The organism is Kitasatospora sp. NPDC001095, assembly GCF_053598615.1.
The window spans coordinates 54,426-110,842 of record NZ_JBSFKQ010000015.1; the positions used below are offsets into that span (position 1 = coordinate 54,426).

Below are 56,417 nucleotides of genomic sequence, written 5' to 3' on the forward strand. Positions count from 1 at the left end.
CGCCCTGCGAGAGCGCCTGCGTCCTGGCGATCGACGGCGCCGCGGTGACGATCAAGAACGTGGAGCTGGCGATCGCCGACCGGGCCTGGGAGGCGGGTTGGGACGCGCCCCGGCTGCCCGAGCGGGCCGGTGGGCGGCGGGTCGCGGTGATCGGCTCCGGCCCGGCCGGGCTGGCCGCCGCCCAGCAGCTCACCAGGGCCGGGCACGCCACCACGGTGTACGAACGGGCCGACCGCGCGGGCGGACTGCTGCGGTACGGCATTCCGTCGTTCCGGCTGGAGAAGCACCGGTTGGAGCGCCGGCTGGACCAGCTGCGGGCCGAGGGCACGGCCTTCCGCACCGGGGTGTGGGTCGGCCGGGACGTCCCGGGCGAGGAGCTGCGGGCCGAGTACGACGCGGTGGTGGTCGCGGTGGGCGCGACGGCCTGCCGGGACCTGCCGGTGCCCGGGCGGGACCTGCCCGGGGTGCACCAGGCCATCGAGTACCTGACCTGGGCGAACCGGGTGGACGAGGGCGACTGCCCGGTCTCGCCGCTGTCCGCCGAGGGGCGGCACGTGGTGATCGTCGGCGGTGGGGACACGGCGGCCGACTGCCTGGGGACGGCGCTGCGCCAGCGGGCCGCCTCGGTCACCCAACTGGACATCAACCCGCGGCCGCCGCAGGGCCGGGCCTCCGGGCAGCCCTGGCCGGTGCACCCCAAGGTGTACCGGGAGACCACCTCGCACGAGGAGTCCGGCGCCGCGGCGGCCGGGCCCCGGGTGTTCGCGGCGGTCACCGTGGCCTTCGAGCCCGGCCCGGACGGTCGGCTGGCCGCCGTCCGCATCGCCGAGGCCGAACCCGCCGACCGCAGCCCGCGGGCGGGCACCGAGCGCAGGCTCCCGGCCCAGTTGGTGCTGCTCGCGCTGGGCTTCACCGGGCCGGAGCCGGACGGGCGGCTGTTCGCCCAACTCGGCCTCGCCACCGGTCCGGAGTCCACCCTGGTCAGGGACGACGGCTTCGCGACGGAGGCGGAGGGCGTGTTCGTCGCGGGGGACGCCGGGCGCGGCCAGTCGCTGATCGTCTGGGCGATCGCCGAGGGGCGGGCGGTGGCGGCGGCGGTGGACCGGTACCTGCGGGGGTGGACGGAGTTGCCGGCGCCGATCCGGGCCTCGGCGCGGGCGCTCACGGCGTGAGGCGGGCGGCGGCCCCGGCGGGGTGGTCGTGCGCTGAGGTGCCGGTGATGGGTCCGTGGGCGCGGGCAGGGAGCGGCAGGCGGTGGAGGCCGAACTCCCCGGCGACCGGCTCGAGGTGAGCCGGCCGCAGGGCGCGGCGGTCGGTCAGCGGGCGGGTGTGCGACCGTCGGAAGAGCGCGGACGGGTGAGTCGGGTACGTACGGCCTTTGCTACGATCCGGCGACGTCGGTGTCAGGAGTCGGGCGTACGGGGGTCGGAAGACGTGGGCGTGAGTGAGCGCGAGTGGGCGGTGACGTCGGTCGAGGTCCGTTACACCCCGACGGCCGCCGACTTCCGGGAGGCCTTCGCCGTGCTGTCCCGGCACACGGCGCCCGGGCGCCGGTCGCGGAACGCCAGGCGCACGGTGTCCGCCGGCGCGGCGGCGGGTGCCGGGCTGCTCGCCCTGGTCGGCGGGGCGGCACTCTTGCCGGCCGCGCTGCTGCTGGTGTGCGCACTGTGGGTGCTGTTCGCACCGAGCCGGAGGCACGCGCGCCGGGTGGTGCGGAGGGTGGCGGACAAGGGCGAGTTCCGGGTCCTGCTGGACGAGTGCGGGGTGGTCGTGAGCCACGAGGCTTCGGACACCCTGCTCGGCTGGCCGGAGCAGCGGTACTTCCTGGAGACGCGCGAGCTGTTCCTGCTGCTGGCCGGTGCGGAGGAGCCCGGGGTGGTGACCGTGCTGCCCAAGCGCGGGGTCGAGGACGTCCGGGTGTTGGGGCAGCTGATCGGCCGGCATGCCGAGGCGCTCGTCCCGGACTGAGTTCGTCCTGGACCGAGCTCGTCGTGGACGAGCGGCTGTTCGTCGGGTGGCGTGTACGGGCTTGTCACGGGGTCGGCTCCGGCAGGGCGGGTTCGGTGCGGTGCGCTCGCCGGTCGTAGCGCCAGAGGGCCGGGAGCGCGGCGGACAGCGCGGCCGAGCTGCCGAGGCAGAGCAGCCCGCCGGTGCGCAGGGCCGCCCGGATGCCCTGCCGGGCGGCGAGCCCGCCGGCCCGCAGGTCGCCCAGGGCCGGCCCGGCGGAGCCGATCAGCATCTCCAACCCGGCTGCACGGCCCCGGAGTTCGTCCGGAATGGACTGGTTCCAGATGGCGCTGCGGAAGGTGTCGCCGATCCAGTGCGCGCCGCCCGCGACGGTCAGGCAGAGCAGGACGGCCCACAGGCCAGGGGTGAACGCCGCCGCGGCCGTTGCCGCTCCGACCAGGGCGGCGGAGAGCAGCACCAGCCGGCCGTGCCGGTGCACCCGCTCCGCCCACCCGCCGGTCGCGGCCGCGATCAGGGCGCCGACCGCGCCGGCCGAGTAGAGCAGCCCGAGCGCCCAGGTGGCGTCCAGCTCCGCGGCCAGGAACGGGAAGAGCGCGGTGGGCAGGGCGAACACGGTGGCGACGAGATCGGCCAGGTAGGTGCCGATCAGATCGGGCCGTCGGGCCGCGTACCGGGCGCCGTCGAGGAACTCGGCGAGCCGCGGCGCCTCGGCGTCCCGCGCCGAGGGAACCGGCCGGACCTGGGCCAGCAGGGCGATCGAGAGCAGGAAGGTGCCGAGGTCGACCAGGTAGGCCGCGGGGACGCCGGCGGTGGCGATCAGCAGGCCGGCCGCCGCCGGGGCGGCCACGCCGCCGATGCTCCAGCGCAGCGAGAGCAGGGCCCCGGCCGCCACCAGCTGGTCCTGGGGCACCAGCCGGGGGACCATCGCCTCGACCGAGGGCTGCTGGACGCCCTGGAGTGCCGCCGCCAGTCCGGCGGCGACGTAGAGCGGCCAGACGGCGGGAGCGCCGAGCAGCGCGTTGACCAGTAGCAGGGCGCTGAGCGCGGCCAGTGCGACCTCGGTGACCAGTGCGACGGTGCGGCGGTCGGCACGGTCGGCGAGGACGCCGCCGTAGAGGCCGAACAGGACGGTGGGCACGAGCTCGACCGCGCCGACCGCGCCCACGGCCAGGGGTGAGCCGGTGAGGTCGGCGATCTGGAGCGGGATCGCCGTCATGGTGAAGATCGAGCCGAGCAGGGTGACCGTGCCGGAGGTCCAGGTCAGCCGGAAGTCCTTGGAGGATCGCCAGGGTGCGGTGTTCGGCAGCAGTCGGGACCAGAAGCGGTCCGTTCCTGGGGTCGGGTTCGGTCCGGGGGTCGGGTCCGTTCCTGGGGTCGGGGTCGGTGCGGAGGTCATGAGGGGTGGGATCCCTTCAACGGCTGTCGGCGTCGCGACGGTCATCCTTATCGCTGATAAATTCCAGCTCGGGAACTTATCGGCGATAAGGTGGCCTGGCAAGCGGATAACCCGGGAGGTCGATCGGATGGCGCTGCAACGCGACGAGGTGGTGCGCACGGCGCTGCGCCTGCTGAACGAGGAGGGCATCGACGGGCTGACCACCCGCCGGCTCGCCCGCGAACTCGGCGTCCAGTCACCGGCGTTGTACTGGCACTTCAAGAGCAAGCGGGAACTGCTCGACCTGATGGCGGAGGCGATGCTCGCCGAGGCCCTCCCGCCCGACCGCGAACCCGACCCGGCGCACTGGCCCGAGTGGATCGCCGCCGACGCCCGCGCCAAGCGGAACGCCCTGCTCGCCTACCGCGACGGCGCCCGGGTGCACGCCGGCACCCTGCCAACCGAGGATGAACTTCCGGCGGTTGAGGCCCAGTTGGGTGCCCTGTGCGGAGCCGGGCTGCGCCCGCGCACGGCGCTGCGGCTGCTGCTGACCGTCGACCGGTACATCATGGGCTGGGTCACGGAGGAGCAGGCCTGGCGGCAGGACGCCGCGGACCGTGAGCGGCCGCCGTTCCCCGACGAGGCGTTGCGCGAACTCCCGTTGCTGCGTGAGGCGGTCGACGTGCTGCGGATGACCGACCACGACGCCGACTTCGAGTACGGGCTGCGGGTGCTGATCGAGGGGTTCCGGGCGGAGATCGCACGGGAGGCGGGAGCCTGACGTCCGATGGGCTGGCGTGACGCCCATGACCACCGTAGATCCTCGCAGCACGGCCCTGGTCCTGATCGACCTGATGGACCGGATCGTCGCCAACCCGCTCGCGCCGCGCACCGGTTCGGAGGTGGTGGAGGCCTCACTGGAGCTGGCCCGGCGGTTCCGGGCGGTCGGGCGCGCTCGTGGTCGCGGTGCGGGTCGAGCGGCCGAACGTCACCGAGCAGCCGCCCGGGAGCGGGCTGGTCGCGGAGGTCGCGGCGGCGGCCGGCGAGGTCGTGGTGAAGCGGACCATCGGGGCCTTCCAGGGCACCGGCCTGGACGAGCTGCTCCGGGCGAGGGGTGTGGAGACCCTGGTGTTCACCGGGATCGCCACCAACCTCGGTGTGGAGTCGAGCGCCCGCGCGGCCGGCGACCACGGGTACCGGCTGGTGTTCGTCGAGGACGCGATGGCCGCGCTCACGGCGGAGGAGCACCGGGCGTCGGTGGAGCTGGACTTTCCCCGCCTCGGCGAGGTCGTCGCGGCGGCGGACGTGCGGGTGGGGTGAGTCGGCGGACGTGAGGTCAGCGTGAGGTCGCGGCCGGGCGTTTGCGGAGGGGGCCGCCGCGGCCGGGCGTGGCGGGAGGGGCGCTGCTACGGCCGGGCGTGGCGGAGGGCTTCGCGCAGCCGTCCGTCCGAGGCCTTGAGCAGGCGGGCGGCGGTGGGGGCGTCCACGTCCGCGAGCAGGGACAGGATCGCGTCCTTGGCCCGGCCGTCGGTCGCGGTCAGGGCGCGGTCGATCGCAACCTCGTCGGCACCGGTCGCCTCGGCGACGATCCGTCGGGCGCGGTCGCGCAGCTTGTCGTTGGTGGCGCGGAGGTCGACCATCAGATTTCCGTACGTCCGGCCGAGTCGGACCATCACGGCCGTGGACAGCAGGTTGAGCACCAGCTTCTGCGCCGTGCCCGCCTTGAGCCGGGTCGATCCGGCCAACACCTCGGGGCCGACCTCCACTTCGACGCCCAACTCGGCCGCCGCCGCGAGCGCCGACCCCCGGTTGCACGCCAGCCCGACGGTCAGCGCCCCGGCCGCCCGCGCCGCCCGGACGGCGGCCAGCGGGTAGGGCGTACGGCCCGAGGCGGAGATGCCGACCAGGGTGTCGGCGGGGGAGAGGGCGAGCGCGGCCACGTCGGCCTCGGCGAGGTCCGTGCGGTCCTCGGCGCCCTCGGCGGCCGCCGTGACCGCCGAACTCCCGCCCGCGATCAGACCGACGACCAGTGCCGGATCGGTGCCGAAGGTCGGCGGACACTCGACGGCGTCCAACACGCCGAGCCGCCCGGCCGTCCCCGCGCCGGCATAGACCAGCCGACCGCCACGTGCCATCCCGGCGGCCACGGCGTCGACCACGGCGGCGATCCGCTCCAGCTGCCCGGCGACGGTGACGGGCACCGTGCGGTCCTCGGCGTTCATCAGGCGGAGCAGCTCGACCGTGGGCAGCTGGTCGATCGCGGCCCAGTCGGGGCGGACGGTCTCGGTCGCGGGTACGGCGTCACGGCTCATGCCGATGTTCTTCCCCAGCCTCCGGCCGGGTGCACCCCCGTGCTTCGCCCGCTCATGCGGCGAGCCTCTCCGGGTGCGAGGCGGCCGACGCCAGGCGCGGGACGCTCATCGCGGCCCTGGGCCGGGCCCAGCACGTGCGCTACGACGAGAGCACCGCCACCGCGCCCGGCCAGGGGGTCGAGCTGTTGCTCGACCGCCGGGACGGTGACCTGCGGCGGCTGCGGGAGGAGGCCGGAGGCGAGTCGGAGCGGATCGGCGAGCTGCTCCGGGAGTTCCCCCGGATCGGGCCGGGGGAGCCGGCCCGGCTGGCGGCGGCGCTGACCAGGGCGAGCCCGGTGTACGTCGGGGCCGGGGAGGGGCGGCTGATGGGTGGGTCGGTCGTCTCGGGGCGGGTCGTCCCGGGGTGTCGGCAGCCCGCCCGGAGGCGGCGTGCGGGGTCAGGCCATCCAGAAGAAGACCGCCGTCATCCGCCGCTCGGCCAGCTCGGTGCCGTAGTAGCCGGTGGCACTGTGGATCAGGTTGGCGTGGTAGAGGAGCAGTTGGTTGTAGCGATTGGGGACGCGGACGTCCTCGGTGAAGTGGTCGGCCGGCACCCGGCGGGTGCCGAGCGCCTCGACCAGGTTGTTGTGGGGGGCGTCGACCAGGTTGCCGCCGAGGCGCCCGCCGGGGAACTGCTGGCGGTAGAAGCTGGTGCCGGCGTCCTTGGGGGCGCCGGGGCTGAGGTAGAGGACGGCGGCGTAGCGGCAGAGCGCGCGGGAGTCGGTGTGCGGGCGGGACTCGGACTCGCCGGCGCCGACGACCTGGACGCAGTTGTGGTTGAGCGTGCCGCCGCCCGGGGTGCTCTGCACCCAGAGTCGGGAGGCGCCGGTGGCCTTGCGGACCAGCGACTCGACCCGGGCCAGCTCCTCGGGCTCCAGGCCCGGCATGGTGCGCAGTCCGGGCCAGGTCTCGGGGCGGTGGGGGTAGCCCTCCGTCCAGTCCCCGCGGGCCAGGCAGCGCTCGCGGACGGCGTCCGGGTCGGACAGCACGTTGTCCAGGACCCAGTAGTCCCGGCCCCGGGTGGGCTTGCGGTAGGGCAGGACCGGCAGGGCGGTGGGCCTGATGGGCTGTGAGGGCATGGGCCGACGATAGAGGCGGCGATCGTCAACCTTCTGCCGTGAGCAGGTCAACCTTTCGTCAAGGGTGCGCCGACCTGGGGCGGTTGGCGTGGGGGTGCGTCCGGGACCGTGGCGCCGCCATTTATTTGAACGTGTTCAATGTGAGGTTGCCGTGGAGGCTTCGAGCGTGCGTCGGCCGGTGCCGCGGGCGGCCCGGATTCTGTCGGTGCCGGCTGACGGCTTCGGCCACGGTGCCGCGTCCGTCAGTCTGGGAGAGGTCGGCGCAGTACCCGGCGGCACCCTCACCGTCGTCTTCGACATCCGCACTCCCGCCGCCGAACTCGACCTCCTCCGGCAGAGGACCGCCGACCTGCCGGGCGTCGGGGATGTCGGGCTCTGCAGCCCTTCGAACGACAACTGCCGCTGACCGGACCGGACCGGACCGGCGGCGGCGGTCGCGGCCCGCCGGGGCGGGCTTCAGGCCTCCCGCACGGCGAAGGCCCCGAGGGCGCCCTCCAGCCGGTCGTAGGCCCGGACAGCGGAGGGGCGCACCGCGGCGGCGATCGCCGACTGCTCCTCGCCTGCCAGGGTGCGGCGGAACACCTCGGCGAACACCGCCCGGTCGACGGCGGCGAGCAGCGCGGCGGCGACCCGGCACTCGAAGCCGACGGGTCTCTCGTGCACCGCCTCGCCCAGTGCCTCGGCGAGTGCCGTCTCGCCCTGCTCGTGCAGCTCGCGCAGTCGGGCGGCCAGTGCCGGGCTGTCGAAGACGGTGCGGGCGAAGTCGGGGCCGGAGAAGCCGAGCCGGGCGTCGTGCCGGTCGAGGCCGGCGAGGCAGTCGCGGCGCAGCGCGGCGAGCGCGGACTCGCCCGGCGCGCGCCCGGCGACGGTTCCGGCGAGCCGGGCGACGAGTTCCTCGTGCAGGTCGAAGAAGAGGTCCTCCTTGCGCGGGAAGTGGTTGGTGACGGTCATCTTGGCGACGCCCGCGGCGGCCGCGACCTCGGCGATGGTCGTGCGGTCGAACCCCCGCTCGATGAAGAGTCTGGTCGCGGCGTGCGAGATCGCCTCGCGGGTGCGGCGCTTGTTGAGCTCGCGCAGGGTCGGCGTGGTCCCGGATTCGGTCATGGGGGGAGCGTAGCGCAGTTCACTGGGTCGGGCACAGAAATTTGATTTGACCCAGTCGATGGGTCCGTCCTAAGTTCTCCTCGGGCAGCCGGAAGGGCTGCCCGAGTGGGCGTCCGCGTTCGGGGGCGGCTCGCTCGAGGGCGACCAGGGGAGGGCGCATGAGCACATCCGTCACCGCGAAGGGCCGGCCGGGAGGAGTCCGGGGGGAGGCGCCGGAGCCGATTCCGCCGGGCCTGTGGAAGATGGGCGGGGTGCTCGCGCTGGGGCCGGTGCTCGCGCTGTTGGACAGCACGATCGTCAACGTCGGCATCGACTCCGTCGGCCGCGATCTGCACAGCTCGATCGCGGCGGTGCAGTGGGTGGCGACGGGGTACCTGCTGGCGATCTCGCTGACCATGCCGCTCTCGGGTTGGGCCGCCGGTCGCTTCGGTGGCCGACGGGCGTGGCTCGCCTCGGTCGTCCTGTTCGTGCTCGGATCGGCGCTGTGCGGCCTGGCCTGGTCGACGGGCAGTCTGATCGCCTTTCGGGTGCTGCAGGGGATCGGCGGCGGGATGATTCAACCGCTCGGCCAGGCGATCATCATACAAGCGGCAGGGCCCTCCAGGGTCGGGCGGGTGATGGGCACGCTGATGCTGCCGATCAGCCTGGCTCCGGTCCTGGGGCCGATCCTCGGCGGGCTGGTGCTGGAGCACTTCGACTGGCGGTGGATGTTCCTGCTGAACGTGCCGGTCGGGCTGGTGATACTGCTGCTCGCCGCCCGCTGGCTGCCGGCTGACGAGGCGTCGGACGCTCCGAAGCCACAGCTGGACGTGACCGGTCTGGTGCTGCTCTCGCCCGGTCTGACCGGGCTGGTCTACGGGCTCGCGACGATCGGTGACGGTGCGACGGCCGGCAGGGTCGCCCTGATGGCGGGCGTGGCGCTGGTGGCGCTCTACGGCCGGCACGCGCTGCGGGTGGGGCGCGGCGGTGTCCGGACGCCGCTGATCGACCTGCGGCTGTTCGCCCGGCGCGGCTTCGCCGTGGCGACGGCCAACAGCTTCCTCCAGGGCGCCGCGCTCTACAGCTCGATGTTCCTGGTACCGCTCTACTACCAGCAGGTGAAGCACGCCACCGCGGTGGAGGCCGGCCTGCTGCTGGCGCCGCAGGCCCTCGGCACGGCGGTCACGGCGATGCTCGCCGCCCGGATCACCGACCGCTTCGCGCCGCGTCCACTGATCATGATCGGCATCGCCTGCTCCCTGGTCGGCACGGTCGCGTTCACCCAGCTGGGCAGCGGCTCCGAACCGGCCGACTGGCTGATAGCCGGCTCGCTGGCACTGCGCGGCGCGGGCATGGGGATCATCGCGATCCCGGGCCTGGCGGTGGTGTACGGGAGCGTCGAGAAGGACCAGGTGCCCGCGGCGGCGGGTGCGGTCAACGTGCTGAACCGGGTGGGCGGGGCGCTCGGCACCGCCGTGCTGACGCTGGCGCTCCAGCAGGCGCAGGGCGGGCACCCGGGCCAACCGGGTGCGGCCTTCGGCGAGACCTTCTGGTGGGTGCTGGCCCTCTCCGCGCTCGCCATCGCCCCGGCGCTGCTCTACCCGAACACCCGCCGGGCCGACTGACCGTCGGCCGCGTCCCGATCACCGGCCGCTTCCCGGCCACCGAGACCCTGGAGGCACCCGTGTTCACCCGTCACCCCGACGGTCTGCGCCTGCTGAGCGTGCACGCGCACCCCGACGACGAGTCCAGCAAGGGCGCGGCCACCCTGGCCCGGTACGCGGCCGAGGGGGTGGACGTCCTGGTCGCCACCTGCACCGGCGGCGAGCGCGGCTCGGTGCTCAACCCGGCCATGGACCGGCCGGAGGTCCGGGCCGACCTCGCCCGCGTCCGGCGCGAGGAGATGGCGGCCGCCCGGGAGATCCTCGGCGTGCGCCAGCGGTTCCTCGGGTTCGTCGACTCCGGGATGCCCGGGCCGGACGAACCGCTCCCGGAGGGCTGCTTCGCGGCCGAGCCGGTGGAGCTCGCGGCGGCACCGCTGGTCGCACTGATCCGGGAGTTCCGCCCACAGGTGGTGATCACCTACGACGAGACCGGCGGCTACCCGCACCCGGACCACGTGATGACCCACCGGGTCACCGTGGCGGCCGTCGAGGCCGCCGCCGGCCCGGAGCTCCACCCCGAGCTGGGCGAGCCCTGGCAGGTGTCCAAGCTCTACTACCACCTGGCGCTCTCCCGGGCCTGGTTCCAGGCCCTGCACGAGGGCATGACGGAACGGGGCGTGCCCTCGGAGATGGGGGAGCTGCTCGCCGGCTGGCCCGACACCCCGCCGGCCCTGGCCACCACCACCCGGATCGCGTGCGCCGAGCAGTTCGCCGTACGGGACGCGGCGCTGCTGGCGCACGCCACCCAGGTCCAGCCGGGCGTGGCCTTCATGGCCCACCCGCGGGACATCGAGCGCGAGGTCTGGCCGACCGAGGACTACCACCTGGCCCGGAGCCTGGTGCCGGAGGTCGGCGCGGCGGCCGGGGCGGCCCGGGCGGGCGGGATCGAGAGCGACCTGTTCGCCGGGCTCCGGGTGGGGGCGGAAGCGGGGGCGGGATGAGCCTCATGGCGGGCGCGGCGAGGCGGGCCGTCGCGGCGTTGCTCGGTGGCGCGACGGCTGCCGCCCGTTCAGCACTGACCGTCGGCGAGCACGTAGTAGCCCGGGCCGGTCTGCTTCAGGGTGTGGGTGACGAAGGTGTTCCAGAGCCCCATGCTCTGGCCCGAGCCGAGCGCGTAGGTCAGCCCACCGCTCTGGGTGGCGCGGCCGGCCAGGACCTGGTCGTAGTTGCTGGCGGTGAAGCACTGGGGCGTGTCGCCGCCCGGGGTGGTCGCCGTCACCGCCGCCGACCGGGGACCCGCTGCGCCGGACGCGTCGACCGCCGCCACGGTGTAGCTGTACGTGGTGCCGGCCGTGAGCCCGGTGTCGGTGAAGGCCGTGCCGCTCGCGCTGCCGACCTGGGTGCCGTTGCGGAAGACCTGGTACGAGGCCGCGCCGCTGACGGCCTGCCAGCCGAGGGCGACCGACCCGGTGCCTGCGGTCGCCGTCAGGCCGCTCGGGGCCGGCAGTCCCGGGTCGGTGGGGCCGGAGCCGCCGTCCAGCCCCCAGAACCGCGCGGTGTGGTAGGCGGAGCAGATCGTGTCGAGGAAGTAGGCGCCGGTCGCCCCGCACTGGTCGGCCCCGGCCCCCGGGTGGACGGCCAGGCCGTGGCCCATCCCGCTGATCGTGAACACGGCCACGGCGGGCATTCCGCTCGCGTCGGCGTAGAGCTCCTGGGTGGTGCCGCCGGGGAGGCTCCGGGTGCTGCTCGGCTGACGGCCGATGCCCTGGACGTTCGTCCACTGGTCCCGCAGCTCGGTCGCGTTCACCGGCCTGACCACGGTGTCGGCGGTGCCCTGCCAGATCGCCACCCGGGGCCACGGCCCGGTGTAACCCGGGTACGCGGACCGGGCCTTGTCGCCCCACTGGGCCGGGGTGAGCCCCTGGTCGGAGTTCTGGCAGCCGGAGGCGGCGGCCTGGCTGGTGGCGCAGTGGGCGGGCAGTCCGGAATCGATCGCGCCGCCGGCGAACACGTCGGGGTAGTCGGCCAACAGGTCGGCGGCCATCCCGCCGCCGGCCGAGAGCCCGGTGACGAACACCCGGTGGGCGTCCGAGCCGTACAAGGACTCGGCCTTGGTGACCATCTCGACCACCGACCTGGCCTCGCCGACGCCCCGGGCGGCTTTGCTCGCGTCGAACCAACTGAAGCAGGAGAGGCTGTTGTTGGCACTGCCGGTCTGCGGGAACACCACCGCGAAGCCGTACTGGTCGGCGAACTTGGTCCAGCCGGAGTTGCGGTAGTAGTCGGTGGCGCTCTGGACGCAGCCGTGCAGCGCGACCACCAGGGGCGCGCCGCTGGGCAGTCCGGCGGGCGTGTAGGTGTACATCGCGAGGTTTCCCGGGTTGGTGCCGAACCCGGTGACCTGCTGGAAGCTGCCGCTCGCGGCGGCGGGCGCGGGAGACGCGGCGGAGGCCGTCACGGGGGCCGCGGCGGGGGAGGCCTCGGCCGCGCCGGGGGCGGCGGCGCCGAGGGCGAGGGTGGCGGCGGTGAGCAGTGCCGCGGCGGTGGGGCGCAGTGGCATGGGGGCTCCTGGGCGGGGGAGGAGTGGGGGTCGGTCCCGTGCAGAGTGGCGTGCCCGGTGCCCAGGTGCCATGTGACGGTCATCCGGGGTCCGCCGCGCGGGCATGGGGCAGACCGCCATGGTCGTGCCGTCGTGCCGTCGTGCCGTCGTGCCGTCGCGCCGTCCCGCTGTCCACCGGTCCGGCGCGAGCCCCGGTAGCCGCCCGGGGACCGTACCGGCCCCACGGCGGACGGCACTTGAAGCGAACGGTCGAAGCGGGCAGGTTGATCCCATGACCACCGATCAGACCGCCCCCGAAGGCCCGCAGCCCGCGAACGGCCCGGAGCAGCGCACCCGGACGCACACTTGGACGCCCGGCCTGCCGATCACCGAGTACGCCCACCTGACCGGGGAGGAGATCCTGCTGGAGTGGATCGCCGGACGGATCCCGGAGCCCTCGATCTGCAGCACCATGGACTTCCACCTGACCGAGGTGAAGCCTGGGACGGCGGTGTTCCAGGGCGAGCCCGGAGACCACCTCTACAACCCGATGAACACCGTGCACGGCGGCTACCTCGCCACCCTGCTCGACTCGGCGCTCGGCTGCGCGGTGATGAGCAGGCTGCCGGCCGGGGTGGGCTACACCACCACCCAGCTCAACGTCCACATGCTGCGCCCGCTGTTCGCCGACTCGGGGCCGCTGCGCTGCGAGGGCGTGGTGCTGCACCTGGGCCGGACGATGGCCACGGCCGAGGCCAGGGTGGTGGGCGCGGAGAACGGCAAGCTCTACGCCCACGCCACCACCACCTGCGCGATCCTGACTCCTCGTCCGACCGTTTGACTGGGGGCCTCGTTGTCTCCGGGTCAGGCCTCGTCCCCACCGGAGCGGCCTCGTCCCCGGAGCGGCCTCGTCCCCGGAACGGGTGGGCCCCGGTCGCCGCGGCGACCGGGGCCCACCCAGCGGGACTCCACAGGCGTGCCGAGTCAGGGGTCCCCTGGTGGCTCAGAGGGCCGCGAGCACCCCGCAGAGGGCGATGAAGCCGCAAATCCCGAAGTTGACCAGCTTGTGCGAGAGGAAGATCGCGGCGAACTCGCGGATGGTCGCGCTCGGCCAGTAGTACCGGGCGGTGGGCGAGCCGAAGACATGGCCGTTGACGCCGGTCTGACGGGCGAGCAGGGCGGCCCGGAAGGCGTGGAAGTTGTTGGTGACGACGACACAGTGGTAGCCGGGCTTGGCCTGCTCCATGATGGCCTTGCTGAACAGCAGGTTCTCCTCGGTGGTGCGCGAGCGGTCCTCCCGCTCGATGTGCTCCTCGGGGAAGCCGCGCTCGACCAGGTAGTCGGCCATCGCGTGGGCCTCCGGGAGCTTCTCGTCCGGCCCCTGGCCGCCCGAGGTGATCAGCACCGGCGGGTTGCCGCGGGCTGCCTGCTTCTCGTACACCTCACGGCCCCGGTTCAGCCGGCTGGCCAGCAGCGGGGGGACGCGCTCGCCGCCGATCAGCCCGGAGCCGAGCACGACCACGAAGTCCACGTCACGGCGCGGTCGGTGGCGGCTGTACAGGAAGGCGTAGCCGACGAAGCAGGTGAACAGGAAGGAGACGTAGCCGACCACCAGGACGGCGGTGCCGGCCAGGGCGGCCAGCCGCCGGGAGTGGAAGACGAGGGCCGCGACCAGCAGTCCGATGACCGCGAGGATTCCCAGCCCGGCGAGCAGTGACAGCAGGTTGGCCGGCCGCCTGCCCTCCTTGCGGATCATGGTCAGGCCGTTGGCGAGCAGGAACCAGACCAGGGCCGCCGCGCCGAGGGCGGGGAGGAGGACGATGACCGCCGCCGCGAGCGTGATCACCATGCTGGGCGCCTTGCGGAGTTCGGCGAGCAGGGCGAGGGAGAGCAGGGAGACGGCGATGCCGAGCAGGACGGCGTTGCTGAAGCGGCGGCGGTCGCGTAGTACCCCGATTCCGAACAACAGGAAGAACAGGGCGGCTGGGGCATAGGCGATCATGCGTCGTATGGTAGGGCTTACTCGGTCTGGACCATTCGCACGAGCGGCCCAACCGTCCGGGGCGGCGCACGGCGGCTCGGCAGAAGCTCGCGGCGGCTCAGCCGAGGCGCGTGGCCGCTCAGGCGAAGCGCTCGACCGCCGCCAGGACCGCCTCCGCCATCCGCGGGCTTCCGGTGTGCCCGGCTTCGTCGATGACCGTCAGTCGGGCGTCCGGCCAGGCCTTGGCCAGCTGCCAGGCGGTGTCGAGCGGGCCGCCGAGGTCCAGCCTGCCGTGGATCAGCTCGCCGGGGATTCCGGCCAGCCGCCCGGCGTCGCGCAGCAGTCGGCCGTCCTCGAGGAAGGCCTGGTGCGAGAAGTAGTGCGCGGTGATCCGGGTGAAGGCCATCAGCGCGTCGGAGGGGCGGTCGGTGTACGCGTTCGGTTTGCCCAGCGTCTCGTGCGAGATGACCGCGTCCTCCCAGGTGGCCCAGGCGTTGGCGGCGGCCCGCCGGACCGACTCGTCGGTGCTGTCGAGCAGCCGGCTGTAGGCCGCGAGCAGTTCGGTGGTGTCCCCGTCGCGGTCGGCGGGCGGAAGGAAGTCCCGAAACGCCTCCCAGGGGCCGGGCAGGAAGCGGCCCACGCCCCGGTAGAGCCAGTCGGTCTCCTCGGGGCGGGTCATGGTGACCCCGCAGATCACGATCGCGGAGACCCGTTCCGGGTGGGCCTGGGCGTACGCGAGGATCAGCGTGGAGCCCCACGAACCGCCGTACAGCAGCCACTTGTCGATGCCGAGGTACTCGCGCAGCCGCTCCATGTCGGCGATCAGGTGCGCGGTGGTGTTGTGCTCCAGGCTGGTCGAGGGGTCGGCTGCGGACGGGAGGCTGAGCCCGCAGCCGCGCTGGTCGAACTGGACCAGGCGGTAGCGCTCCGGGTCGAAGTACCGCCGGGAGCCCGGGCTGTGGCCGGAGCCGGGCCCGCCGTGCACCACCACGGCCGGCCTGCCCGCCGGGTTCCCGGAGGTGTTCCAGTGGATCCGCTGCCCGTCGCCGACGTCCAACAGGCCTTGCGCGTACGGCTCGTAGAGGGGGTAGGGCTCGGCCATGGGTGACTCCTCCGTCGTCGTGCGGGTGGGCCCGGCGAGCCTACCCCGGCGTCGGGTCAGCGCCGCTCCGGCGGCAGCAGGGCCGCGAGGCCGTCGAGGATCCGCTGGACGCCGAACTCGAAGCGGGCGTCCATGTTCGGGACGGTGAGGTCGTCGGCGAGGTCGACCAGGTTGGGGAAGGTCTCGGCGGGCAGGCCGCGGAACAGGTCTCCGGCGGCGTCGGCGATGTCCCGGCGGCTGCTGCCGAGGACCTCGGAGGCCGAGATCGGGGACTGCTCCTGGAGCACGAAGCCCTGGACGAAGGCGCCCAGCAGGTAGTTGGCCATGGCGGCGTCGGCGTCGGAGAAGCCGGCCGCGCGGAGCCGCTCCAGCTGGTCCTCCATCAGCCCGAGCAGGTTGGGCCCGGGGGCGAGCCGGCCGGCGACGACCTTGGCCGCGTCCCGGGTGTCGAGCAGCAGTCGGCGGTAGCGCCGGCAGTACTCGTGGAACTGTTCGCGCCAGCCGCCCTCGCGCGGTGGGGGCTCGGCGCAGCCCATCACCGCGTCGGTGAGCAGGTCGAGCAGCTCCTGCTTGTTGCGGACGTGCCAGTACAGCGAGGCGGCCTTGACGCCGACCTCGGCGGCGACCTTGCGCATGGACAGTCCGGTCAGGCCGTCCCGTTCCAGCACCCGCAGTGCGGCCTGGGCGAGGGCCTCCCTGGTCACGGCGGGTGTCGTGCCGTCGGTTCCGGGTGTGTCGGTGTGGTTCTGCGGCATGGCTGTGCGGACGCCTCCGGCTGTGTGGTGGATTCCCGCGGTGGATTCTCGTTTGCAATCTAACACCGTTAGGTGCAGTCTGTGGCTGCCACGTCGACCCCTAACACTGTTAGGTATTCATGACCGGGAGGGAATCCATGGACGAGTCGAGTGCCCGCCGCCGACGGCTCGCGCTGCTCACGCTCTGCGTCACCATGTTCATGTCCATGCTGGACAACGTCATCGTCAACAACGCCCTGCCCCGCATCGGCCGGGACCTGGACGCCGGAATCAGCGGCCTGCAGTGGGTCGCGGAGGGCTACAGCCTGGTCTACGCGGCCTTCGTGCTGACCGGCGGCGCGCTCGGCGACCGGTACGGTCGCACCCGCGTGTTCCGGCTCGGCCTCGCCCTCTTCACCCTCGGTTCGGCCGGGGCCGCGCTCGCCGGGACGATCGGCGTGCTGGTCGGCGCCCGGATGCTCCAGGGCGTCGGCGCCGCGCTGCTCACCCCCGGCAGCCTCGCCCTGCTGCGGCACGTCTTCACCGGCGAGCAGGAGCGGGCCAAGGCCATCGCCACCTGGTCCGGGGTCTCCGCGCTCGGCCTCTCGGTCGGCCCGGTGGTCGGCGGCCCGATGGTCGAACACCTCGGCTGGGCCAGCGTGTTCTGGATCAACGTGCCGATCGGCGTCGCCGGACTGCTGCTGGCCGTCCGGGTGCTCCCGGACATCCCGCCGCGCGCCCGCCGGATCGACCTCGGCGGTCTCGCCCTGTCCGCCGCCGGACTGGGCCTGCTGGTCTACGCGCTGATCGAGGGCCCGAACCGGGGCTGGACCGATCCCCGGGTGCTCGGCTGCGGCGTGGCCGCCGTCGCGCTGCTGCTCGCCTTCCTGCTGCTCGAACTGCGCCTCGTCGAACCGATGCTGGAACTGCGGCTGTTCCGTGACGGGATGCTGGGCGGCGCGCTGCTCAGCGGGTTCATGGTCAGCTTCGGGATGTTCGGCGCGCTGTTCTTCCTGCCGCTGATGATGCAGGGCACCCTCGGCTGGTCCCCGGCCGCCGCGGGCTACGCCGGGCTGCCGATGACCGCGATGCTGGTGGTCGCCGCGCCGCTCTCCGGCCGGCTGACCGCCCGCCACGGGCCGCGGCCGCCGCTGGTGCTCGGCCTCGTCCTCTGCGCGGCCGGCCTCGGCGGACTGTCGCTGTACGGCGACCACGCCCGCTACCCCGAGTACCTGTGGACGCTGTTCGCGATGGGCCTCGGGATGGGGCTCACCTTCACCCCGGTGTCGATCGGGGTGATGCAGCGGGTCGCCCCGGCGCAGACCGGGATGGCCTCGGCGACCATCAACACCCTGCGCGAACTCGGCGGCGTGCTGGGGATCGCGGTGCTGGGCGCCGTCCTGACCAACCGGCTGACCGACTCCCTGACGGGCGCGCTGCACCGGCTCGGCGTCCCACCGGAGGCCGTCGGCCCGGTCGCGAACGCCCCCACCGGTGCGGTGCACGGCGGTGGCGGCGCGGCGGCGGCCCTGCCGGGGCCGCTCCAGGAGGCGGTGGACGGCGCCTTCGTCGAAGGCATCCACCTCGCCGCGCGCTGCGGGGCGCTCGCGCTCCTGGCCACAGCCGTCCTGGTCGCCGTCCTGCTCGGCCGGGCCCGTCCGATCGCGCCGTCGGAAGCCGCCCGTCCGCGACCGGCGGAGCCGGCCGGGGCCCGCTCCGCCTGACCTGCCGCGCACACTGCCGCCGCGACCTGCCGCCACGCCTCGCCGCCGCGACCGGCGACCGGAACCGGCCGACCACGACCGGCGGTCTCACCGGCGTCCCGTCAGCGGATGCCTTCGATCGCCGCCTGTGCCCTGCGGGCCAGCTCGCGCCGGGCGCCCGCCCGGTTGGGCTGCGGGCCGGGAGGCGGTATCGGCGGCAGGAAGGTCACGTCGGCGACCAGTCCGCGGGCGGCTACCACCCGGGCGAGCGAGGTGAGCAGCCCGTCGTCCCCGATGAACGCGGGCACACTGGTCGGCCGCCCGTCCGCCAGCCGGTAGCGGATCGTCACCGGCTGGACGTCGGCCCCCGCCTCCACCGCCGCCTGGAACAGTGCGGGCCGGAACCGGCCGCTCTCCCGCCCGCACCACGTCGACCCCTCCGGGAAGACGATCACCGGCTGCCCGGAGCGCAGCACCCCGGCCACCGCCGCCACGGTGTCCGGCAGCGTCCGCAGCCGGTCGCGGTCCAGGAAGACGGTGCCGCAGCGGGCGGTCAGCGGGCCGAGCACTGGCCACTGCCGGACCTCGGTCTTGGCCAGCGACCGGCCCGGCTGCCCGGCGGCGAGCAACGGTATGTCCAGCCAGGACACGTGGTTGGCCACCACGAGCACCCCGCCGCCCGAGCCGGGAGCCGACCCGCCGGAGCCGGGCCCGCCGAGACCAGGCCCGCCGGAGCCGGGCCCACCGGAGCCGGGCCCGCCGGAACCCGGTCCGCCGGGCCCGGCCAGGTGGACGGTCACCCCGAGGCTGCGCAGCACGACCCGCGCCCAGAACCGGACCAGCCGGATCCGGGTGCCGTACGGGACCAGCCGGGCCGGCGGGATGAGCACGATCCCCGCCAGCAGTGCCGCCAGACAGGCCGCCAGCCGCAGCGCCCGCCGGGGGTGGGACACCTCCGGCGAGGCGTCGGCCAGGCAGGTCTCGGGCCGGCAGGTCGCGGTGGGCAGCCAGGCGCTCATGACGAGGCGCCCGAGGCGGGTATGCCGGACAGGAAGTGCCGCAGGTAGCGCGGGTCGGTGCGCTCCAGCGACAGCAGCACGTACAGGTCGGCGCAGTCGAAGTCCGGGTCGTACGCGGGCTCGCCGCAGACCCAGGCGCCCAGCCGCAGGTAGCCGCGGAGCAGGGCCGGCAGTGCGCCCCGCTCGGCGCGCGCCACCCCGGTGGCGTCCCAGCGCCGGTGCGGGGTGACCCGGTACTCCTCGGGCGCCAGGTACTTGGCGCTGACGGTGTCCCAGACGCGGGCCGCGGTGGCGCCGCCGTCCGCCAGCTCGATCGAGCAGCAGCCGCCGACCCAGGTGTTGCCGGTGTCGGCCAGGTAGCGCGCGATGCCGCCCCACATCAGGTTGATGACGGCGCCGTTGCCCCGGTGGTCCGGGTGGATGCAGGAACGCCCGAGCTCGACCAGGCCCGGGCGGACCGGCGCGAGCGCGGAGAGGTCGAACTCGCCGTCGGAGTACAGCCGGCCGGCCCGGCGGGCGGCCTCGGGCCGCAGCAGCCGGTAGGTGCCGATGACGGCGCCCTGCTCGCCCTCGCGGACCAGCAGGTGGTCGCAGTACTCGTCGAACGGGTCGACGTCCAGGCCGGCGACCGGGCTGTGCAGCACGGCGCCGAGCTCGGCGCCGAAGACCTGGTGGCGCAGCCGCTGGGCGGCGCGCACGTCGTCCTCGTCGCGGGCGAGGGAGACGGTGTACGTGGCCGGGGCGGCGGGCTGGGGGCGAGGCGCGGGGACCGCCGGGGCGTCGTGGGTGGTGGCGACTGCGGACGGAGCGTACGTGGGGACGGTGGTCATGGCGGACCCTCCAGGGCAGCACGATCGGCGGTGCCGTGGATCGCCAGGGCACCGTCCCGGTCCGCAGGCGGTTGGGCATGGACGCGAACCGGTCCCCGTATGTCTCTCCGAATCGGTTGGCATTTATGTTGCGGCCCGGCGGAGCGCAGATGTGCACCTGTTGAATGGGAACACCCGTGGCCCGGTGGTCACTTGACCGGCATCGGGCGCTCGCCTGCCGGGGGTGGACAGCACCTGCCGCGGGGGCGTACGACCGCACCGTACGCCCCCGCCGTCACGGTCGCGACGCTCGGCTCAGAACACCCGCCAGCCCTCCGGGTCGACCCCGCCCGGGACGGTGCCGGCCGGGCCGTACGGCTCGCGGGTGTAGACGAAGGAGCCGACGTCGAGGTGGCTGACGGTGCCGTCGGGGTGGCGGACCACCCGCAGGGTCTCGCCCGCGTAGTAGTTCTCGACACCCGTCCAGGTGCCGTCCGCCTCGGGCCGGAAGCGCGAGCCCCGGCCGGCGCCGGTGAGCGGGGTGAGCTCCAGGACCCGGCCGGGCCGCAGTCGCAGGGCGGCCGGCATGGCGCCCCAGTACCAGGGGCCGGTGAGCTCCAGCAGCTCCGTGTCCACCTCGGCCAGGGGGCGCCACGGCTGGGGCAGCCGGGGTTCGAGTTCGGCCGTGAGCGCGATCAGCTGGGCGGCCAGCGCCGCGGCGCTGGCACCGCTGGTCACGTTGGAGAGGGCGTACGCGGCCAGGCCGTCGGACTCGCTGATCCACAGGCCCGCCGTGAAGCCGGGCATCGAGCCGGTGTGCCCGTACAGCAACCGGCCATCGTGGCGGCGCAGTTGCAGACCGAGGCCGTAGCCGCCGGTCCACTCGGCGTCGTCCGGGGCGACGGCCGGGCGGCGCATCTCGGCGACGGTGTCGGCGGACAGCACCTTGTCGTCGCCGGCCGACAGGAAGGCCGCCCAGCGGGCCAGGTCGGCGATGGTGGACCAGAGCTGGCCGGCCGGGCCCATCAGTCCGGTGTCGGTGAGCGGCTCGGGCAGCAGGACGTCGGCCCAGGGGTGGACGGCGAAGCCCCCGGCATGCGGGTGCTCGGGCAGCAGTGTGGTGCGCTCCATCCCGAGCGGGGCGAGCACCTCGCGGCGCAGCACCTCGCCCCAGGGCTCGCCGCGGAGCTTCGCCACCAGCGCGCCGAGCAGCGCGTAGCCGGGGTTGGAGTAGTGGTAGACCCGCCCGGCCGGGTGCTTCAGCGGCCGCTCGGCCTCCAGGATGTCGTCGAGGCCGGGCCGCAGGGCACCGTCGGTCCGCTCCCACCAGGGGCCCGGGGTCTCCGCGGTCAGGCCCGAGGAGTGCGAGAGCAGTTGGGCGATGGTCGCGTCGTCGGCGGGGGAGCCGGGCAGGTGGCGGGAGAGCGGGTCGGCGAGGTCGAGCAGGCCCTCGTCGCGCAGCCGGAGCACCAGCACGGCGACGAAGGTCTTGGTGAGCGAGCCGATCCGGTACTGGACGTCGGGGGTCGGCGCGTGTCCGTCGACCATGCTGCGGGCGCCGCTCCACACCGGCCGTCCGTCGCGCAGCACCCCGGCGACCATCGAGGGTGTGCGTCCCTCGGCCTGGGCGACGGCGAGCCGGTGCAGCAGCGCGCGGCGGGTGGCGGGCAGCAGCTCGGGGGGCAGGTCGGTCATGTGGGCTTCTGGACTCATCGACATGTGTACGGACAGTAGTCCAGCCCGGACGCGGGGCCGAGCGGATTACCCCGGCATGCCCGGCTCCGGCCCGTTCCACCCGCCTTGAGCCACCCGCCCCGAGCCCCCTCCCGAGCCCCCTCCCGAGCCACCCGCCCCGATCGACCGCCCCACCGACCCGATCGGCCGGAACGGTCAGTCCGGCAGCGGCGGCAGTTCCGGCCGCTCCAGCCAGGCCTCGAAGAGCGGGCCGAGCGGGGCGGTGGTGTACCGGGCGGCGTGGGCGCGCAGGTCGTCGGTGGAGACCACGCCGTGCCGGTTGGCGCTCGTCCAGTCCCGCAGCATCGCGAAGAACGCGTCGTCGCCGAGCACCCGCCGCAGCGCGTGCACCACCAGTCCGCCGCGCTGGTACAGCCGGTCGTCGAACATCAGCTTCCGGCTCGGGTCGCCGAGCCGGAGATCCTGCGGCAGCCCGGCCAGCAGCCGGTGCGCGGCGGCGGCGTGCACGGCCGCGCCCGGGCCGCCGGCGTGCTCGGACCAGAGCCACTCCGCGTACTTGGCGAAGCCCTCGTTGAGCCAGATGTGCCGCCAGTCGGCGACGGTGACGCTGTTGCCGAACCACTGGTGGGCCAGCTCGTGGGCGATCAGCCGCTCGCGCTCCCAGCCGCCGCCGAGGTGGTTGGTGCCGAAGGTGGCGACGCCCTGCGCCTCCACCGGGACCTCCAGCTCCTCGTCGGCGACGACCACCGCGTACTCGCCGAACGGGTACGGGCCGAAGACCTCGCCGAAGTAGGCCGCCATCTCCGGCTGCCGGGCGAAGTCCCGGGCGAAGGCGGCGGCCAGCCGCTCCGGCACGTAGCCGGTCTGCGGCACCGCCGGGCGCACCGCCAGCGGCACCGGCCGGTAGTGCCCGATCGACACCGTCACCAGGTACGTCGGGGTGGGCGCGCTCTGCTCGTACACCCAGGTGGTGCTGGACGCCTTGGTGGTGCGGGTCAGCAGCCGGCCGCTCGCCACCACGGTGAACGGGGACGCCGTGGTGATCGCGATCTGGTACGTCGCCTTGTCGGCGGGCCGGTCGTTGCACGGGAACCAGGACGGCGCGCCGACCGGCTGGCTCGCCACCAGCGCGCCCTCGGTCAGCTCCTCCCAGCCCAGGCCGCCCCACGGGCTGCGCACCGGGCGCGGGTTGCCGGTGTAGTGCACCTCGACGGTGAACGCCGCGCCCGGCGCGAGCGCCTTGGCGGGGCGGATCCGCAGCTTGCCGCCGCGGTGGGTGTACCGGGCGGCCCGGCCGTCGACCAGCACCCGGCCGATCCGGAACTCGGCCAGGTCGAGCGCGAACTCCGCCAGTGCCGCGTCCGCGACCGCGCTCAGCCGGGCCGAGCCGGCCAGCCGGTTGGGCCCGGGCCGGTAGTCCAGCGCCAGCTCGTAGCGGTGCACCCGGTAGCGGTGGTCGCCGCTGGTCGGGAAGTACGGGTCCGGGGCACCGGCGGCCGCCGGGACGTGCTTGGGCTTCACGGGGGCGTGCGCTTCCTGCGGGCCGGGACGGGGGGACGGGGAAGTGGTCACGGCGCGGTCTGCCACGCCTCGATCGGGTTGCCCAGCCACCGCGTGTCGGCGGGGACGGACTCGGCGCGCATCACCAGCGAGGCCGGGCCCAGCGTGCTGCGCGCGCCCACCGTGCTGCCGGGCAGCACGATGCCGCCCGGGCCCAGGGTGGCGCCCTCGCGGAGGACCACAGTATCCATCCGCATGATCCGGTCGTGGAAGAGGTGCGTCTGCACCACGCAGCCCCGGTTGACGGTGACCCCGTCACCCAGGGTGACCAGGTCCGCCTCGGGTAGCCAGTAGCTCTCGCACCAGACCCCGTGCCCGACGTGCGCGCCGAGCGAGCGCAGCCACAGGTTCAGCACCGGGGTGCCGGGCACCGCACCGACCAGCCACGGCACCGCCAGCATCTCCACGAAGGTGTCCGCCAGCTCGTTGCGCCACACGAAGCCGCTCCACAGCGGGTGCTCCACCGCCCGGAACCGCCCGACCAGCAGCCACTTGGCCGCCACCGCGACCACGCAGGCCAGCACACCGGCCGCCGACAGCACCACGCCCGACAGCAGCGCGGCGGTCAGCGGCGAGCCGGCCGCCAGCCAGGACAGCGCCGCCACGGTCAGCATGCCCAGCGCCCCCGAGGCCAGCACCGGCACCAGCCGACCCACCTCGACCAGCCCGCGCGCCCACAGCAGCCGGGCCGGCGGCTCGTACGTCAGGCTCTGGTCGGCCTGGTCCGCCGAGCGCGGCAGCCGCATCGGCGGCATGCCCAGGTACGAGCCGCCCTTCTTCGCCTTCGCCGGCGTCGCGGACAGCACGCCCACCAGGCCGCGCTTGGGCACCGAGCGGCCCGGCGCGGTCATCCCCGAGTTCCCGAGGAACGCCCGCTCGCCGACCTTCGCCTCACCGAGCCGCACCCAGCCGCCGCCCAGCTCGTACGGGGCGATCAGGGTGTCGTCGGCCAGGAACGCGCCGTCGCCGACCGTGGTCAGACTGGGCAGCGCCAGCACCGTGGACACCTCCGCGCCACGGCCGACCCGCATCCCGAGGGCGCGCAGCCACAGCGGCGTGACCAGCCCGGCGTAGAGCGGGAACAGCACCTCGCGGGCCCGGTCCATCAGCTGGGTGACGGTCCACGCCTGCCAGCCGACCCGGCCGTGCAGCGGGTGCGTCCCGGGGACCAGGGCGGTGCTCAGCAGCCGGACCAGTGCCACCAGCTGCGCCGCGTACACCGCGCCGAACGCCAGCGTGGCGGGCAGCAGCCCGAGCAGCGCGCCGCCGAGCGCCGGGCCGAGGGCCGCGCCCCGGTCGACGAACCGGGACAGCACGGCCAGCGCGGCGAGCGCGGGCAGCACCGGGAGCAGGCTGAGCACGGCACCGCTGACGCCGTACAGCGAGGCCCAGCCGGCCCGGCGGGCCGGGCGCTCCTTGGGCCAGGCGCGCTCGGCGCGGCCCAGCTTGACGGCGGGCGCGCCGCCCCAGCGCTGGCCGGTCGGCACCTGGCCGGTGACGCTGGAGCCGGCCGCCACCTGGGCGCGCTTGCCGACCCGGGCACCGGGCAGCAGGGTCGAGCGGGTGCCGACCACGGCACCGGAACCGATCTTGACCTGGCCGATCAGCAGCCGGTCGCCGTCCAGCCAGTAGCCGCACAGGTCGACCTCGGCCTCGACCGCGCAACCGCGGCCCAGCTTCAGCATCCCGGTGACCGGCGGCAGCGAGTGCAGGTCCACCTCGGGCGCGACCTTGGCGCCCAGCGCCCTGGCGTAGCGCACCAGCCAGGCGCCGGACAGCGAGTCCGCGCCGCTCAGCTCGGCGAGCCGCTCGGCGGTCCACAGCCGCAGGTGGACGGAGCCGCCGCGCGGGTGGCTGCCCGGGCGCAGGCCGCGCAGCAGCAGCCGGGCGCCGCCGGCCGCGATGGCCAGCCGCCCCGGCGGGGTGTACAGCGCGAGCGCGCCCGCGCCGACCCACCACCAGGAGGCGGTGGGCGCCCACGGGTAGTCGCCGAGGTGGGTGAGCAGGTTCCCGGCGGCCAGCAGGGCGACCGTCCAGCGCAGGCCGACCACGGTGAACAGCGGGATCAGCAGGAGCAGCTGGAGCAGCTTGGCCCTGGTCGGGACCAGGGCGATCGTCCTGGCCTCGGTGCTGTCGCCGGCGGTGCGCTCCAGGTGCCGGGCGAGCTTGCGCAGCGTCGGGTTCTGGTAGATGTCCAGTACGGCCGCGCTCGGGTAGCGGGTGCGCAGCAGGGTGGTCAGCCGGGCGGCGGCCAGGCTGCCGCCACCGATCGCGAAGAAGTCGTCGCGCGGGCCGCCGACCTTGATGCCCAGGATCTCCGCCCACTGCTCGGCCAGCCAGGCCTCGGTGCCGTACAGCTCCTCGCCCGGGCCGGCGGTCTCCAGCTCGGGCAGCGGCCAGGGCAGGGCGTTGCGGTCGACCTTGCCGGAGGTCCTGGTGGGCAGGGTCTCGACGGTCGCCAGCAGCGGCACGAGGGCGGCGGGCAGCTCGGTGCGCAGCCGCTCGACGGCCTGCTCGCGGTCGAAGCCGTCCTGGACCACCAGGTAGCCGACCAGCAGCTGGTTGCCGCCGCGCGCGGTCCGTACGGCGGCCGCCGCGCCCGCCACGCCGGGCAGGGCCTGCAGGGCCGCGTCGACCTCGCCGAGCTCGATCCGGCGGCCGCCCAGCTTGATCTGCTCGTCGGTGCGGCCGAGGAACAGCAGGCCGGCCGGGTCGGCCTGGACCAGGTCGCCACTGCGGTAGGCGCGCTCCCAGCCCAGCGAGGGCAGCGGGGCGTACTTCTCGGCGTCCTTCTCCGGGTCGAGGTAGCGGGCCAGGCCCACTCCGCCGATCACCAGCTGCCCGGTGCCGCCGGGAGCGACCGGCACACCGGCCTCGTCCACCACGGCGAGGTCCCAGCCGTCCAGCGGCAGGCCGATCCGCACCGGGCCGTCGCCGGTCAGCAGGGCGGCGCAGGCGACCACGGTGGCCTCGGTGGGGCCGTAGGTGTTCCACACTTCGCGGCCCTCGGTGACCAGGCGCTGCACCAGCTCGGGCGGGCAGGCCTCGCCGCCGAAGATCAGCAGCCGCACCTCGTTGAGCGCCTCGGCCGGCCACAGCGCGGCCAGGGTCGGGACGGTGGAGACCACGGTGATCTCCTGCTCGGCCAGCCAGGGGCCGAGGTCGGCGCCGCTGCGCACCTGGGAGCGGGGGACCGGCACCAGGCAGGCGCCGTGCCGCCAGGCCAGCCACATCTCCTCGCAGGAGGCGTCGAAGGCCACCGAGAGGCCGGCCATCACCCGGTCGCCGGGGCCGATCGGCTCCTCCTGGAGGAAGAGCGCGGCCTCGGCGTCCACGAAGGCGGCGGCGTTGTGGTGGGTGACGGCCACGCCCTTGGGCTTGCCGGTCGACCCGGAGGTGAAGATGATCCAGGCGTCGTCGGCCGGGGTGGGGCGGCGCTCCAGCGCGGGCGCGCGCTCACCGGTGGTCGCCAGGCCGTGCCCGGCGCCGAGCACGGCGGCGACGGCGGCCTCGCCGAAGACCAGCTCGGCGCGCTCGTCCGGGTCCTCGGCGTCCACCGGGACGTAGGCGGCCCCGGCGGCGAGCACCGCGAGGATCGAGACGTAGAGGGCGTTGGTGCCCGAGGGGACGCGCACGCCGACCCGGTCGCCGGGGCCGATCCCAGCGGCGGCCAGCCGGCGGCGCAGCCGCTCGACCTCGGCGGCCAGCGCGCGGTAGCTGAGCACGGTGCGCCCGTCGTCCAGGGCGGGATCGTCGGGGTGGGCACGCACGGTGGCGTCCAGCACGTCGACCAGGGTGCGCGGGGCGGCGGCGGGGCGGCCGGGGAACAGGGCGAGCGGCTGCTCGGGCTGGGCGGGCGCGGCCTGAGGGGCCTGCGCGGCCTGAGGGGCCGGTTCCTGTGCCGTCGGCTCCTGCGGGGCCGGTTCCTGCGCCGTCGGTTCCTGCGGTGGCGTGGCGTACTGCTCCGGGTGGCTCGGTTCAGCTGTCATGGCAGCCGTTCGCTCCTCGTCCTCGCCCCGTTCCGACCGATGCCCGGCCCCTGGGGCGGTGGGAACACCACCTGACCGGGTGATCCCACTCCGGGGCCGGAGCGGACAACCCGACCGATGGTAGCCCTGGCGCGGTGGCCGGGCAGGATCGGAAACTCGGGCCAACTGGCGTCGGAACGGCCGAATCTGATGAATCATCAGCTGATAACTGAGCCTTCTTGTCATTGATGTGACGCCACGTCAGTCGAATTGACTGATCGTCAGGTCGATTTTTCGACCGTGATCCACACCACAGCGAATGCTGCTCCCTTCGGGTGGCGACAGCGGCGGGTCGGGCTCTTCCGGGCCGGAAATCCCGGGTTCGGTCCCGGCCCGCCACCGTGCCCGACGGTCAGCGGAACCGGTGCAGGTTCTCGCCGAGGAAGGCCTCCAGGGTGCGCGGAGCGTGTCCGGCGAGGCGGAGGAAGGTGTCGTCCGGCGTCTCCTTGCGGACCACCGCGAGCTGCTGGATCTCCACCACGTGGGTGGCCAGCCAGTCCGGCATCCCGGCCCGGCCGACCAGGAGGGTGTGCAGCTCGGACGGGCTCAGGTCGAGGTAGCGGACCGGCCGCCCGAGCAGCTCGCCCAGCAGCGCGGCGAGCTCGGGGTGGCTGTAGGCCCGTCCGCCGGTGAGCGGATAGGTGCCGCCCGCCAGCTCGGGGCGGGTGAGCACCTCGGCGGCGGCCTCCCCGATGTCCCGGACGTCCACGTAGTTGCACCGCGCCTGCCCCATCGCGCCGTGCACCACCCCGGCGGCGGCGATGCCGGGCGCCAGGAGCAGCAGCTTCTGCATGAACGCGTACGGCCGCAGGACGGTGGTGGTGATGCCGGAGGACCGCAGTCGCTCCTCGATCAGGTGGTGGCCGCGGGAGACGGCGACGGGGGAGCCCGGCTCGGCGGCGGGTGCGGAGACCTTGACGACGTGCTCCACGCCGCAGTCGACCGCCGCCTCGATCGCGTTCAGCTCGTACCGGACCTGCTGCGGGCCGTTGGCCATGGTGAGGAAGAGGTGGTGCGCTCCGCGGAAGGCCGTGCGCAGGGAGGCGGGGTCGGCGGCATCGGCCGGGAGGACGGCGGTCCGGGCGAGCGTGCGCTCGTCGAGGGTGGCGGCCAGTCGGGCGGGGTCGCGACTGAGGGCGCGGCTCGGTGCGCCGAGGGCGGCGAGGCTGCGCAGGGTGGCGCCGCCGGTGGCGCCGGCGGCGCCCATGATGACGATCATGACGTCTGCCTTTCGGGTCGGGGCGTGGCGGGGAGTCGGTGCTGCGCGGCGCGGGTCGGGCGGCTGCTGCGCCAGCGCCAGGTGGTGATGGTGGCGGCGATCGCCGAGGAGACCGGCAGGTCGATCGGCAGTCGCTTCGGCCACGGGCTGTCGGCGAGCGCCGGGAGCTGCGGCAGCCAGCGGGCGGCGGCGAGGCCGACCGCCAGGCCGAGCGCGGCGGCGGCCAGGCCGAGGGCGGCGGCCGCGAGCACGCGCGGGGTCCGGGCGGGCCGGGTGCGGGCGGGGCGGCGGCGCAGCGTGGCGCCGAGGGCGGCGGCCACCAGTGCGGAGGTGCCGCCGATGGTGGTGAGTGCGGCGGCCACCAGCTGCGGTTGGCCGGTGACGGCTCCGCCGGCCCCCGCGGTGACGGCGGGCATGGCGTAGGCGACCAGGACCTCGCGCCACAGGACGAAGGGCGGGGGAGCGCCGGGGGCTTTCTTGCTCATGGGTCGGTTCTTCCTTTCGTGTGTGGGCAGCTGTGGCCGGCTGCGGTCAGCCGTGCTCGGCGGGCCATGGTTAGGCAGCTAAGTGTTTGCCAGTGCTTAGGTGCCTAACCATTTGGGCTGAAGAGAGGCGGGCCGCCGGATTGCGGCCCGCCCCGGGGTGGGTCAGTCCTCGGTGAGTGCGTCCATGCCCGCGACCACCCGGGCCAGCAGGTCCAGGAACGTGCCGCGCTCCTCGATGGTCAGGCCTCCCACCAGTGCCTGCATCCGGGCGAAGTGCTCGGGTGCCAGCTCCCGCAGGCGGTCGGCGCCGCGCGCGGTGAGGATCACCACGTTGCCGCGGCCGTCCTCGGTGGACGGCCGCCGGGCCACCAGGCCCTCCCGCTCCAGGCCGTCGGCCAGGCCGGTCACGGTCGCCCGGGAGACGCCCAGGCTCGCCGCGAGCTGGGAGGGGGACTTCTCGCCGCCGTGGTCCTCCAGGTCCGCCAGCAGTCGGTAGCGTCCGGTGGAGAGGCCGAAGCGGCCGAAATGCACCTCGCCGGCCTGGCCGAGTCGGGCGCCCGCCGCCATCAGCCGGGTCGCGACCAGGATCGCCTGCGGATCGGCCGTGAGGCCGTAGCGGGCGATCTGGCGGCGCGCCTGGTCGAGGCTGGGGGCGGTCGGGCCGCTCTCGGGGTGCTGGGTCACGAGAAGTAGTATGGTGCCTAACCTGATTGCCGGTCAAGTGTGGCCTTGGGCTCGTGCCTAGGCGGCACGGGGAGCGATCCGAGGCGGCGTCCAGTCGGCGTGCCGCAGGACGGTCCGGACCATCGCGCCGGGCGGGGTGAGCCGGATCGCGGCGTTGCGCAGGCCGACCGCCAGGGGGTGGGCGAGCTGCTGGCCCATCCGGCCGGCCCGGCGGGCGTCGCGGGCCACGGTCTGGCTGCGCGGGCGGCGGACCGCGTCGTACCGGGCGAGCGCGCCCTCGACCGTCCGGGTCTCGGTGAGCGCCGCCGCCAGGGTCACCGCGTCCTCCAGGGCCTGACAGGCGCCCTGGCCGAGGTGGGGCGTCATGGCGTGCGCGGCGTCGCCGAGCAGGGCGATCCGGCCCGAGACGTAGGACGGCAGCGGGGTGGCCAACTCGTTGACGTCGTGGTGCAGGACCGCCTCCGGCCGGGTCGCGGCCAGCAGTGCGGGGATCGGCTCGTGCCAGCGTGCGAACCGGCGGCGGACCTCGGTCAGCGGGTCCGGGTAGCGGACCCCGGCCGGGGCGTTCAGGACCGCGTGCCACTCGGCGGTACCGTCCGGGAAGGTGATGTGGCCGAACTCCGCGCCGTGGCCCCAGGTCAGCTCGAAGTCCGCCTTCAGGCTGTCGACCGGGCGCTCTGTGATCGCGCGCAGCACCGTCGAGCCGCTGTAGGCCGGCCCGGGGTGGTCGGGGAAGAGGTGGCGGCGGAGGCGGCTGTTGATGCCGTCGGCCGCCACCAGGAGGTCGGCCTCCAGATGGCCCGCCTCCGGGTGGCCCGGCTGTGGGCGGCCCGCCTCCGGGGTGGTGCCGCCGAGGTCGACCCGGACCCGGAACGGCTGGGTGGTGTCCACCCCGGTCACCTCGGCGCCGACGACGAGGGATTCGGCGGGCAGCGCCTCGCGCAGGACGCGGTGCAGGGCCGCGCGGGGGATCCCGACGATCGGGGCGCCCAGCTCGCGTTCCAGCGCCGCGCCGTCCATGGCGGCGAGCCTGCGGCCGTCCGGGGTGCGGGTGCCGCCGGTGTACTGGCGGCGGGCGGCCGCCTCGACCGCTTCGCCGACTCCGAGGGCGGCGAGCGCGCGCATCCCGTTGGCGGCCAGGGAGATGCCGGCCCCCGCGTCGTCCAGGACGGCCGCCCGCTCGACCACGGTCACGTCCCACCCCGCCAGCCGGAGCCCGATCGCGGCCGCCAGCCCGCCGATCCCGCCCCCGACCACCACCGCGCTGTTGTTGCTCATGCCCGGTCCCTCCTGTGTCGCCTCACTGCTTTCTACAGCTGTAGAAAGAGCGTACTACGAGGCCGTCGGCGGGCGAGCGGGGGTGTGCCGGGCTGGGCACGACGGTCGGGGGCCGTGGGCCGGTCCGGCCCGAGGGGGTGCGCGACGGGCGTGACGGGCCCGGTAGAAAGGGGGGATGCGGCGAAACGAGGACCAGAAGCGGGACGATGCGGGGCGGCCGGACCGGCGGACGGTGTTGGCCGACGCCGCGATCGGGGTGCTGGCGGACCTCGGCGTGCGCGGACTCACCCACCGGGCGGTCGACGCGGCGGCCGGGCTGCCGGTCGGAACCACCTCGGCCTACCTGCGGACCAGGCAGGCGCTGCTCACCGCGCTGGTACGGCGGCTGGTGGAGCTGGACCAGGGCGAGCTGCACACCATGGGGGAGCGGGTGCCGGTCCGGTCGGAGGCGGAACTGGCCGAGGGGATCGCCGAGTTGATGCGGCAAAGGTTGTCCGGCGACGGTCGGCGGCGCTCGCTCGCCCGGTACGCCTGCGCGGTGGAGAGCGTGCGCGACCCCGAGCTGCGCGAGATCCTCGTCCCGCGCGAGAACGCCGGGCGCGCCGCCGTCCGCGCCTTCCTCGCCGCTCGGGGCGTGGGTGACCCCGACGGTCGGACCACCACGCTGCTGGCCTGCGTCGACGGCCTGGTCTTCGAGCACCTGGTGGGCGGCGGCGGGCCCGGTGCCGACGCGATCCAGGGGCTGGTGGCGGCCGCCCTGCGGGGAGCGCCCGCGAGCTGAGTGCCGGGCGGTACCGGTGCGGCTCGACCGCGAACTCCCGGACGGCCACACAAAAGTGGTGCTCCCGGGGGGCGGGGCGCGCGGGGAATCGTCCGGGGTGGCCCGGCCTGCCTTCGCCGAACCCGGACGGTCGACGGCCGATCGGCGACTCGGGATGACCGGGCATCAAGTCAATCAACCGTCAAGTTGGTTCATTCACAGAATGTTTCGTGATGTGGTGCCTCTCGGTTAGATGAATTACGCCGCCCGCAGGTCTTCCCACGGAGATCTCCGGCTGACAGGCTGGGGCCGCCCTTTTCAGTACCGAGGAGGTTCCTTGTCCCGCATATCCACGTTGGCCGGAGCGGTCACCTGCGCCCTCGCACTTGTCACCGGCACCGCCGTCGCCGCGTCGGCCGCGCCCTTCGACCAGGCCCCCGGCCTGGCCGAGGCGAAGGTCGACCCCGTCGCCTGGACGCCGTGCAACCCCGACCCGAGCAAGCCGGACCCCGGCATCTACGACTGCGCCGTCTACCCCGTGCCGCTGGACTACGACAACCCCTCGGGTGAGAAGGTCGGCATCGCCATGATGCGGCGGCGGGCGAGCGACCCGTCGAAGCGGATCGGTTCGCTGTTCCTCAACCCCGGTGGCCCGGGCGGCAGTGGCTACCTGTGGGCGACGACCACCCGCTTCGGCGCAGAGGTGCAGTCCAAGTTCGACCTGGTCGGCTTCGACCCGCGCGGCGTGGCTCGGAGCAACCCGCTCAAGTGCTTCAAGACCCAGGAGGACGCCGACGCGGTCACCAACCGCATGATCGGCGTGCCCGTCACCAAGGCCGAGATCGACGAGACGCTGGACGCGGACCAGGACTACAGCGACGCGTGCAGCAAGAACGCCGGCCCGCTGATCGAGCACATGTCGACCATCAACGTCGTGCGCGACCTCGACCGGATGCGCCGCGCCGTCGGTGACTCCCAGCTCACCTTCGCCGGGTTCTCCTACGGCACCCTGATCGGGTCGACGTACGCCAACATGTACCCGAACAAGGTCCGCGCGATCATCGTCGACGGCAACGTCGACCCGAACCTGCGCCTGCACAACGGCATGGAGTACGACCGCCAGCGGGCGAACGGCTTCGAGATCGCCCTGGACGAGTTCCTCAAGCGCTGCCAGGCCGCCGGCGCCCCGCGCTGCGCCTTCGGCGACGGCGACACCAGGGCCAAGTTCGACCAGCTCCGGGACCACCTGCGGACCAGCCCGATCACGCTGCCGGGCGGCGCCAAGGTGACGCTGAGCAGCTTCACCGGCGAGGTGGCCAGCGCCCTGTACTCGCAGGCCAAGCTGGCCCCGCTGGCCAAGTCGCTCCAGGCGACCTACCAGCAGTTCCAGAAGCCGGCCGCGGCCGCGCTGCTGGCCCCGCAGGCGAACGTCTCGGACGAGGACGCCAAGCTGCTCTCGGTGGAGGTCCCGCGGACGGCGCTGCGGGAGGCCCCGGTGGACTCCGAGTACACCGCGGACGACTCCTACCTGGCCGTCAACTGCCAGGACAAGCCGTACCCCTCCAACGACCGGGTGTTCGCGACCGCGGCCAAGGCGTGGGAGAAGGACATGCCGACCTTCGGCCGCTACCAGGCCTTCGACGCGCCGGCGTGCGCGAGCTGGCCGGCCCCGGCCCGGGACGCCGAGCGCTTCTCCGGCCCGTGGAACAAGAAGACCTCCAACACCGTGATGGTGATCGGCAACCTCTACGACCCGGCCACCCAGTACAAGTTCGCCCAGCGGATGCAGCAGGAGCTGGGCAACGCCGTGCTGGTCAGTGTCGACTCGATCGAGCACTGTGCCGTGGGCCGCAGCAAGGCGCTGAACCAGCTCGTCACCCGCTACCTGGTGGACGGCACCGCGCCGGCCGCCGGCCAGCTGCTGAAGCCGGACGCGGAGATCTTCCCGGCGGTCTGACGGAACGGCCCCCGGTGACCGTGGGGGCGGCTTGACGGTCGTGGTGGTCGGCGGTGCTGCCGGCCACCACGACCCTGCTTTTCCGGCGATTTCCCGGAGGGTGCGGAAGGTCCGCGGAATGCGGTGGTGGATCGTCATCGAACCTCCGGCGGAGCGGATTTCCCGTGAGTCGTCGATGACCGTAGCCCATGCCACTGACAATCGGGTTCCGCTGCGGTGTCGAAGGCCAGACCGCCGATTGACCAGTAGGAATGACGCTCGGTCGCACCGAATTGCCATCGATCCGACCGGGCGTGGGGTCGCACCCCGCATCCCCACGCCCGTGCCCGTGGGCCCCGTGACCCGCCGGGGCCGAACTGCCCGCTCCGCTAGGCGGCCTGCTCCGCCCCCTCCTCGACGACCCGTCCGTCCCGGACCTCGATCACCCGGTCGGCGAGCCCCATCAGCGTCGGGTCGTGGGTGGCGACCAGCACGGTGACGCCCTCGCTGCGCACCACCGCGCGCAGCAGCTCCATGATCGCGCGGCCGGTCTCCGAGTCCAGCTGCCCGGTCGGCTCGTCGGCGATGATCAGGCTGGGCTCGTTGGCCAGCGCGCGGGCGATGGCCACGCGCTGCTGCTGGCCGCCGGAGAGTTCGCCGGGGCGCTGGTTGGCGTGGTCGGCCAGGCCGACCAGGGCGAGCAGGGTGTGCGCGCGCTCCTCGCGCTCGGCGGCGGGGGTCTTGCGCAGCCGCATGGGCACGCCGACGTTCTCGGCGGCGGTGAGCATCGGTATCAGCCCGAAGGACTGGAAGACGAAGCCGATCCGCTCCCGCCGCAGGGCGAGCCGGCCGTCCTCGTCCAGCCCGGCGAGGTCGATGCCGTCCAGCGCGATGCTGCCTCCGGTCGGTGTGTCCAGGCCGCCGACCAGGTTGAGCAGGGTGGTCTTGCCGGAGCCCGACCGGCCCTTGAGCGCGGTGAGTTCGCCGCGGCCGACGGTGAACGAGACGCCCCGCAGGGCGTGCACGGCCCGCTCGCCGCTGCCGAAGCTCCGGCGGAGGTCGGTCACGGCCACCATCGGCTGGGTGGCGGTGTCGGCGGTGGCGGCCTGGTGGTGCGTCATGCGGCGTCCCCCTGTGGGAGTGGCGGCCCGGTCGCGTCCGGGTCCCGTCCGGTTCTACGGATATGACTGTTCCGGCGTTCACGTTCCGGGCGGCACATCCGGGAAGCCGGTGTTCCGGGCCGAAGGAGCGCGCCGAGGCCGAATTTGTGAAGTGTGCATGGCATTCAACCGGGGGCATCCCCGGCCGGGATGTTACCAATGAACGGAATTTGCTCACCTCAAACTTGATTCGCGCAAGTCCCTTCCGTTCCTGGATCGAATCTGACAGCATCGTCCGCTATCCGGCGACCCATTGCCGGTGGTCAATGCGCCGGTGTGCTCGCGAAGTGTCCATCTGTGGCCGATTTGTACTCGGACCGGATCGATGGGCGGAGCCCGGAGGTGCAACCGGGGATGTGAATCCGGGGGAGGAACTTGATGCTCGGCTTCGTCGTGCGCCGACTGCGCGGGCGACTGCCGTTGGCTGCCGCCGTCCTGCTGGCGGTGCTGATCACCACGTCCGTGCTGACCGCCTTGGTGGCCTTCAACAGCAGTGTCGGTGAGGCAGGCCTGCGGCAGGCGCTCCAGGGGCCCGGTCACGCCCGGACGACGGTGGCGGTCACCGGTGAGCACGGCCTGGACCAGCGGGCGAAGGACGAGGCGGCGCTCGCCGCCTACCGGCAGAAGCTCTTCGGTGACCTGCCCGTGCACACCGACAGCGTGACGCGCAGCCGCTCCTACAGCCTGCCGGCGAACGGCACCCCGGCGAACGGCACCCCGGCGAACAGCACGGTGGCGAGCGGCGCCGCACCGAGCGGCACCGCCTCCGGCGCCCCCGGCGCCCAGCTCGACCTCACGGTCCTCGCCGACCTCGACCGCGGTCGGGTCCAACTGCTGGCCGGCACCTGGCCGGGCGCCGCGACCGGCCCGGTCCGGTCCACCGCGCCGGAGGTCGCCGTCCCACTGAGCCTGCTGCACCGGTTCGGCCTGGCCGAGCAGGCCCTGCCCGCCGAGGTCCGGCTCGTCGACCGGGCCGACAGCACGCCGCTGACCGTCCGGGTCACCGGCGTCTACCGGGCCACCGACCCGACCGCCCCGTACTGGCGGATCGACCCGGTCGGCGGCCACGAGATCGAGGTCGGCGGCTTCACCACCTACGGCCCGATGATGGTCGACCAGAGCGCCTTCACCACGGCCGGCCTGGTCCAGAGCGGCCGCAGCTGGTCGCTGGACGCCGACTTCTCCGGCATCGACCGGGCCGCCGCGCAGGCCCTCGGGGACCGCGCCCAGAGCCTCGGCGGGGAGCTGCGGACCGCCGCCTCCCTCGGCGCGAAGACCGAACTTCCCGACATCATGCACGAGTTGTCCGACAGCATGGTGGTCGCCCGGTCCACCCTGCTGATCGGCGCCCTCCAACTGGCGGTGCTCGCCGCGGCGGCCCTGCTGCTGGTCGTCCACCTGATCTCCGCGCGGCAGGAGTCCGAGAACGAGGTGCTCGCCGCGCGCGGCGCCTCGGCCCTCCGGCTCGGCTCCTTCACCGCCCTGGAGTCGCTGCTGCTGGCCCTGCCCGCGGCCGCGTTCGCGCCGCTGCTCACCCCGGCCCTGGTCCGCGCGCTGGGCGGCCTCGGCAGCTCCCACCAGGTCGCCCTGGACACCGGCATCAGCTGGTCGCTCTGGCCGGTGGCCGCGGCCTGCGCGTTCGCCTGCATCCTGCTGGCCACCGTGCCCAGCGTGGTGCGTGGCGTCGGTGCCGCCCTGCGCCGCCGGGCCGGCCGCCGGCAGGCCCTGGTCTCCGGCGTCGCCCGCAACGGCGGCGACCTCGCCGTGCTGGCCCTGGCCGTGCTCGCCTACCAGCAGCTCGACCAGTACGGTGGCGGGCTGTCCGCCGACTCCAGCGGCCGGCTCGACGTGGACCTGCTGCTGGTCGCCACCCCGACGCTCGCCCTTTGCGCCGGCACCCTCGTGGTGCTGCGGCTGCTCCCGTTCGTCGCCCGGTTCGGCGCCCGCGCGGCGGCCCGGGGCAAGGGCCTCGGCCCCGCCATGGTCGGCTGGCAGCTGGCCCGCCGGCCCGGCCGCGCCACCGGTCCCGTCCTGCTGCTCGTGATGGCCGTGGCCACCGGCGTGCTGGCGCTCGGTCAGCACGCCACCTGGACGGCCTCCCAGCGTGACCAGGCCGTCTTCGCCACGTCGGGCGGACTGCGCATCTCCGGCTCGCACAACGCCCAGATGGGCCAGGGCGGCCGCTACGGCAGCCTGCCCGGCGGCGACCGGCTGGTCCCGGTGGTGCGCGACGAGCAGCCGATGCAGGGCGGCGCCGGCGAGCTGCTGGCCGTGGACTCCGCGGCCTTCGCCTCACGCGTCCCGCTCCGCTCCGACCTGCTCGACGGCCACAGCGGCGCGGAGGTCTTCGGCACGCTCGCCACTCCCGCCCCCGCCTCCGCCATCCCGCTGCCCGGCCACCCGCTGCGGATCGACGCCGACATCGCGGTGAACCAGCAGGACCTGGGGTCCTCCTGGTCCGGCAGCCCGGTCCACCCAGAGGTCCGGCTGCTGCTGCGCGACCGTTTCGGCCTGGTCCACAAGGTCCCGTTCGGCGAGCTCCCGCTGAACGGCCGGGTCCGTGCCTCGATCCCGCTCGGCGCGCTGGTCGACGCCCCGGTGGGCTCGGTCGCCGCCCCGCTGACCGTGGTCGGCGCGACCGTCGGCTTCGGCGACCGCAGCACGGGCGAGGTCACCGTACGGAACCTGGCCGTCTCGGAGACGGCCGACGGCCCGTCGACCGCCGTCCCGGTGCCGGCCGGTACCGGGTGGACCCTCAAGCCCCCGGCGCCCCGCCCCGGTGTCAACAGCTCCCCGAAGGCCGAGCTCGCCTCCGAAGCGGCCACCGCAGACAGCCTGTTCACGGTGCGCTACCAGTCCGGCCGCGGCATCGGCGACTCCGTGCGCGCCGTGCTGAGCCCGGCCGGCGCCGCCCTGCCCACCGCCCTCAACGGCGTCGCCACCCGCGACTACCTGAAGGCCCTCGGGGCCTCGGTCGGCGACACCCTCCAGGTCCCGTTCAGCGGGGTCGTCGTCCCGGTCAAGGTGACCGGCGCCGTCGAGGCCGTGCCGGTGGCCGGCCGTCGGGCGCTGGTGCTGGACCTCGACTCGGTCGCCCGGATGCTGTCCGCCCAGGACCGCAACCTGCCGACCCGCACCGAGTGGTGGCTGCCCGCCGCCGGGCCGGGCGACCGCGCCCCGGCCGAGGCCGCCGCCGCCCTGCGCGGCGCCCCCGGCAGTCAGGACCTCGCGCTCTACGACGAGGTCTCCGAGGGCCTCCTCGGCGACCCGGTCGGCGCCGCGCCGCAGAGCGCGCTGATGGCCATCGCGATCGCCACCGCCGTGCTCGCCGCGATCGGCTTCGCCGCCGCCGTGGCCGGCTCCGCCCACGAGCGCTCCCGCGACTCCGCGCTGCTGCTCGCCCTGGGTGCCCCGCGCAAGCAGGTCGCCCGCACCGCCGCCATCGAGAACGCGGTGCTGGTCGGCCTCGGCGGCATCGTCGGACTCGCCCTGGGCGCCCTGCTCGTCCGGCTGATCGTGCCCTTCGTGGTGCTGACCCCGGCCGCCCGCCGCCCGGTGCCCGAGGCCGTGGTCGAGCTGCCGTACGGTCAGGCGCTGCTGTTCGCGGCCGCGATCGCCGTCGTCCCGCTGCTGTCGGCCTTCCTGATCGGGCGCCGGCGTCGAGACGTGGCCGCCCGGCTGCGCCACGTGGAGGAGATGTGACCACCAAGGCCGGCACCACCGCGCCCACCCCCGCGCCGGCGCCCGCACCCGCGCGCGCTCCCCGGCCCGCGCCCTGGGTCCGCACCCGGCTGCGCGCGATGCCGCTGGCCGCGCTGCTCACCGCGGCCCTCGCCTTCGTCACCGTCTTCCTGGCGGCCGCGTTCCCGCGCCTCGCGGACCGGGGCGCGGACACCGCGCTCCAGCAGTTCACGCGCAGCCTGGGCGCCAACGTGACCAATCTGGAGGTCACCTCGGGGACGGCCCCCGGCGACACCGCCACCGAGCTGGAGACCCTGCAGCAGAAGCTCGACGCCCAGATCGGACGGCGGTTGCCGCTGAGCCCGGTCGGCCGGGTCTTCGGCACCCGGGTGAAGAACGAGCGCTCGATCTTCAACCCCGGGTACACCCGCTTCTCCCCGAACGCCAACCCGGTGCTCGGCCTGTTCTACCTACACGGCCTCGCCGACCGGGTGACCCTGACCGCGGGCACCTGGCCGGGCCCTGCCCCGGCCGACGGCCCGCTGCCGATCGTGCTGAGCCAGCAGGCCGCCGAGGCCATCGGCATCAAGATCGGCGACGTCATCGAGAGCGGCACCGACGGGCCCGTCCCGCTGCGCAGCACCGTGACCGGCCTCTACCGGGTCAACGACCCCCAGGACCCGTTCTGGGAGGGGCTCGGCTGCCCGGCCAGGGCCTGCCTGGGCCTCAAGGGCGACGAAGCGTGGTACTGGACCAGCGGCTTCGTCGACGGCGGCAGCCTGACCGCGCTGAGCCGCTGGGGTTCGGTCGGCCAGAACTTCTGGCGGCTGCCCGTCGACGCCGGCTCGCTGCGCGCCGACCAGCTCGACCGGACCCGTCAGGCCATCGGCTCGTACACGGCCGGCCCCGGCATGACCAGCCTGATCGACACCACCCTCCGGGCCGACCTGCACGCCACCTCGCTGATGCCGGACGTCCTGTCCCGGGCCACCGACCGCTACCAGGCCGCGGCCCCGCTGGGCGCCATCGGCCCGGCCGGCGTCGCCGGCGTCGCGGTCGTGGTGCTCTGTCTGGCCGCGGCGCTCAGCACCGACCGGCGCACCGCCGAGATCCGGCTGCTCCAGGCCCGCGGCGGCTCGCGCAGCGGAGTGCTGCTGCGGCTGCTCGGCGAGGGCACGGTGACGGTCCTGCCCGCCGCCGTGCTCGGGACGGCCCTCGCGCTGGTGCTGCTGCCGACCCCGCGGTGGGTCGAACCGGTGCTCGTGGCGCTCGCCGTGACCCTGCTCGCGATCCTGGCCTTCCCGGCCCGGGCCGCGCTGCTCTGGCGCCGCCCGCGGGCCGCCGACGGTCGGCGCCGGATGGTCGGCGAGCTCGCCGTGCTCGCCGTCACCGCCGCGGCCGTGGCCGAGGTCCGCCGGCGCGGTGTCGGTCACCCGGGCGGCGGGGTGGACCCGCTGCTGGTGGCCGCCCCGCTGCTGCTCGCCGTCTCCGGCGGCCTGCTGCTGGCCCGGATCGAGCCGGTCGTGGTCGGCTGGCTGGCCGCACTCGCCGCCCGCGGCCGCGGACTGGTCGGATTCCTCGGCCTGGTCCGGGCCGCCCGCGACGACTCGGGCCGGCGCCGGCCCTCCGTACTGCCCCTGCTCGCCCTGCTGATCGCCGTCACCGCCACCGGGTTCGGCGCCACCGTGCTCGACACGGTGGACCACTCCCGGACGCGTGCCGGGCGGATCGCCACCGGCGGCGACGTGTCCGTCGGCGTCCCGGTCTACGCCAACCTGCCGGAGGCCTTCACCAAGGAGGCCGGCGAACTGCCCGGCGTCCGGGCCGCCACCGGCGCCTGGATCGAGGAGCGGGCCACCTTCATCGGCGGCGACCGGGACACCACCGACGCCATCCTGGTGGTGGTCGAGCCCGGCGCCTACGCGGAGATCTCCCGCACCGTCGGGGTCGGCGGGTACGACCCGGCCAAGCTGGCCGCCGCCCCGGGCGGCAAGGACGCCCCGGTACCCGCGCTGTTCAGCCAGGACCTGGCCAAACGCCTGACGGGGGGCGCGCCCCAGGTGCGCACGCCCAGCGGCAGCCAGATGACCACCACCGTCGCCGGGATCGTCACCGCCACCCCCGCCCTGCCGGACCCCGGCAAACCCTTCGTCGTGGTGCCGGCCGGCCCCGCCACCGAGCACCTGCCGGAGCTCAGGCGGGCGACCAGGGTGAACAAGTGGTTCGCCGTCGGCGACGTCGACCCGGACCGGGTGCGCGCCCTGCTGCGGGAGCGCGGCATCGGCAGCAGCACCCAGGTGTCGGGCATCGCCAAGCTGGTCAACGACGAGGCCACGGCGGCGGGAAGGACCAGCTCCGGCCTGCCCCCCGGCTACGTGGTGCACAGCAGCCGGGAGAAGACCGCCGAGCTGGCCGACGACCCGGTGCAGCTCGCCGCCGGACGGCTGTTCTGGTACGCGGGCCTCGCCGCCGCCGGGTTCGCCCTGCTGGCCGTGCTGCTGACGCTGCTGCGGGCCGCGCCGGACCGTACGGCGGTGCTCGCCCGGCTGCGCACCATGGGTCTGCGACCCCGGCAGGGCCTGGCGCTGATCATCGCCGAGGCGCTGCCGCAGACCCTGGCGGCGGCCGTCGGCGGCGGCCTGACCGCCGTCGCGGCGGTCGCCCTGCTCGGGGGCGCGTTCGACCTCTCGGCGCTGGTCGGCGCCCCGGTCGGCGAGACCCTGGCCCCGGCGCTGCTGCCGGTGCTGCTGCCCACCGCCGGCCTGACCCTGGTGGTCTGCCTCGGGGTGGTGCTGGAGACGCTGGTCGCCGGCCGGCGCCAGATCGCCTCCGAACTGCGGGCGGGGGAGCGGCAGTGAGGCCGGGAACGGCGGCGCGATCGGGAGCGGCGGTGAGGCCGCGAGCGGCGGTGAGGTCGGGAGCGGCGGTGAGGTCGGGAGCGGCGGTGAGGTCGGGAGCGGCGGTGGCCGGCGGCGCGGCGGGAAGGCCGCGACCGGTGGCCGGGAGCGGTGCACGGGCCGTGACGGCGGCGCCGACCGTCCGGGCAGTGGAGAACGGTGCGATGAAGCGGACAGTCGAGACAGGAGACGAGCGGTGATGAGCACTCCCCAGGAGCGGACGGTCGCCGAGACCCCCAGCCTCCAGGAGCTCCAGCAGCGGGCCCTGGCCGCCGCCGCGCCCAAGGCGCACGGCGAGGGCGCGGCCATCGTCTGCGACCGGCTGGTGCGGATCTTCAGCGCGGAGGGGGTCGAGGTCCAGGCGCTCCAAGGCCTGGAACTGACCATCCGGCAGGGCGACCTGGTCGCCCTGGTCGGCGCTTCGGGCAGCGGCAAGTCCACCCTGCTGACCATCCTCGCCGGCTTGGACGTGCCGACCGCCGGCACCGCCACGGTGGCCGGCTGCGACCTGCTGGAGATGTCCGTCAAGGAGCGGCTGCGCTACCGGCGCGAGGTGGTCGGCTTCATCTGGCAGCAGACCGCCCGCAACCTGCTGCCCTTCCTCACCGCCGCCGAGAACATCGCCCTGCCGATGCAGCTGCGCGGCCGCCGCTCGGGCGCCGGCGGGGCCAGGCAGCAGGCGGCCCGGGTCGCGGAGCTGCTGGAGGCGCTGGAGATCGGGGACCTCGCCCACCGCAGGCCCAACGAACTCTCCGGCGGCCAGCAGCAGCGGGTCGCGATCGCGGTGGCCATGGCCAACAACCCGCCGGTGCTGCTCGCCGACGAGCCCACCGGCGAGCTGGACTCGGAGACCGCGGGGGTGATCTTCGAGTCCTTCCGCACCGTCAACCGGGAACTCGGCGCCACCGTCGTGATCGTCACCCACGACCCGATGGTCGCGGGCGAGGTCCGCCGCACGGTCGCGATCCGGGACGGACGGACCGCCAGCGAGGTGCTGCGCCGGACGGTCACGGACGAGCACGGCGAGGAGTCGGTGAACGAGCGCGAGTACGTGATGCTGGACCGCGGCGGCCGGGTGCAGCTGCCGGTCAAGTTCCTGGAGTCGCTCGGCATGGAGCACCGGGTGGCCGTGGACCTCGCGGCCGACCACATCGAGGTCCGGCCGGACGATCTCGCCGGGCACTGAGCCGTACGGCCCAGTGCCCGGGGACGGGTGTCCGGGAGGCGGAGGCCGCCGCCTCCCCGGGGGGTCAGCCGTCGCCGCCCATCCGTTGGAAGAGGCCGCTGCCCTCGGCGTCCGCACGGAGGTCGGGCGGTGCCTCCTGCGCGGCGCGCTCGCCGCGGGAGGTGGCGGTGCAGAGCGCGAAGACGATCAGGGCACTGGCCGCCACGGCGAGGATGCCCAGTGCGGTCAGGACGCGGAGCCAGGTCAAGGAGTGCCTCCCGGGGGATGGTGCGGCCCACACCGACGTGCGCGACGCCGCCGGGGAGGTATCGGCAGGTCGGGGCGCACGGTCGAGTGCCCACGGACGGTTCTTCCCGCCGGGTGGCGCACGAGAGGCCGCACACGTGGGCGCTCGACGCACTCGTAGGGCGCGTCACGCCATGTCGCGCGCCCCAGTGGTGGCGGCCGCCCGTCCCGTCCCGCCGTCCACCCGGGCCCGCAGGGCGTCGAGGTCCGGTTTCCCGAGGCCGTTCAGCGGGATCGCGGGCAGCAGCAGGAGCGTGTCCGGGGCGCTCCGGCCGAAGCCGTGCGCCTGCCCCCACCGGCGCAGCTGCTCGGCCGTCAGCCGCGAGCCGGGCGCCAGCGCGACGGCGGCGTGCACCCGCTCCAGGCGGTCCGGGTCGGTGGTCGTGAACATCACCGCCTCCCGGACCTCGGGGTGGGTGCGCAGCGGCTCCTCGATCTCGCGGGGGAAGACGTGGCGCCCCTCGACGATCGCCATCGGGTCGCGCCGCCCGGCCACCGTCAGATAGCCGGCCGCGTCCAGGCTGCCCAGGTCGCCGGTGTGCAGCCAGCCGTCCCTGAGCACCCGCTCGGTCAGCTCCGGGTCGCGCCAGTAGCCGGCCATCGCGGTCGGCGTCCGCACGCAGATCTCCCCGGTGCGGTCCGGCGGCAGCTCGACGCCGTCCTCGTCCAGGATGCGCAGCCCGGTGTCCGGGTACGGGCGGCCGGCGGTGGTCAGCAGACGCGGTGCCAGGTGCTCGTCCGGGCTCAGCCGGGTGACCGGCCCGCACTCCGTCAGGCTGTAGGTCTGGTGCAGCACCCGGCCCAGCCGCCGGGTCCCCTCGGCCAGGCGCCGTGGCGCGGGCGCGCAGCCGGTGTAGCCGACCCGGCGCAGGCTACCCGTGTCCGTCGTGGGCAGCAGCGGATCGTCCAGCAGCCGGTACAGCAGGTGCGGGGGCAGGAACAACCGGGACACCCGGTGCCGCTCCACCGCGGCCAGTACGGCCCCGGCGTCGAACCCGTCCTGCATCACCACGGTGCCGCCCGAGGCCAGGGCCAGGTCCGCGGTGGTGCCGCCGCCGTGGCAGAGCGGGGTGCACAGCAGGAACACCGAGCCGGCCAGCAGCCGCGGGCGCGGCGGGCGCGCGAAGCGGCGCAGCACCCCCTTCGGGCGCCCGGTGGTGCCGCCGGTGAACTTCACCGCCATCACGTCCTCGGGTCGGTAGCGGGGTTCCAGCGGGGCGGGGGAGCAGGCCGCGGCGAGGTCCAGCAGGTCCGTGCCGAGCCCGAGCGGCGAGGGCCCCAGGGCGAGTAGGACGGCCGAGGGCACGGCCCGCGCGATCCCGTCGGCCGCCGCCGCGCACCGGACCGGGTCGAAGACCAGTGCGGAGGTTCCGACGAACTGCGCCTGCGCCACCTGCTCCGCGACCGGCCACTCCGGGAACGGCAGCGCGACCCGGCAGCCCAGCAGGTTCGCGGCCAGTCGCACCAGCAGCGCCTCCGGCCGGTTCCCGGCCAGCACCGTCACGCCGTCCCCGCGCCCGAGCCCGGCCCGCTCCAGGGCCCGGGCGACGCGGTGCACCAGGTCCAGGCAGCGCTGCGCGCTCCACGCCTCGTCCCCGTAGCGGATCGCCACCCGGGCGGGATCGCCCGCGAGCCCGTCCAGCACCAGCGCGGTGTACGTCGGAGCCGCCTCGGCCATGGCCCCTCCTCCTGTATGACGGGGCGTCAGCCTAGTGGATGGCCGGTCCCACGGATGCACTGCGGCGACCGGGGCCCCACCGGCACCGACAGGCGCGCGTGGGCGGGGGTGAGCGGTGTCGGCGGCTGTTGTTAGGGTTCCCGGTCGGACGTGAACGGGGGCTCGGGCTGGTGGGCGGCGAGGTGGAAGCGGATGCGGTCGTGGCGCCGCGCGGCGTGGTCGATCTGCGGGGCGAGGACGGGGCGGGGTTCGTCACCGTCTACCCGGCCGACGCCGTCGTGGTGGTGTCCGGGCTGCCCGGGGCCGGGAAGAGCACGCTGCTGCGGCGCTGGTCCGGGGTGGCCGTCCGGGCCGTGGACCCACGGACGGTGCACGAGGCCTGCGAGGCCGTGATGCCGGCCGCCCTGCCGTACGCGGTGTACCGGCCCTGGGCCCGGCTGGAGCACTTCCGGCTGCTGCGCTCCTCGGTGCGCGGCGGTGGTCCGCTGCTGGTGCACGACTGCGGCAGCCGTGCCTGGATGCGGCGCTGGCTCGCCCGGGAGGCGAGCCGACGGGGCCGCGAACTGCACCTGGTGCTGCTGGACGTCGGTGCCGCCACCGCGCTGGACGGCCAGCGGGCCCGCGGCCGGCACGCCTCCACCCGGGTCTTCGCCCGCCACCGTCGGGGCCTGGAGCGGCTGCTGGCCGACTTCACCCGGCACGTGCGCTCCGGCGGCCCGATCCCGACGCCCGAGGCCTCGTCCGTGCTGCTGCTGGACGCCGTCTCCCGCTCCCGCGCCGAGGCGGTGCGCTTCGGGCCCGCCGGCTGACCACCGGCCACGGGCGGGGCCGCCACGGGCGAGAACCGGCCTACCCGGGGTCCATGATCGCCGGTTGGCCCCGCGGCGGTGCCCGGCACTGCCAGACTGGGGCCGGCAGTGTTCGACACCGAGAGAGGCCACACCCCGCATGTCCAGCGCCGTCGTCGAGAATCCGTGGTTCCGCAGGTTCAACCCGTCCGACTCCGCGCCCGCCCGGATCGTGATCTTCCCGCACGCGGGCGGCTCGGCCAGCTACTACCTGGAGTACGCCAACGCGCTGGCGCCGCACGCCGACGTGCTCGCGGTCCAGTACCCGGGCCGGCAGAACCGCATCTCCGAGCCGACGATCCGCTCGGTGGCCGGTCTCGCCGAGGAACTCGCCCGGGAGCTGCGGGAGTGGGCGGACCGGCCGCTCGCCTTCTTCGGGCACAGCATGGGTGCGGCCGTGGCCTTCGAGACCGCCCGCTGCTTCGAGCGTGACGGTGTGAAGGGCCCCGACCGGCTGTTCGTCTCGGCCTGCCGCGCGCCCCTGCTGGCCCGGACGAGCAGGATCCACCAGCTCCCGGACGACGAACTGCTCGCCGAGATCTCCGCGCTCGGCGGCACGGACGAGCGGGTCCTCGCCGTCCCCGCCCTGCGGGAGTTGATCCTGCCGAGCCTGCGGGCCGACTACACGGCGATCGAGACCTACCACAGCTCCCCGGATGCGACCGTGTCGCTGCCGATCACCGCCCTGGCCGGGGAGTCCGACCCGAACGCCGATGTCCACCAGGTCGGCGAGTGGGAGCGGCACACCACCGGCGCCTTCGACCTGCGGGTCTTCCCCGGCGGGCACTTCTACCTGGCCGACCGGACCGCGGACGTGGTGGAGGTGCTCACCGCGCACCTGCGCGGCTGAGCCGGTCCGCTCGGGCACACCCGGGGCGCTCGGGCGACGGCGACGGCGGCGGGGGCCGGCAGCGGCCGGCGGTGCGGATCGGACACCGTGCCGACTCCCGTACCGGCTCCCGCGCCGGACACCGCGCCGGACACCGCTCCGACTTTCGAACCGGTGTGCCCGTACCGGTGACCGGAGCGTGCCCGCTCGACTACTGTGCCTGCTTGACGGGCCATCAGTGGATCACCGGGAGGAAACCGTGCGCCGGATCGCCGTTGTCGGAGCGGGCCAGGCAGGCCTCCAGCTCGCGCTCGGGCTGGTGGCGGACGGGTACCGGGTGACGCTGGTCGCCGAGCGCACCCCGGAGCAGCTGCGCGGCGGCCGGGTGCTGTCCACCCAGGCGATGTTCGGCCCGGCGCTGCGGATCGAGGCGGCGGCCGGGCTGGACCTCTGGGCCGAGCAGGCGCCGGCCGTCTCCTCGGTGCAGGCGGTGCTGGCGGCGCCCCCCGGCGTGCGGGCGCTGGAGTACACCATGACGCTGGACGAACCCGCCCAGTCGGTGGACCAGCGGCTCAAGCTGGCCGCCTGGCTGGAACTGCTGGCCGAGCGCGGCGGCGAGGTCGAGTACCGCACGCTGGACCGCGCCGGACTGCAGGAACTGGCCCTACGGCACGAGTTGACCGTGGTCGCGGCCGGGCGCGGCGCCCTGTCCGGGATCTTCGAGCGCGACGCCGTCCGCTCGCCCTTCGACCGGCCGCAGCGGGCACTGTCCTGCCTGTACGCCCACGGCGTCGGCTCGCCGGACCCGGCCGCCGGCCCGAGGGCCCGGATGAACGCCCTGCCCGGCCTCGGCGAGCTGTACCTGCAGCCGGCGCTCACCCTCTCCGGCCCCTGCGACATCCTGCTCTGGGAGGCGCTGCCCGGCAGCCCGCTGGACGCGTTCGGCGACGCCCCGCCGCCGGACGTCCAACTGGCCCGGATCCGCGAGCTGTTGGGCGAGTACCTGCCCTGGGAGGCGGAACTCTGGACGGAAGCCGAGCCGACCGACGCGGGGGCCGGACTGTTCGGCGCGGTCACTCCGGTGGTCCGCCGCCCGGTCGCCGAACTCGGCTCGGGCGTGGACGCCGTCCACGTGCTGGGCCTCGGCGACGCGGTGGTGGTGACCGACCCCATCACCGGACAGGGCGCCAACAACGCCGCCCGCGCGGCCGAGGCCTACCGCCAGGCCGTCGTCGAGCACGGCGACGCCCCGTACACGGCCGACTGGATGTGCCGCACCGCCGAACGGTTCTGGCAGCAACAAGCCCGCCACAGCGTGGAGTTCACAGCGGCGATGCTGACCGTTCCGGCCCACCTCCAGGACGTGTTCGCGGCCGCCGCCGAACACCCTGAAGTCGGCCGCCGGCTCGCCAACACCTACGCCGAACCCAGCGACCACGCCGCCTGGCTGGCCACCCCCGACCTGACGGCCGCCTACCTCGCCACGCTCGGCTAGCACTGCGGATTCCCCAGGACTGCGTCTGCGGGCTCCCACCGGCTGCGGCCGAGAGCCCCGTCCTGGCCTGGAGCCGTGATGACCATCCCAGGCGACATCCTGCTGTGGCTCGCTGACAGCGGATACGCCAGCGCCGCCTCCTTCGAGGAGCTCACCCACCTGCCGCTGCTGGTCTCGGTCACCAGCGAGGCTGGCCAGGCAGGACCCCGCGAAACGCCAGACCGCCCCCGGCCGGCCAGCAAGCCATGGCCGACCTCCTGGCAACCCCGACCGGCCGGGCCCAATACCGCCAGCGCAGCGCTCTCGTCGAACCGGGCTTCGCGCAGCTCTTCCAGCGGTTCGGCCGACACCTCGACTACCGCGGCCGCCGAGCCGTCGACACCGAGATCAAGCTCCTCGGCACCGTCCACAACCTCAGCAAACTCATCTCCAGCACCACACGATCCCGCTCTTGACTCCCGGCCGGGGAAAGCCGTGCGACAGCCTCGCCGCGGTCGCGCGGATGTTGCGAAACCTCCGTCGGACCCGGGCGGGGGTGAGCCTGCGGGGTCGGACGGGGCAGCGGCCGTTCTCTCGTGCTTCGTGACTCGACATCTCGAAGCGTGGAGAACGGCCGCCTCCGCTGTCTCGGGAAGAACCGCCGATCAGCAGGTCGGGTGACCTGCGAGGTTAAACGCCAAGCTGAGAGCCGGCCTGGCGCTGACGGACGGCCGGTGCTGACGGCGGGGTGTGCGGGTGGGGCGGCCGAGGACCGGGTGGGTCGGCGACGCTCGGTGGTCGGAAGGTCTCGATCTGCCAACGAGTGGGGATTCGGTGGACGGTGCGTGTGCGGTTCCTGCTTGAATCGCACGACTCATCCAAACGGAACGGAGCGTTCTCCACCCATGCCTTCACGGATACCCGGTCGCCGCCGGGCCGGCCTGGCCGGATTCGCCGGACTCGTCCTCACCGTCGGCCTGGCGCTGACCGGTTGCGACCCGTCGGCGGCCGACAGCGCCGCCACGGCCTCGGCCACGCCGACCGCGGCAACTACCACGGCCGCGGCCGCGGTGACCACTCCGCCGGCGGCTCCTGCGGCGCCGGCCCCGGTCAGCACCCCGCCGGCCGAGCCGGCGCCCGCCGCCCCGGTGGCCACGCCCCCGCCCGCGGCGCCTTCGGCCCAGCCCGGTGCCCACTCGCAGGCGCCCGCCACCAAGGCGCCGCAGCCGAAGGTGACCACCGCCCAGCCGCCGACCGACCCCGAGCCCCCCGCGGCGGCCGGGGCCGGCGCCGGGTGCGAGATCCGCTCGAACGCGGGCAACTGCTATGAGGCCGGGCAGTTCTGCCGCAACGCGGACCTGGGCAAGAGCACCCACGAGGCCGGCGGCCGGGTGATCTACTGCCGGATGGTCAGCGGGAAGCCGCACTGGCAGGCCTGAGGCCCCTCGGCCCGGGGCGGTCCGCGCTCAGATGTCGATGACGCCCAGGGTGTCCCAGAACAGGTGCTCGTAACCCTGGAGCAGCAGCCCGTACTCGCGTGCGGTGTCCATGGTCGGCTCGTCCAGCCGGCCCGGGCCCAGCGCGTCGGCGGCCTGCTGCTCCAGTTCGGGAGCGGGCCGGGCGAAGAAGTCGAAGAACGCGCAGGCCCCGTCGGAGAACCCGTACTGGTGGCGCAGGGCCTGCGCGATGGCGGCGCAGTAGCCGCCCCAGGCGGCGAAGTTGGCGACCAGGGCGACGGCCGCGGCGTCGGGCTCGCCGTTCAGGGCGAGCCAGGCGAGGTAGTGGGGGTAGGCCTGGCAACCGGGCAGCGGCGGGTGGGACTCCAGCGCGCGGCGGTCGAGGCCGACGGCGGCGCCGAGGTCGGGCAGGGTTCGTAGTGCGGCGCTCTCGCCCTCGGCCATGGTGGCGAACCAGGCGCTGACCGGCCGGTCCGCGCAGCGACCGGCGAGCAGCAGCAGGCTGCGGCGGTCGGAGCGGATGATCCGGTGCTGCTGGGCGGCGAGTTCGGCCAGGGCCGAGCGCGGCGCGGTGCCGTCGGCGAGTGCTGTGACCAGAGCGGGGGCGGTGTCGCCGGGCGCCAGTTCGGCGCGCAGGGTGTGGATCTGGTCGAGGATCGGGTGGTTCACCGGTGCCTCCGGGGTGCGGTTCGGTCCGGTGCCATTCCTACCGTCCGGCGGTGCCCGTGCGGCGGCGACAGGCCGGGCCCGGGGCGGGGACGCGCCCTCGGCCGGGCGGTGCGCCCGGCCGGGAGCCGGTCGAGTGGGCGGCCGTGAGTCGGTGGCGGCGGGTGGGTGGGGGCGGGTGCTCCGTCCGTCAGGAGTCCGCGCAGGCCTTGCCGATGTCGCCGGCGGCGTCGGTGATCGGCTTGAAGTCGGGCTGCTTGCCCTTGGAGACCCGGTCGATGGCGTCGTTGACGGCCTTGGAGAGCCGGTCGGCGGCCGCGTCGGCCTTGCCCCCGTTGTCCTGGCGGATCTTCTTCGCATCGTCGGCGACCTTCTTCAGGGCCTCGACGGTGTGGGTGCGGCGGCTGTCGTCGGTGATCTGCCCGACGTTGACCGCCGAATCCGCGAGGTCCTGGACGTCGCCGGTGAGGCTGATCGCCCGCTTTCCGCAGTCCAGGGCCTGGTCGGCGTCGCACGCTGTGAACAGCGGGGCCGCGAGGAGCAGCGCGAGCGCGGTGGCGGCCAGGCGGTACGGCTTCCTTGTCATGTCTGTATCCCTCCCACCGGGTCAACGCCGGTATGCCGTGTGGCGGTTCCGGGTGGCTGTGTGAACTGTTGGGAAAGTCCTTGCTCTCGGGGGAGGAGGTGCCCCGTCGGTTGGTCCGGGCAGGGTCAGGGCAGGGAGGGCAGAGCGGGGGCAGGGCGGGCGGGGCCGGGTGCCGGGTGTTCACCCCGGGGAGACGTCCGCGGGGTGAACACCCGGGCCGGTCCTACCGGTCGGCGGAGTCGGACAGGTCGCGCACCAGGCCGGCGATGGTCGGGACGGCCACCGCGTGCGCGTCGGCCGCCCGCAGCACGGCGCCGCCGATGGCGTCCAGCTCGGTCGGTCGGCCGGCCTCCACGTCGCGCTGCATCGAGGACTTCATCGCCTCGGGAAGGCGGTCGAAGGAGGCGAGCAGGGTCTGGGCGTCCGCCGGCGCGCCGACCGCCCGGGTGACGGCGGCGATCTCGTCCAGCACGGCGAGGAGTTCGGCCCGGTGCTCGGTGCGCACGGTGCCGATCCCGCTCGCGTGACGGGTGGTGAGCAGGGCGAACGGGGCGAGGAAGGAGAGCTTGCTCCACAGCATCGCCGTCTCGTCCTCGCGCAGCACGACGTCCAGCCCGCTGTGCCGCAGCTGCTCGGCGAACTCGGCCACGGGGGAGTCGGGTTCGGTGGTCGCGCCGAGTTCGATGGTGGCGAACGGGCTGGTGTGTTCGATCCGCCCGGGTGCCGTCCGGGTGGCCTCGACCCGGATGGTGCCGGCCACCACCCGTCCGGCCGGGTAGCGCTCGCGCAGCAGCGCCATGTGGTCCAGGCCGTTGAGCAGCGGCACCACGATCCCGGTGCCGAGCACCTGCGGGGGCATCCGGTCGAGCGCGGCGGCCAGCGCCGTCTCCTTGACCGTCACGAAGGCCGCGTCGACCGGCTCGCGCAGCTCGGTCGCGGCCTCCACCCGGGCGGTGAACTCGCCGAACCGGCCGCTGCGGACGTGCAGTCCGTCCCGCTCGATGGCGGCTGCGGTCGCCTCGCCGGCCAGGCAGACGACCCGGTGGCCGTCGCGGGCGAGCAGCCCGCCGATCAGTCCGCCGACGCCGCCCGGTCCGAGGACGGCGACGGTCAAGGGTGTGGTGGTCATGGTGACTCCCGTGGATGGATGGATGGATGGGTGGGTGGGGGCGGGTGGATGGAGGGGGCCCTCGTTGCGCAGGTAGCGCTGGAAGTCGGCCCGTCGGTCCATCGCCCGGTCGACGCCGTCCGGCAGCGGCACCACGTCCAGGTGGTACTCGACCGGGGTCCGCTCGCCGTCGGGTTCGCAGCGCCAGAGCGTACGACCCCGGGTGCCGGGCGGCCCGATCACCGCGAAGGGCGGTATGCGCCCGTCGGGTTGGACCAGCAGCAGGCCGTCGCCCCGCTCCGGGTCGAGGCCGCCCATGAGCTCGTCCTCCTCCTCCAGGAAGAGGTACGCCAGCCGGACCGGCTCGCCCGGGACGGGGAACTGCCCGATGAACACCAGGGGTTCACCGGTGGTGGGGGAGAGCGGCCAGGTGGGCTCGGTCAACCAAGAAGGCTCGCCGCCGAGTTTGGGGACGGGTGCGGTGATCGGCCGCTCGGCCGGGCGCGGGGACAGCTGCCTGCGAGGGAGGAAGGCGGCGTCGTGCGGACCGGTGGCGGTACCGGTCGGGTGGGGGATCATCCGGCGGCCCCGGCGGGGGCATGGTGCCCGGTGGGTGCTCCGTGCTCTGCGGGTGCTTCGTGCCCGGTGGGTGCGCCCTCCTCGGCGGGGGCGGACAGGGAGGCGTAGTCGAAGGCGGACGGCTTCTCGCGGCGCGGCTTGCGACCCGGGGCGGGCGGTAGGCGCCGGGGGCCGGGCGCCCGGTGGAGGAAGAGCGCTCCATGGCGGAGGTTGCCGCCGCCGGGATCGGGCACCGGCAGGCCCTCGGCGCGCAGCGCCTCGACCAGCTCGTGCGCCGGCCGACCCAGCAGGTCGATCCCGTGGTAGCCGACCGGGCAGGCGGGGCGGTCGTCGCTCGGGTTCCGGCCGACCGTGACGGAGTGGAGGCGGTCGTGGTCGTCGGCGCCGATGGTGACGCTCACCCCGGGCAGCTCGAAGGCCAGCGCCCAGGAGCAGCCGCAGACGAAGGTGCTCCGCACCCCGTCGGGCAGCAGGCCGGCGTGCGGGGCCAGCAGCGCGCGCACCTCCGCCTCGGTGAGGCCGAAGCGGAGCTCGGGCAGCGGGGCGGGCAGGCCGACGCCGCGACCGGGCAGCAGGTCGATGGTCACCTGATCATGATCGCCCGTCAGGCGGACGGTCGAGGAGCCGGGGGGTGGAAGAGCCGGGGGGGAAGAGGCGGGCAGATCGCGTTCGACCACTGACGGCGTCCGGAAGTGACCGCAGGCGGGCTCTCGCCGGGTCAGATGACCTCGGCCTGACCCGGGGTGACGCAGTAGGAGTACTCGCCGACCTCCACGGTGTAGCCCTTCGGTGGTTCCAGGGATGTCGTCCACCAGATCCCGGTGATCTCCCCTACGGCCGTCGTCTCGCCCGGGGAGTCCGACTCGATGCGGATTCGGACGCGGGTTCCTTCGGGCAGGTCGCTGCGATAACGGGGCGGCATTCCGGGATGAAGCCCTCCCCGGGAGACAAGGAACTCTGGCCGTAGTCCCCAGGGCCTGCCGTCCTCGGTCTCCACCGAGTAGAACGGTCCGACGTAGCCGTCGCGCTCGTCCTGCTCGATGACACACCCGATGATCACACCGCGGCTGCCCACGATCTCCGGCCCGAGCCAGCCCAGCTCCTGCATGGGTGGATTCGGCGTCGTCAGTTCCACCAACTCGCCGTAGGCCAGAGTGGCTCGCTCGGGCCAGGGAGTCTCGTCCAACAGCCACCGTTGCTCGACCGTCATGGGCGCCTCTTGTTCGTGGCCTCGGTTGACCCACTGCAGTCTAACGGCGAAGCGGTTGGCCGAAGTGGCCTGGTCAGCCCTCCAGCCGCGTGCTCAGAAGACTTCGTTCACTGCCACATCGGATCTACTCGTCCAGGGTGCGGAAGGCGACGGCTGTGCGGCGAGGGGGAGCGCGCGGATGGCGGTGGACGAACGACTGGCGGCGGACGCGCCCCTTGTGGCGGTGGTCCGGGCGCGGGACGTCGACGCGGTGTGGGAGGCGCTCTGCGCCGGTGCGGACCCGGACGCCCGCACCACGGACGGGCTGCCCCTGCTGTGGGCGGCTGTGGACGGCTTCGACCACGAGGTCGCCGCCGTCCTGGTCAAGCACGGCGCCGACCCGGACCGTCCGCTGCCCGACGGGACGACCCCGTTGCTGCGCGCCGTGGACCTCGGCTCCCCGGCGCTGGTCGGGGCGGTCCTCGGCAAGGACCCGGCGCTGCGACTGCCCGCCGCGGCCCGCGCACGGCTGCTCGCACTGGCCAGGTCCTCTCCGAGGGGGTTTAGCACCACCTGCGGGGTTCGGTTTCCCGAACCCCGGATTCGGGTGCCAGCACAATCGATCTCCCGGCCCCGGACGCCCACGATGGAGGGCATGAACGGGATGACGACAGCCGCCGCCACGGTGGCGCACGACGGAGTGACGGGCTCCGCCCTGAGCGCGGCCGGGCTGCACCGGGAGTACGGGCGCGGCGTGGCGGCGGTACGGGCGCTGCGCGGGGTCTCGGTAGCCTTCGCACCGGGGACGTTCACGGCGGTGATGGGGCCGTCGGGATCCGGCAAGACCACCCTGCTGCACTGCCTGGCCGGCATGGACCGCCCCACCAGGGGCACCGTGCGGTGGGGCGACACCGAGGTGTCCGGGCTGCCCGAGCGGCGGCTGGCGGAGCTGCGCCGCACCCGGGTGGGGTTCGTGTTCCAGGCCTTCAACCTGATGTCCGCGATGACGGTCGCGCAGAACGTCGAACTGCCGGGGCGGCTGGCCGGGCGGCCGCCGGAGCGGGCCCGGGTGCGCGAGGCGCTGGCCCGGGTCGGGCTGGCCGGGCGCGAGCGGCAGCGGCCCGGGCAGCTGTCGGGCGGTCAGCAGCAGCGGGTGGCGATAGCCAGGGCGTTGGTCTCCCGGCCGGAGGTGCTGTTCGCCGACGAGCCGACCGGCGCGCTGGACCGTGCCACCGGGCAGGCCGTCCTGGCCCTGCTTCGCGCGGGCGTCGACGCCGACGGGCAGACGTGCGTGATGGTCACCCACGACCCGGTCGCCGCCGGGTACGCGGACCGGGTGCTGCTGCTGGCCGACGGCCTGCTGGTGGACGAGCTAACCAGGCCGACGGCCGCACAGGTCGGCGAGCGGCTGAGCCGGTTGGGAGGGTGAGCGCGATGAACAGTCCCGTACTGAGTCTCTCGGCGGGGCAGATCCGTCGCCGACCGGCCTCCTTCGCCGGGCTGGGGACGGCACTGTTCCTGGCGGTGGCGGCGGTGACGCTGTTCGGTTCGCTGGTCGCCGCACAGGTCACGGCGCCGGACGCGGCGAAGCGGGCGGCGGTCCCCGGGCCGGGGCTGGTGCTGATCGCCGGGGCGTTCGGCGAGATCGCCGTCCTGGTCGCGCTGTTCGTGGTCGTCAACGCGCTCGGCTTCACCCTGCGCCAGCAGCACCGCGACCTCGCGCTGCTGCGCACCGTCGCGGCGACGCCCCGTCAGGTGCGCAGGGTGGTCCGCGCGCAGGTGGCGGTGACGGTCCTGCTGGTGGCCGTGCCCGGCGGCCTGGTGGGATTCCTCGCCGCCCGGGCGTTCCTCGCCGCACTCCAGGAGCGCGGCATGGCCGCACCGGGGCTGCGGATACCCGGGGCGCCGGTGCCGGCGCTGATCGGCATCGGGGTGGCGCTGCTGGTCGGCCTGGCGGCCACCGCCGTGGCGGCCCGCCGGATCACCGGGCCGGCCCCGGCCGTCGCGCTGGCCGGGGGCGGCGGCGGGCCACGGCGGACGGGAGTGCCGCGGCTGCTCGCCGGGCTGGCGGTGCTCGCGGGCGGTGGGCTGCTGCTGCGACTGGCGGCGAGCCGACCGGCCGGAGAGCTGGACAAGGCGGGGCAGGCCTCGCTGCTCGGCTCGCTGGTGCTGCTGGTCGCAGTCGGACTGCTGGCGCCGGTCGCGGCGCGGGGCCTGGCAGCCGTGCTCGGCGCCCCGGTGCGGATGCTGGCGCCCAGGACCGGCTGGCTGGCGGACGCCAACCTGCGCGGCTACGCGGCCCGGCTCTCCTCGGCGGTGGTGCCGGTCGCGCTGCTTGTGGGGCTCTCCGGCACCATGCTGGTGCTCACCAGCACGGCCGAGTACGTCGCCCGGGAGACGGGTGCCGCGACCAGCGTCACCAAGGCGAGCGACATCTGGCTGCGCGAGATGGAACTCGGGCTGCTGGTCTGCTTCGCGGCGGTCTCCACGGTCAACACCCTGGTGGCGCTCACCGCCGACCGGCGCCGCGAGTTCGCGCTGCTGCGCCTGGTCGGGGCGACGAGGCGGCAGCTGCTGCGGATGCTCTCCGTGGAGGCGGTCTTGACCACGGCGATCGGTGTGCTGCTGGGGGCGGCGGTGGCGGCCGCGGCCTCGGGGGCGTTCAGCCTGGCGGTGACGGGCTCGGCGGCGCCGGTCGTACCGGGAGCGGCGTGCGCCCGGGTGGTGCTGGGGGCGGCGGTGCTCACGGTTCCGGGGATCGTCGGCACGGGGCTGTGGGCGGTCGGCGGCTCGGCGGTGGAGGCGACGGGCGGGGAACGGGGGTGAGGCGGGGGGAGGTAGCAGGCGGTGTCGACGGCGGGCCGCGCACGGCGGGCCGGGGAAGTGGGCCGGGCACGGTGTCGGTGGACCGGCTGTCCGGTGGGTCGTGAGCGAGGAAGGGCAGGTGAGTGGGTGGTTCCCGTGGTGCCCGTGGTTCCTGGTGGATGCTGGGGGCCGGTCGGCGGGTGAGTGGTGAGGTGGATGGTGGCTGAGCGGCAGCGGTATCGGTCGGTGCGCGGCGGTGAACTGGCCTTCGCGGTGCTCGGGTTGCCGCTCGGGGTGCTCGGCGGGGTGTACGCGGTCGCCGTCCTCTACGCCGGTGCGCTGCTCTCGCTCACCGTGCTGGGCCTGCCCTTCGTGGTCGCCGCGCTGCTCGGGGCGACGCGGCTCGGCGGGCTGCACCGGTGGCTGGTCGGGCGGCTGCTCGGGGAGGAGGTGCCCGCACCGCCGCCGCTGCCGCGTCCGTCCGGGGCGTTCGCCCGGGGCCGGGCGGTGCTGACCGATCCGGCGGCCTGGCGGACGCTGCTCTACCTGCTCCTGCGGCTGCCGCTGGGCGTGCTCGGCTTCCTCGCCGTGGTCGGACTGCCGCTCGGCAGCGTCTGGCTGGTGGGCTTCCCGCTCTGGGCGCGGATGATGGAGCCGGGCCCGAGGTCGACCGGTCTGCTGGACCTCAGTGCGATCCCGGCCGGCCTCGCGGTGCTGGCCGTCGTCCCCGCCGTGGTGCGAACGCTCGCCGGGGCGGACCGTACGCTGGCCCGCACCCTGCTCGGGCCGGTGCGCTCGCAGCAGCGGGTGCGTCAGCTGGAGGAGGCCCGGGCCACCCTGCTGGCCGACAGCACCGATCGGCTGCGCCGCCTGGAACGCGACCTGCACGACGGCACCCAGGCGCAACTGGTCGCGCTCGCCATCACACTGTCCCTGGCCGACGACGCGCTGGGGAACGGCCCGGTGGGTGAGACCGCGGTGGATGAGACCGCGGTGG

General features: G+C 74.6%; 46 protein-coding genes and 1 pseudogene (2 of these 47 cut by a window edge). 22 read left to right on the forward strand and 25 right to left on the reverse strand.

The annotated features are described in order from the left end of the window. Together ACWDBB_RS16030 and ACWDBB_RS16035 are read left to right on the forward strand one after the other, a co-directional pair. On the forward strand, nt 1–1,172 hold the 3' portion of the coding sequence (locus ACWDBB_RS16030) for a glutamate synthase subunit beta (protein ID WP_449790146.1). The gene continues 337 nt to the left of window position 1, outside the view; 1,172 of the gene's 1,509 nt are visible here — the last part of the coding sequence; its start codon lies beyond the left edge, outside the window; it ends in the stop codon at nt 1,170–1,172. Between the two features lie 268 nt (nt 1,173–1,440). Further along, a complete protein-coding gene (locus ACWDBB_RS16035) occupies nt 1,441–1,968 on the forward strand; it encodes a hypothetical protein (protein ID WP_449790147.1) in 528 nt (175 codons plus the stop codon). A 64-nt stretch (nt 1,969–2,032) separates the two neighbouring features. Here ACWDBB_RS16035 and ACWDBB_RS16040 read toward each other — a convergent pair whose 3' ends face one another. Continuing rightward, nucleotides 2,033–3,364 carry an MFS transporter gene (locus tag ACWDBB_RS16040; protein WP_449790148.1) on the reverse strand — a complete coding sequence of 444 codons (1,332 nt, stop codon included), beginning with the start codon at nt 3,362–3,364 and terminating at the stop codon, nt 2,033–2,035. A 127-nt stretch (nt 3,365–3,491) separates the two neighbouring features. On the opposite strand from ACWDBB_RS16040, the gene ACWDBB_RS16045 reads away from it, so the two are divergent. Then, nucleotides 3,492–4,124 carry a TetR/AcrR family transcriptional regulator C-terminal domain-containing protein gene (locus ACWDBB_RS16045; RefSeq protein WP_392918446.1) on the forward strand — a complete coding sequence of 211 codons (633 nt, stop codon included), beginning with the start codon at nt 3,492–3,494 and terminating at the stop codon, nt 4,122–4,124. Nucleotides 4,125–4,149: 25 nt separating this feature from the next. Further along, nucleotides 4,150–4,663 (forward strand): annotated as a pseudogene (locus ACWDBB_RS16050) (isochorismatase family protein). 86 nt (nt 4,664–4,749) lie between these two features. Here ACWDBB_RS16050 and murQ read toward each other — a convergent pair. Next, complete coding sequence (gene murQ / locus ACWDBB_RS16055; protein WP_449790149.1) at nt 4,750–5,655, reverse strand: N-acetylmuramic acid 6-phosphate etherase; 906 nt, start codon at nt 5,653–5,655, stop codon at nt 4,750–4,752. Nucleotides 5,656–6,092: 437 nt separating this feature from the next. After that, nucleotides 6,093–6,773 (reverse strand): DUF6445 family protein, encoded by a 681-nt coding sequence (locus tag ACWDBB_RS16060; RefSeq protein WP_449790150.1) that lies wholly within the window; start codon nt 6,771–6,773, stop codon nt 6,093–6,095. Nucleotides 6,774–6,978: 205 nt separating this feature from the next. Here ACWDBB_RS16060 and ACWDBB_RS16065 point away from each other — a divergent pair, with 205 nt between their 5' ends. Continuing rightward, on the forward strand, nt 6,979–7,179 hold the full coding sequence (locus ACWDBB_RS16065) for a hypothetical protein (RefSeq protein ID WP_449790151.1): 201 nt from the start codon (nt 6,979–6,981) through the stop codon (nt 7,177–7,179). 50 nt (nt 7,180–7,229) lie between these two features. Here the strand turns inward: ACWDBB_RS16065 and ACWDBB_RS16070 are convergent, their stop codons facing one another. Next, on the reverse strand, nt 7,230–7,877 hold the full coding sequence (locus ACWDBB_RS16070) for a TetR/AcrR family transcriptional regulator (protein ID WP_449790152.1): 648 nt from the start codon (nt 7,875–7,877) through the stop codon (nt 7,230–7,232). A gap of 158 nt (nt 7,878–8,035) precedes the next feature. On the opposite strand from ACWDBB_RS16070, the gene ACWDBB_RS16075 reads away from it, so the two are divergent. Both ACWDBB_RS16075 and mca read left to right on the forward strand, forming a co-directional pair. Beyond that, nucleotides 8,036–9,481 (forward strand): MDR family MFS transporter, encoded by a 1,446-nt coding sequence (locus ACWDBB_RS16075; RefSeq protein ID WP_449790153.1) that lies wholly within the window; start codon nt 8,036–8,038, stop codon nt 9,479–9,481. Between the two features lie 59 nt (nt 9,482–9,540). Beyond that, nucleotides 9,541–10,461 carry a mycothiol conjugate amidase Mca gene (gene mca, locus ACWDBB_RS16080; RefSeq protein ID WP_449790154.1) on the forward strand — a complete coding sequence of 307 codons (921 nt, stop codon included), beginning with the start codon at nt 9,541–9,543 and terminating at the stop codon, nt 10,459–10,461. 68 nt (nt 10,462–10,529) lie between these two features. Here the strand turns inward: mca and ACWDBB_RS16085 are convergent, their stop codons facing one another. After that, complete coding sequence (locus ACWDBB_RS16085) at nt 10,530–12,020, reverse strand: extracellular catalytic domain type 1 short-chain-length polyhydroxyalkanoate depolymerase (RefSeq protein ID WP_449790155.1); 1,491 nt, start codon at nt 12,018–12,020, stop codon at nt 10,530–10,532. A 271-nt stretch (nt 12,021–12,291) separates the two neighbouring features. Between ACWDBB_RS16085 and ACWDBB_RS16090 the strand changes: the two genes are divergently transcribed. Next, complete coding sequence (locus ACWDBB_RS16090) at nt 12,292–12,840, forward strand: PaaI family thioesterase (protein ID WP_449790156.1); 549 nt, start codon at nt 12,292–12,294, stop codon at nt 12,838–12,840. Between the two features lie 162 nt (nt 12,841–13,002). Here the strand turns inward: ACWDBB_RS16090 and ACWDBB_RS16095 are convergent, their stop codons facing one another. The 3 genes from ACWDBB_RS16095 to ACWDBB_RS16105 form a co-directional block, all read right to left on the reverse strand. Beyond that, nucleotides 13,003–14,001, reverse strand: coding sequence for a YdcF family protein (locus ACWDBB_RS16095; protein ID WP_449790157.1), 999 nt, complete (start codon nt 13,999–14,001; stop codon nt 13,003–13,005). 118 nt (nt 14,002–14,119) lie between these two features. Beyond that, a complete protein-coding gene (gene pip / locus ACWDBB_RS16100; RefSeq protein WP_449790158.1) occupies nt 14,120–15,082 on the reverse strand; it encodes a prolyl aminopeptidase in 963 nt (320 codons plus the stop codon). A gap of 56 nt (nt 15,083–15,138) precedes the next feature. Further along, entirely contained in the window at nt 15,139–15,837 is a 699-nt protein-coding gene (locus ACWDBB_RS16105) for a TetR/AcrR family transcriptional regulator (protein WP_449790159.1), read from the reverse strand. Between the two features lie 137 nt (nt 15,838–15,974). Between ACWDBB_RS16105 and ACWDBB_RS16110 the strand changes: the two genes are divergently transcribed. After that, the gene (locus ACWDBB_RS16110) at nt 15,975–17,540 is read left to right on the forward strand and encodes an MFS transporter (protein WP_449790160.1); all 1,566 of its coding nucleotides are present in this window, start codon (nt 15,975–15,977) and stop codon (nt 17,538–17,540) included. Nucleotides 17,541–17,641: 101 nt separating this feature from the next. Here ACWDBB_RS16110 and ACWDBB_RS16115 read toward each other — a convergent pair whose 3' ends face one another. The 9 genes from ACWDBB_RS16115 to ACWDBB_RS16155 form a co-directional block, all read right to left on the reverse strand. Further along, nucleotides 17,642–18,538: a 1-acyl-sn-glycerol-3-phosphate acyltransferase gene (locus ACWDBB_RS16115; RefSeq protein WP_449790161.1), complete on the reverse strand. Its 897-nt coding sequence runs from the start codon at nt 18,536–18,538 to the stop codon at nt 17,642–17,644. Beyond that, nucleotides 18,535–19,368, reverse strand: a complete 834-nt coding sequence (locus ACWDBB_RS16120) for a GNAT family N-acetyltransferase (protein WP_449790162.1) — start codon at nt 19,366–19,368, stop codon at nt 18,535–18,537. Before ACWDBB_RS16120 ends, ACWDBB_RS16115 begins: the two co-directional genes overlap by 4 nt. 294 nt (nt 19,369–19,662) lie before the next feature. Next, entirely contained in the window at nt 19,663–21,042 is a 1,380-nt protein-coding gene (locus ACWDBB_RS16125) for a serine hydrolase domain-containing protein (RefSeq protein ID WP_449790163.1), read from the reverse strand. A gap of 195 nt (nt 21,043–21,237) precedes the next feature. Next, nucleotides 21,238–22,563, reverse strand: a complete 1,326-nt coding sequence (locus ACWDBB_RS16130; RefSeq protein ID WP_449790164.1) for a M1 family metallopeptidase — start codon at nt 22,561–22,563, stop codon at nt 21,238–21,240. A 47-nt stretch (nt 22,564–22,610) separates the two neighbouring features. After that, nucleotides 22,611–26,591, reverse strand: coding sequence for a Pls/PosA family non-ribosomal peptide synthetase (locus ACWDBB_RS16135; RefSeq protein WP_449790165.1), 3,981 nt, complete (start codon nt 26,589–26,591; stop codon nt 22,611–22,613). Between the two features lie 391 nt (nt 26,592–26,982). Beyond that, the gene (locus ACWDBB_RS16140; protein ID WP_449790166.1) at nt 26,983–27,849 is read right to left on the reverse strand and encodes an NmrA family NAD(P)-binding protein; all 867 of its coding nucleotides are present in this window, start codon (nt 27,847–27,849) and stop codon (nt 26,983–26,985) included. Next, nucleotides 27,846–28,334: a hypothetical protein gene (locus ACWDBB_RS16145; RefSeq protein WP_449790167.1), complete on the reverse strand. Its 489-nt coding sequence runs from the start codon at nt 28,332–28,334 to the stop codon at nt 27,846–27,848. The genes ACWDBB_RS16140 and ACWDBB_RS16145 overlap by 4 nt, the downstream gene beginning before the upstream one ends. Before the next feature lie 162 nt (nt 28,335–28,496). Beyond that, a complete protein-coding gene (locus ACWDBB_RS16150) occupies nt 28,497–29,018 on the reverse strand; it encodes a MarR family winged helix-turn-helix transcriptional regulator (RefSeq protein WP_449790168.1) in 522 nt (173 codons plus the stop codon). A 57-nt stretch (nt 29,019–29,075) separates the two neighbouring features. Then, on the reverse strand, nt 29,076–30,296 hold the full coding sequence (locus ACWDBB_RS16155) for an FAD-dependent monooxygenase (RefSeq protein ID WP_449790169.1): 1,221 nt from the start codon (nt 30,294–30,296) through the stop codon (nt 29,076–29,078). Nucleotides 30,297–30,471: 175 nt separating this feature from the next. Here ACWDBB_RS16155 and ACWDBB_RS16160 point away from each other — a divergent pair, with 175 nt between their 5' ends. Beyond that, complete coding sequence (locus tag ACWDBB_RS16160; RefSeq protein ID WP_449790170.1) at nt 30,472–31,077, forward strand: TetR/AcrR family transcriptional regulator; 606 nt, start codon at nt 30,472–30,474, stop codon at nt 31,075–31,077. Nucleotides 31,078–31,393: 316 nt separating this feature from the next. Continuing rightward, nucleotides 31,394–33,013 carry an alpha/beta hydrolase gene (locus ACWDBB_RS16165; protein ID WP_449790171.1) on the forward strand — a complete coding sequence of 540 codons (1,620 nt, stop codon included), beginning with the start codon at nt 31,394–31,396 and terminating at the stop codon, nt 33,011–33,013. Between the two features lie 368 nt (nt 33,014–33,381). On the opposite strand, the gene ACWDBB_RS16170 is transcribed toward ACWDBB_RS16165, so the two are convergent. After that, nucleotides 33,382–34,113, reverse strand: coding sequence for an ABC transporter ATP-binding protein (locus ACWDBB_RS16170; RefSeq protein ID WP_449790172.1), 732 nt, complete (start codon nt 34,111–34,113; stop codon nt 33,382–33,384). 417 nt (nt 34,114–34,530) lie between these two features. On the opposite strand from ACWDBB_RS16170, the gene ACWDBB_RS16175 reads away from it, so the two are divergent. The 3 genes from ACWDBB_RS16175 to ACWDBB_RS16185 all read left to right on the forward strand — a co-directional run bounded on the left by ACWDBB_RS16175 (nt 34,531) and on the right by ACWDBB_RS16185 (nt 41,916). Continuing rightward, nucleotides 34,531–37,854, forward strand: coding sequence for an FtsX-like permease family protein (locus ACWDBB_RS16175; RefSeq protein ID WP_449790173.1), 3,324 nt, complete (start codon nt 34,531–34,533; stop codon nt 37,852–37,854). Beyond that, a complete protein-coding gene (locus ACWDBB_RS16180) occupies nt 37,851–40,691 on the forward strand; it encodes a hypothetical protein (protein ID WP_449790174.1) in 2,841 nt (946 codons plus the stop codon). Before ACWDBB_RS16175 ends, ACWDBB_RS16180 begins: the two co-directional genes overlap by 4 nt. A 238-nt stretch (nt 40,692–40,929) precedes the next feature. After that, nucleotides 40,930–41,916, forward strand: coding sequence for an ABC transporter ATP-binding protein (locus ACWDBB_RS16185; RefSeq protein ID WP_449790175.1), 987 nt, complete (start codon nt 40,930–40,932; stop codon nt 41,914–41,916). 64 nt (nt 41,917–41,980) lie between these two features. On the opposite strand, the gene ACWDBB_RS16190 is transcribed toward ACWDBB_RS16185, so the two are convergent. Continuing rightward, on the reverse strand, nt 41,981–42,163 hold the full coding sequence (locus ACWDBB_RS16190; RefSeq protein WP_449790176.1) for a hypothetical protein: 183 nt from the start codon (nt 42,161–42,163) through the stop codon (nt 41,981–41,983). A gap of 165 nt (nt 42,164–42,328) precedes the next feature. Beyond that, nucleotides 42,329–43,879 carry an AMP-binding protein gene (locus ACWDBB_RS16195; RefSeq protein WP_449790177.1) on the reverse strand — a complete coding sequence of 517 codons (1,551 nt, stop codon included), beginning with the start codon at nt 43,877–43,879 and terminating at the stop codon, nt 42,329–42,331. A 182-nt stretch (nt 43,880–44,061) separates the two neighbouring features. Here ACWDBB_RS16195 and ACWDBB_RS16200 point away from each other — a divergent pair, with 182 nt between their 5' ends. The 5 genes from ACWDBB_RS16200 to ACWDBB_RS16220 all read left to right on the forward strand — a co-directional run bounded on the left by ACWDBB_RS16200 (nt 44,062) and on the right by ACWDBB_RS16220 (nt 48,469). Further along, nucleotides 44,062–44,688: an AAA family ATPase gene (locus tag ACWDBB_RS16200; RefSeq protein WP_449790178.1), complete on the forward strand. Its 627-nt coding sequence runs from the start codon at nt 44,062–44,064 to the stop codon at nt 44,686–44,688. A gap of 139 nt (nt 44,689–44,827) precedes the next feature. Next, on the forward strand, nt 44,828–45,577 hold the full coding sequence (locus tag ACWDBB_RS16205; RefSeq protein ID WP_449790179.1) for a thioesterase II family protein: 750 nt from the start codon (nt 44,828–44,830) through the stop codon (nt 45,575–45,577). A gap of 238 nt (nt 45,578–45,815) precedes the next feature. Next, entirely contained in the window at nt 45,816–47,051 is a 1,236-nt protein-coding gene (locus ACWDBB_RS16210; RefSeq protein WP_449790180.1) for a styrene monooxygenase/indole monooxygenase family protein, read from the forward strand. A 245-nt stretch (nt 47,052–47,296) separates the two neighbouring features. Further along, entirely contained in the window at nt 47,297–47,506 is a 210-nt protein-coding gene (locus ACWDBB_RS16215; protein ID WP_449790181.1) for a transposase, read from the forward strand. A gap of 429 nt (nt 47,507–47,935) precedes the next feature. Further along, a complete protein-coding gene (locus tag ACWDBB_RS16220) occupies nt 47,936–48,469 on the forward strand; it encodes a hypothetical protein (RefSeq protein WP_449790182.1) in 534 nt (177 codons plus the stop codon). Between the two features lie 27 nt (nt 48,470–48,496). Here the strand turns inward: ACWDBB_RS16220 and ACWDBB_RS16225 are convergent, their stop codons facing one another. From ACWDBB_RS16225 to ACWDBB_RS16245, 5 genes are all read right to left on the reverse strand, one after another. After that, nucleotides 48,497–49,156 carry a thiaminase II/PqqC family protein gene (locus tag ACWDBB_RS16225; RefSeq protein ID WP_449790183.1) on the reverse strand — a complete coding sequence of 220 codons (660 nt, stop codon included), beginning with the start codon at nt 49,154–49,156 and terminating at the stop codon, nt 48,497–48,499. Nucleotides 49,157–49,343: 187 nt separating this feature from the next. After that, a complete protein-coding gene (locus ACWDBB_RS16230) occupies nt 49,344–49,739 on the reverse strand; it encodes a hypothetical protein (protein ID WP_449790184.1) in 396 nt (131 codons plus the stop codon). A gap of 223 nt (nt 49,740–49,962) precedes the next feature. Further along, nucleotides 49,963–50,868 (reverse strand): ketopantoate reductase family protein, encoded by a 906-nt coding sequence (locus ACWDBB_RS16235; RefSeq protein WP_449790219.1) that lies wholly within the window; start codon nt 50,866–50,868, stop codon nt 49,963–49,965. 554 nt (nt 50,869–51,422) lie between these two features. Then, nucleotides 51,423–52,013 (reverse strand): hypothetical protein, encoded by a 591-nt coding sequence (locus ACWDBB_RS16240; protein ID WP_449790185.1) that lies wholly within the window; start codon nt 52,011–52,013, stop codon nt 51,423–51,425. A 131-nt stretch (nt 52,014–52,144) separates the two neighbouring features. Next, the gene (locus ACWDBB_RS16245; protein WP_449790186.1) at nt 52,145–52,636 is read right to left on the reverse strand and encodes a hypothetical protein; all 492 of its coding nucleotides are present in this window, start codon (nt 52,634–52,636) and stop codon (nt 52,145–52,147) included. A gap of 643 nt (nt 52,637–53,279) precedes the next feature. On the opposite strand from ACWDBB_RS16245, the gene ACWDBB_RS16250 reads away from it, so the two are divergent. The 3 genes from ACWDBB_RS16250 to ACWDBB_RS16260 form a co-directional block, all read left to right on the forward strand. Next, complete coding sequence (locus ACWDBB_RS16250) at nt 53,280–54,044, forward strand: ABC transporter ATP-binding protein (protein WP_449790220.1); 765 nt, start codon at nt 53,280–53,282, stop codon at nt 54,042–54,044. 5 nt (nt 54,045–54,049) lie between these two features. Next, nucleotides 54,050–55,441 (forward strand): FtsX-like permease family protein, encoded by a 1,392-nt coding sequence (locus tag ACWDBB_RS16255; RefSeq protein ID WP_449790187.1) that lies wholly within the window; start codon nt 54,050–54,052, stop codon nt 55,439–55,441. A gap of 195 nt (nt 55,442–55,636) precedes the next feature. Then, nucleotides 55,637–56,417, forward strand: partial view of a sensor histidine kinase gene (locus ACWDBB_RS16260; protein WP_449790188.1) — the 5' portion only. It continues 536 nt past the right edge of the window; 781 of the gene's 1,317 nt are visible here — the first part of the coding sequence; the start codon lies at nt 55,637–55,639; its stop codon lies beyond the right edge, outside the window.

Coding starts and splice junctions, on each gene's coding strand:
- ACWDBB_RS16155 (WP_449790169.1), bottom strand. CDS start 30,296: ATGAGCAACAACAGCGCGGTGGTGGTCGGGGGCGGGATCGGCGGGCTG.
- ACWDBB_RS16075 (WP_449790153.1), top strand. CDS start 8,036: ATGAGCACATCCGTCACCGCGAAGGGCCGGCCGGGAGGAGTCCGGGGG.
- ACWDBB_RS16205 (WP_449790179.1), top strand. CDS start 44,828: ATGTCCAGCGCCGTCGTCGAGAATCCGTGGTTCCGCAGGTTCAACCCG.
- ACWDBB_RS16145 (WP_449790167.1), bottom strand. CDS start 28,334: ATGAGCAAGAAAGCCCCCGGCGCTCCCCCGCCCTTCGTCCTGTGGCGC.
- ACWDBB_RS16170 (WP_449790172.1), bottom strand. CDS start 34,113: ATGACGCACCACCAGGCCGCCACCGCCGACACCGCCACCCAGCCGATG.
- ACWDBB_RS16185 (WP_449790175.1), top strand. CDS start 40,930: ATGAGCACTCCCCAGGAGCGGACGGTCGCCGAGACCCCCAGCCTCCAG.
- ACWDBB_RS16235 (WP_449790219.1), bottom strand. CDS start 50,868: ATGACCACCACACCCTTGACCGTCGCCGTCCTCGGACCGGGCGGCGTC.
- ACWDBB_RS16110 (WP_449790160.1), top strand. CDS start 15,975: ATGGACGAGTCGAGTGCCCGCCGCCGACGGCTCGCGCTGCTCACGCTC.
- ACWDBB_RS16220 (WP_449790182.1), top strand. CDS start 47,936: ATGCCTTCACGGATACCCGGTCGCCGCCGGGCCGGCCTGGCCGGATTC.
- ACWDBB_RS16045 (WP_392918446.1), top strand. CDS start 3,492: ATGGCGCTGCAACGCGACGAGGTGGTGCGCACGGCGCTGCGCCTGCTG.
- ACWDBB_RS16135 (WP_449790165.1), bottom strand. CDS start 26,591: ATGACAGCTGAACCGAGCCACCCGGAGCAGTACGCCACGCCACCGCAG.
- ACWDBB_RS16140 (WP_449790166.1), bottom strand. CDS start 27,849: ATGATCGTCATCATGGGCGCCGCCGGCGCCACCGGCGGCGCCACCCTG.
- ACWDBB_RS16230 (WP_449790184.1), bottom strand. CDS start 49,739: ATGACAAGGAAGCCGTACCGCCTGGCCGCCACCGCGCTCGCGCTGCTC.
- ACWDBB_RS16120 (WP_449790162.1), bottom strand. CDS start 19,368: ATGACCACCGTCCCCACGTACGCTCCGTCCGCAGTCGCCACCACCCAC.
- ACWDBB_RS16095 (WP_449790157.1), bottom strand. CDS start 14,001: ATGATCGCCTATGCCCCAGCCGCCCTGTTCTTCCTGTTGTTCGGAATC.
- ACWDBB_RS16090 (WP_449790156.1), top strand. CDS start 12,292: ATGACCACCGATCAGACCGCCCCCGAAGGCCCGCAGCCCGCGAACGGC.
- ACWDBB_RS16175 (WP_449790173.1), top strand. CDS start 34,531: ATGCTCGGCTTCGTCGTGCGCCGACTGCGCGGGCGACTGCCGTTGGCT.
- ACWDBB_RS16250 (WP_449790220.1), top strand. CDS start 53,280: ATGACGACAGCCGCCGCCACGGTGGCGCACGACGGAGTGACGGGCTCC.
- ACWDBB_RS16040 (WP_449790148.1), bottom strand. CDS start 3,364: ATGACCTCCGCACCGACCCCGACCCCAGGAACGGACCCGACCCCCGGA.
- ACWDBB_RS16085 (WP_449790155.1), bottom strand. CDS start 12,020: ATGCCACTGCGCCCCACCGCCGCGGCACTGCTCACCGCCGCCACCCTC.
- ACWDBB_RS16195 (WP_449790177.1), bottom strand. CDS start 43,879: ATGGCCGAGGCGGCTCCGACGTACACCGCGCTGGTGCTGGACGGGCTC.
- ACWDBB_RS16115 (WP_449790161.1), bottom strand. CDS start 18,538: ATGAGCGCCTGGCTGCCCACCGCGACCTGCCGGCCCGAGACCTGCCTG.
- pip (WP_449790158.1), bottom strand. CDS start 15,082: ATGGCCGAGCCCTACCCCCTCTACGAGCCGTACGCGCAAGGCCTGTTG.
- ACWDBB_RS16255 (WP_449790187.1), top strand. CDS start 54,050: ATGAACAGTCCCGTACTGAGTCTCTCGGCGGGGCAGATCCGTCGCCGA.
- ACWDBB_RS16060 (WP_449790150.1), bottom strand. CDS start 6,773: ATGCCCTCACAGCCCATCAGGCCCACCGCCCTGCCGGTCCTGCCCTAC.
- ACWDBB_RS16245 (WP_449790186.1), bottom strand. CDS start 52,636: ATGACGGTCGAGCAACGGTGGCTGTTGGACGAGACTCCCTGGCCCGAG.
- ACWDBB_RS16105 (WP_449790159.1), bottom strand. CDS start 15,837: ATGCCGCAGAACCACACCGACACACCCGGAACCGACGGCACGACACCC.
- ACWDBB_RS16215 (WP_449790181.1), top strand. CDS start 47,297: ATGGCCGACCTCCTGGCAACCCCGACCGGCCGGGCCCAATACCGCCAG.
- ACWDBB_RS16070 (WP_449790152.1), bottom strand. CDS start 7,877: ATGACCGAATCCGGGACCACGCCGACCCTGCGCGAGCTCAACAAGCGC.
- ACWDBB_RS16160 (WP_449790170.1), top strand. CDS start 30,472: ATGCGGCGAAACGAGGACCAGAAGCGGGACGATGCGGGGCGGCCGGAC.
- murQ (WP_449790149.1), bottom strand. CDS start 5,655: ATGAGCCGTGACGCCGTACCCGCGACCGAGACCGTCCGCCCCGACTGG.
- ACWDBB_RS16125 (WP_449790163.1), bottom strand. CDS start 21,042: ATGACCGACCTGCCCCCCGAGCTGCTGCCCGCCACCCGCCGCGCGCTG.